The 57671-nt window shown below is 63.1% G+C and carries 52 protein-coding genes (2 of these 52 running past the window's edge); 42 read left to right on the plus strand and 10 right to left on the minus strand.

The features are described 5' to 3' along the window. The 4 genes from F0A17_RS02230 to F0A17_RS02245 form a co-directional block, all read left to right on the plus strand. Positions 1 to 488: the end of a FliC/FljB family flagellin gene (locus tag F0A17_RS02230; RefSeq protein WP_149326697.1), read on the plus strand. The gene continues 616 nt to the left of window position 1, outside the view; 488 of the gene's 1104 nt are visible here — the last part of the coding sequence; its start codon lies beyond the left edge, outside the window; the stop codon is at positions 486 to 488. 92 nt (positions 489 to 580) lie between these two features. Next, on the plus strand, positions 581 to 949 hold the full coding sequence (locus F0A17_RS02235) for a hypothetical protein (protein WP_149326698.1): 369 nt from the start codon (positions 581 to 583) through the stop codon (positions 947 to 949). Further along, a complete protein-coding gene (locus tag F0A17_RS02240; RefSeq protein WP_149326699.1) occupies positions 942 to 1139 on the plus strand; it encodes a hypothetical protein in 198 nt (65 codons plus the stop codon). The genes F0A17_RS02235 and F0A17_RS02240 overlap by 8 nt, the downstream gene beginning before the upstream one ends. Before the next feature lie 55 nt (positions 1140 to 1194). Further along, positions 1195 to 1494, plus strand: a complete 300-nt coding sequence (locus F0A17_RS02245; protein WP_149326700.1) for a hypothetical protein — start codon at positions 1195 to 1197, stop codon at positions 1492 to 1494. A gap of 198 nt (positions 1495 to 1692) precedes the next feature. Here the strand turns inward: F0A17_RS02245 and F0A17_RS02250 are convergent, their stop codons facing one another. Continuing rightward, positions 1693 to 2199 carry a hypothetical protein gene (locus tag F0A17_RS02250; RefSeq protein WP_223111488.1) on the minus strand — a complete coding sequence of 169 codons (507 nt, stop codon included), beginning with the start codon at positions 2197 to 2199 and terminating at the stop codon, positions 1693 to 1695. 192 nt (positions 2200 to 2391) lie between these two features. Between F0A17_RS02250 and F0A17_RS02255 the strand changes: the two genes are divergently transcribed. The 29 genes from F0A17_RS02255 (at position 2392) to F0A17_RS02395 (ending at position 36478) form a co-directional block, all read left to right on the plus strand. Then, positions 2392 to 2613, plus strand: coding sequence for a DUF2835 domain-containing protein (locus F0A17_RS02255; RefSeq protein ID WP_149326701.1), 222 nt, complete (start codon positions 2392 to 2394; stop codon positions 2611 to 2613). A 142-nt stretch (positions 2614 to 2755) separates the two neighbouring features. Next, entirely contained in the window at positions 2756 to 3976 is a 1221-nt protein-coding gene (locus F0A17_RS02260) for a GGDEF domain-containing protein (protein ID WP_149326702.1), read from the plus strand. A gap of 68 nt (positions 3977 to 4044) precedes the next feature. Continuing rightward, positions 4045 to 8028, plus strand: coding sequence for an EAL domain-containing protein (locus F0A17_RS02265; RefSeq protein WP_228716777.1), 3984 nt, complete (start codon positions 4045 to 4047; stop codon positions 8026 to 8028). Between the two features lie 45 nt (positions 8029 to 8073). After that, a complete protein-coding gene (locus F0A17_RS02270) occupies positions 8074 to 9759 on the plus strand; it encodes an HD domain-containing phosphohydrolase (RefSeq protein WP_149326703.1) in 1686 nt (561 codons plus the stop codon). 149 nt (positions 9760 to 9908) lie between these two features. Beyond that, entirely contained in the window at positions 9909 to 11300 is a 1392-nt protein-coding gene (gene fliD / locus F0A17_RS02275) for a flagellar filament capping protein FliD (RefSeq protein ID WP_149326704.1), read from the plus strand. 75 nt (positions 11301 to 11375) lie between these two features. Further along, a complete protein-coding gene (gene fliS, locus F0A17_RS02280; RefSeq protein WP_149326705.1) occupies positions 11376 to 11795 on the plus strand; it encodes a flagellar export chaperone FliS in 420 nt (139 codons plus the stop codon). A 1-nt stretch (position 11796) separates the two neighbouring features. After that, a complete protein-coding gene (locus tag F0A17_RS02285) occupies positions 11797 to 12180 on the plus strand; it encodes a flagellar protein FliT (RefSeq protein WP_187774594.1) in 384 nt (127 codons plus the stop codon). Beyond that, on the plus strand, positions 12177 to 13517 hold the full coding sequence (gene fliK, locus F0A17_RS02290) for a flagellar hook-length control protein FliK (RefSeq protein ID WP_149326707.1): 1341 nt from the start codon (positions 12177 to 12179) through the stop codon (positions 13515 to 13517). The genes F0A17_RS02285 and fliK overlap by 4 nt, the downstream gene beginning before the upstream one ends. Continuing rightward, on the plus strand, positions 13501 to 13815 hold the full coding sequence (locus F0A17_RS02295) for an EscU/YscU/HrcU family type III secretion system export apparatus switch protein (RefSeq protein WP_149326708.1): 315 nt from the start codon (positions 13501 to 13503) through the stop codon (positions 13813 to 13815). Before fliK ends, F0A17_RS02295 begins: the two co-directional genes overlap by 17 nt. A gap of 329 nt (positions 13816 to 14144) precedes the next feature. Next, positions 14145 to 14474 (plus strand): flagellar transcriptional regulator FlhD, encoded by a 330-nt coding sequence (gene flhD, locus F0A17_RS02300; protein ID WP_149326709.1) that lies wholly within the window; start codon positions 14145 to 14147, stop codon positions 14472 to 14474. Continuing rightward, complete coding sequence (gene flhC, locus F0A17_RS02305) at positions 14474 to 15058, plus strand: flagellar transcriptional regulator FlhC (protein ID WP_149326710.1); 585 nt, start codon at positions 14474 to 14476, stop codon at positions 15056 to 15058. The genes flhD and flhC overlap by 1 nt, the downstream gene beginning before the upstream one ends. A gap of 178 nt (positions 15059 to 15236) precedes the next feature. After that, positions 15237 to 16109, plus strand: a complete 873-nt coding sequence (gene motA, locus F0A17_RS02310) for a flagellar motor stator protein MotA (protein WP_149326711.1) — start codon at positions 15237 to 15239, stop codon at positions 16107 to 16109. Further along, a complete protein-coding gene (gene motB, locus F0A17_RS02315) occupies positions 16106 to 17053 on the plus strand; it encodes a flagellar motor protein MotB (protein ID WP_149326712.1) in 948 nt (315 codons plus the stop codon). The genes motA and motB overlap by 4 nt, the downstream gene beginning before the upstream one ends. Positions 17054 to 17092: 39 nt before the next feature. Beyond that, complete coding sequence (gene cheA / locus F0A17_RS02320; RefSeq protein ID WP_149326713.1) at positions 17093 to 19213, plus strand: chemotaxis protein CheA; 2121 nt, start codon at positions 17093 to 17095, stop codon at positions 19211 to 19213. 2 nt (positions 19214 to 19215) lie between these two features. Further along, positions 19216 to 19710 (plus strand): chemotaxis protein CheW, encoded by a 495-nt coding sequence (locus tag F0A17_RS02325; protein ID WP_149326714.1) that lies wholly within the window; start codon positions 19216 to 19218, stop codon positions 19708 to 19710. Between the two features lie 115 nt (positions 19711 to 19825). After that, positions 19826 to 21169 carry a methyl-accepting chemotaxis protein gene (locus F0A17_RS02330; protein ID WP_149326715.1) on the plus strand — a complete coding sequence of 448 codons (1344 nt, stop codon included), beginning with the start codon at positions 19826 to 19828 and terminating at the stop codon, positions 21167 to 21169. Positions 21170 to 21271: 102 nt separating this feature from the next. After that, positions 21272 to 23458, plus strand: a complete 2187-nt coding sequence (locus tag F0A17_RS02335) for a methyl-accepting chemotaxis protein (protein ID WP_149326716.1) — start codon at positions 21272 to 21274, stop codon at positions 23456 to 23458. 168 nt (positions 23459 to 23626) lie between these two features. After that, positions 23627 to 23896, plus strand: a complete 270-nt coding sequence (locus F0A17_RS02340) for a hypothetical protein (RefSeq protein ID WP_149326717.1) — start codon at positions 23627 to 23629, stop codon at positions 23894 to 23896. 58 nt (positions 23897 to 23954) lie between these two features. After that, complete coding sequence (locus F0A17_RS02345; protein WP_149326718.1) at positions 23955 to 24821, plus strand: CheR family methyltransferase; 867 nt, start codon at positions 23955 to 23957, stop codon at positions 24819 to 24821. Positions 24822 to 24917: 96 nt separating this feature from the next. Continuing rightward, on the plus strand, positions 24918 to 25979 hold the full coding sequence (locus tag F0A17_RS02350; protein WP_149326719.1) for a protein-glutamate methylesterase/protein-glutamine glutaminase: 1062 nt from the start codon (positions 24918 to 24920) through the stop codon (positions 25977 to 25979). A 52-nt stretch (positions 25980 to 26031) separates the two neighbouring features. Beyond that, entirely contained in the window at positions 26032 to 27804 is a 1773-nt protein-coding gene (locus F0A17_RS02355; protein WP_149326720.1) for a methyl-accepting chemotaxis protein, read from the plus strand. A gap of 59 nt (positions 27805 to 27863) precedes the next feature. Beyond that, positions 27864 to 28253 carry a chemotaxis response regulator CheY gene (gene cheY / locus F0A17_RS02360; RefSeq protein WP_149326721.1) on the plus strand — a complete coding sequence of 130 codons (390 nt, stop codon included), beginning with the start codon at positions 27864 to 27866 and terminating at the stop codon, positions 28251 to 28253. A gap of 39 nt (positions 28254 to 28292) precedes the next feature. Then, positions 28293 to 28985 (plus strand): protein phosphatase CheZ, encoded by a 693-nt coding sequence (cheZ, locus tag F0A17_RS02365; protein ID WP_149326722.1) that lies wholly within the window; start codon positions 28293 to 28295, stop codon positions 28983 to 28985. A gap of 205 nt (positions 28986 to 29190) precedes the next feature. Next, on the plus strand, positions 29191 to 30387 hold the full coding sequence (gene flhB / locus F0A17_RS02370; RefSeq protein WP_149326723.1) for a flagellar biosynthesis protein FlhB: 1197 nt from the start codon (positions 29191 to 29193) through the stop codon (positions 30385 to 30387). Beyond that, complete coding sequence (flhA, locus tag F0A17_RS02375; protein WP_149326724.1) at positions 30384 to 32465, plus strand: flagellar biosynthesis protein FlhA; 2082 nt, start codon at positions 30384 to 30386, stop codon at positions 32463 to 32465. Before flhB ends, flhA begins: the two co-directional genes overlap by 4 nt. A 12-nt stretch (positions 32466 to 32477) precedes the next feature. Further along, a complete protein-coding gene (gene flhF, locus F0A17_RS02380) occupies positions 32478 to 34676 on the plus strand; it encodes a flagellar biosynthesis protein FlhF (protein ID WP_149326725.1) in 2199 nt (732 codons plus the stop codon). Then, the gene (locus F0A17_RS20540) at positions 34677 to 35282 is read left to right on the plus strand and encodes a hypothetical protein (protein ID WP_187774595.1); all 606 of its coding nucleotides are present in this window, start codon (positions 34677 to 34679) and stop codon (positions 35280 to 35282) included. Between the two features lie 13 nt (positions 35283 to 35295). Continuing rightward, positions 35296 to 35730, plus strand: a complete 435-nt coding sequence (locus tag F0A17_RS02390; RefSeq protein WP_149326726.1) for a flagellar protein FlhE — start codon at positions 35296 to 35298, stop codon at positions 35728 to 35730. 43 nt (positions 35731 to 35773) lie between these two features. Further along, complete coding sequence (locus F0A17_RS02395) at positions 35774 to 36478, plus strand: RNA polymerase sigma factor FliA (RefSeq protein WP_149326727.1); 705 nt, start codon at positions 35774 to 35776, stop codon at positions 36476 to 36478. 14 nt (positions 36479 to 36492) lie between these two features. Here the strand turns inward: F0A17_RS02395 and F0A17_RS02400 are convergent, their stop codons facing one another. After that, positions 36493 to 37695, minus strand: coding sequence for an EAL and HDOD domain-containing protein (locus tag F0A17_RS02400; protein WP_187774596.1), 1203 nt, complete (start codon positions 37693 to 37695; stop codon positions 36493 to 36495). A 413-nt stretch (positions 37696 to 38108) separates the two neighbouring features. Here F0A17_RS02400 and F0A17_RS02405 point away from each other — a divergent pair, with 413 nt between their 5' ends. Next, a complete protein-coding gene (locus tag F0A17_RS02405; protein WP_149326729.1) occupies positions 38109 to 38927 on the plus strand; it encodes a motility protein A in 819 nt (272 codons plus the stop codon). Continuing rightward, complete coding sequence (locus tag F0A17_RS02410; protein WP_149326730.1) at positions 38920 to 39606, plus strand: OmpA/MotB family protein; 687 nt, start codon at positions 38920 to 38922, stop codon at positions 39604 to 39606. Before F0A17_RS02405 ends, F0A17_RS02410 begins: the two co-directional genes overlap by 8 nt. A 78-nt stretch (positions 39607 to 39684) precedes the next feature. On the opposite strand, the gene argF is transcribed toward F0A17_RS02410, so the two are convergent. Then, complete coding sequence (gene argF / locus F0A17_RS02415; protein WP_149326731.1) at positions 39685 to 40605, minus strand: ornithine carbamoyltransferase; 921 nt, start codon at positions 40603 to 40605, stop codon at positions 39685 to 39687. 160 nt (positions 40606 to 40765) lie between these two features. On the opposite strand from argF, the gene F0A17_RS02420 reads away from it, so the two are divergent. Together F0A17_RS02420 and F0A17_RS02425 are read left to right on the plus strand one after the other, a co-directional pair. Next, entirely contained in the window at positions 40766 to 41119 is a 354-nt protein-coding gene (locus F0A17_RS02420; protein ID WP_149326732.1) for a Grx4 family monothiol glutaredoxin, read from the plus strand. Positions 41120 to 41321: 202 nt separating this feature from the next. Continuing rightward, positions 41322 to 41960, plus strand: a complete 639-nt coding sequence (locus F0A17_RS02425) for an HPF/RaiA family ribosome-associated protein (protein WP_187774597.1) — start codon at positions 41322 to 41324, stop codon at positions 41958 to 41960. A gap of 34 nt (positions 41961 to 41994) precedes the next feature. Here the strand turns inward: F0A17_RS02425 and rnt are convergent, their stop codons facing one another. Then, complete coding sequence (gene rnt, locus F0A17_RS02430) at positions 41995 to 42660, minus strand: ribonuclease T (protein WP_149326733.1); 666 nt, start codon at positions 42658 to 42660, stop codon at positions 41995 to 41997. Positions 42661 to 42861: 201 nt separating this feature from the next. Here rnt and F0A17_RS02435 point away from each other — a divergent pair, with 201 nt between their 5' ends. From F0A17_RS02435 to F0A17_RS02445, 3 genes are all read left to right on the plus strand, one after another. Next, positions 42862 to 44082, plus strand: a complete 1221-nt coding sequence (locus F0A17_RS02435; RefSeq protein ID WP_149326734.1) for an argininosuccinate synthase — start codon at positions 42862 to 42864, stop codon at positions 44080 to 44082. A gap of 94 nt (positions 44083 to 44176) precedes the next feature. Continuing rightward, the gene (locus F0A17_RS02440) at positions 44177 to 44479 is read left to right on the plus strand and encodes an HlyU family transcriptional regulator (protein WP_149326735.1); all 303 of its coding nucleotides are present in this window, start codon (positions 44177 to 44179) and stop codon (positions 44477 to 44479) included. Positions 44480 to 44604: 125 nt separating this feature from the next. Beyond that, a complete protein-coding gene (locus F0A17_RS02445; RefSeq protein WP_149326736.1) occupies positions 44605 to 45741 on the plus strand; it encodes a DUF294 nucleotidyltransferase-like domain-containing protein in 1137 nt (378 codons plus the stop codon). Between the two features lie 33 nt (positions 45742 to 45774). On the opposite strand, the gene F0A17_RS02450 is transcribed toward F0A17_RS02445, so the two are convergent. Next, positions 45775 to 47745: a methyl-accepting chemotaxis protein gene (locus tag F0A17_RS02450; RefSeq protein ID WP_149326737.1), complete on the minus strand. Its 1971-nt coding sequence runs from the start codon at positions 47743 to 47745 to the stop codon at positions 45775 to 45777. A 653-nt stretch (positions 47746 to 48398) separates the two neighbouring features. On the opposite strand from F0A17_RS02450, the gene F0A17_RS02455 reads away from it, so the two are divergent. Next, complete coding sequence (locus F0A17_RS02455; RefSeq protein ID WP_149326738.1) at positions 48399 to 48860, plus strand: helix-turn-helix domain-containing protein; 462 nt, start codon at positions 48399 to 48401, stop codon at positions 48858 to 48860. Positions 48861 to 49132: 272 nt separating this feature from the next. Here F0A17_RS02455 and F0A17_RS02460 read toward each other — a convergent pair whose 3' ends face one another. The 5 genes from F0A17_RS02460 to F0A17_RS02480 form a co-directional block, all read right to left on the minus strand. Beyond that, complete coding sequence (locus F0A17_RS02460; RefSeq protein WP_149326739.1) at positions 49133 to 50383, minus strand: EAL and HDOD domain-containing protein; 1251 nt, start codon at positions 50381 to 50383, stop codon at positions 49133 to 49135. Positions 50384 to 50574: 191 nt separating this feature from the next. After that, complete coding sequence (locus tag F0A17_RS02465; protein ID WP_149326740.1) at positions 50575 to 53325, minus strand: sensor histidine kinase; 2751 nt, start codon at positions 53323 to 53325, stop codon at positions 50575 to 50577. Positions 53326 to 53329: 4 nt separating this feature from the next. After that, positions 53330 to 53530 (minus strand): hypothetical protein, encoded by a 201-nt coding sequence (locus tag F0A17_RS02470; protein ID WP_149326741.1) that lies wholly within the window; start codon positions 53528 to 53530, stop codon positions 53330 to 53332. Beyond that, positions 53527 to 55590 (minus strand): 3'-5' exonuclease, encoded by a 2064-nt coding sequence (locus F0A17_RS02475; RefSeq protein ID WP_149326742.1) that lies wholly within the window; start codon positions 55588 to 55590, stop codon positions 53527 to 53529. Before F0A17_RS02475 ends, F0A17_RS02470 begins: the two co-directional genes overlap by 4 nt. Next, positions 55590 to 55961 carry a response regulator transcription factor gene (locus F0A17_RS02480; protein WP_149326743.1) on the minus strand — a complete coding sequence of 124 codons (372 nt, stop codon included), beginning with the start codon at positions 55959 to 55961 and terminating at the stop codon, positions 55590 to 55592. Before F0A17_RS02480 ends, F0A17_RS02475 begins: the two co-directional genes overlap by 1 nt. A 384-nt stretch (positions 55962 to 56345) precedes the next feature. On the opposite strand from F0A17_RS02480, the gene F0A17_RS02485 reads away from it, so the two are divergent. Beyond that, positions 56346 to 57671, plus strand: the 5' portion of a protein-coding gene (locus F0A17_RS02485) for a carbon starvation CstA family protein (RefSeq protein ID WP_149326744.1). It continues 348 nt past the right edge of the window; only the first 1326 of its 1674 coding nucleotides appear in the window; its start codon is at positions 56346 to 56348; the stop codon falls past the right edge of the window.

Consider the following 57671-nt stretch of genomic DNA (forward strand, 5'->3'; position numbering starts at 1 on the left):
CTCGTGGCGGTGAGGAAGTGACCGTTGCGGCTGCTGACTTCACTGTTGACGACGACGGTAACCACTACGTTAAGATTGACAATGAGTTCTATGCCGCTTCCGTCAGCATCACTGACGGAGATGGTACTAATGACCCGACAGCTGACGTCACTATTGGCGCAAAGGTTGATAATATTATCGTTGGCGGTGCCGCTGGCGAATCTGTCGAAGCCACTGCCAGTCCGCTTGCCACGCTGGACGAAGCCCTGAGTCAGATCGACGGCCTGCGTTCTTCTCTGGGTGCCGTGCAGAACCGTTTCGAGGACGCCATCACCAACCTGAACACCAACGAGACCAACCTGTCTGCCGCTCGCTCGCGCATCGAAGATGCCGACTACGCGGTGGAAGTGGCCAACATGACCCGCTCGCAGATTCTGCAGCAGGCCGGCACTTCCGTTCTGGCTCAGGCCAACCAGATCCCGCAGAACGTGCTGTCTCTGCTGGGTTAATCTGACACTTGTTCGGATGGGGCAAGCTCTGTCCCATCCTTCGAGACCCTACAGGCGCCCTTGTGGCGCCTGTTTTCTTAAGAGAAGGGCACATGTACGAACGGCACTCGAGCCTATCGGCAAGGGAGTTAATCGACGACCTTTTACCAAAACTCAAGGCCACCGAGCATTTCCTTGGGAATACGCTTAACGCCAAGGTCCAGCACTCTCCGGAACCCCGCGAGCAGTTGCGCCTCCGTAACCTCAAGGCCGAGTTCGAGCTGGAAGTCAGCATGATCCGCATGAACCTGAAGCATCTGCTGAGGCGCTATTCGCAAGAGCTGGCATCGATGAGCGAAGGCGATGAAGATTTACTTCTGGAGCTGGACGAGCATGAGGTCGTCGCCATCAAGGGCATGCGGCAACTTTTTCAACGTACCCATGAACTGCAAACGAATCTGGGAGAAAGGGTTGATGTCTGAGGAGAAGCAACAACAGATCATTCATGCGCTGCAACAGGTTATCGACGATACCCGACACACCATCGACCGCTTCGAAGCTACCGGCATGGACGAGCAGATGCCGGTAGATTATGACCGCTTGTTTGGGATTTTGGACGATGCGAACAGGCAACAGCGGCAGCATACGCTGTTGATGCTGGGCAGCGCGTGAGGCGCGTTACGAAAGGCAAGTTGCTACAAAGAAACAATTCCGAAAAGGAGCAGAAATGAGTTTGCAGGATAGTACCGATACCCAAGGAAAAAATACCGATACCCAAGAATCCACTGTCGATATTTCTCAACGCCTGTTTTCCCTGGCCAACGCGTTTCGCGTCGCCGCCGTGCTGTGTGTCGTCTTCGGGCTCTACTTGTTTTTTGAAGTCATCCAATTTGCCAATGTCGCCGGTTGGGCTACCTATGAGGTTGGCTTTTTTCGGCTGGGTATTGCAGTGATTGTTTCACTGTTTCTCCTGTTAGGGGAGAAGGTGTGCCGGTATATCGACGATGAGAGACATGACATGTTATGAGGCATTCGATTGGCGATTCACGTCATGCATGACTCGTCCATTGGCCAGGCAATTCCATTCCGACACATCGACCTCTGACCGGTGGGAGCGTCTCCGGCAGGGAGGTGTGTCTGACGGGTGTCAGAATGATTGGCTTCGGTGTGTTTCGGCGACCCATGCAGTGGCGCGCGTTGCGCTACCACTGCACAGTCGGGCCGCTCAACGGGTCGGATTCAACTCGGTAATCTTCAGCGTCGCCGATTGCATCTGAGGGCTGCCATGCACGCCGACCCAAACGTTATACATGCCACTGGCAGGATGCTGGAACATGACGACCGGATCGAGGCCGTTGAAGTCGTCGTTGCAGTACCAGCGGCCATCGGGAGCGTTAATGACCAGCGTGGTATCGGAGGCGGATTGCACGGCAAAGTACAGCGGCATGCTGCCGGCGGTATAGTGCAGGTCGACATCCGGCGCGCTGGCCATGATGTAGCCGGTACAGTTGGGGCCCAGTTTCGCGCTTACCTGGTTGGAGCCGCCGGCCTGCAGGTTCTGGGTCCAGGGATCGGGGGTAAAGCCCGCCTGAAGGTGCACGCTGCCGTAGCTGGGGTCGCCGGACCAGTCGGGCTGTTGCGCCTGGGTGTGAGTCGTCGCGAGGGTCAGCGTGCAGCACAGGGCCGCGGCACCGAGCCGTGCGGACGTGAAAGCGTCGGGATAACGGATCATGACAAGTTCCTGCGTAGCGTCATCCCCGCTGAGGAGTCGCCATGGCCAGCGGGGAGGGTTGGGTTTCTCGTTATGGGATGAGCCGGCAGTCTAATACCGCTTCGCTTCGTTATAAAGTGTCATGAGTGGGGGTTGAGTGGGCGGACGGGGGGCTGAGTGGGAGCGTGAGGAAGCGCGAGGGACGGAGCGAACATGCCAAGCATTGATGTACGGATCGAACTCTCCGCCGAGGCCTGCCTGGCCCATTATAAGGGGCGAGTCGGTCAGGTGCTCGCGCATAGTCTCGACGGGCGACGGGTCGTCTTTCCTGCCGAGGCGTTGCGTCGGGTGGTGACACGCGACGGCGTGCACGGCACGTATCGGTTGGTATTCTCACGGGAAGGGCGGTTTCAGACGATAGTGCGGCTGGGCTGATCCGCCGCCAAGCTCACTGCGAGCGACGTCTGTGGTACTGCCGGATGCTGAGCTCTGGTATAAGATCGGCGGGTCATTCCTATTTTTTCCGACTTATCTCATTCTCGGCCATCGATCCTGGGCCGCTCTACAAGGCCATGTCATGTCGACACGCAAGACGCGGAAACCTCGTGAGTACCAGAACCGTCGCCTGGATGCGTTGGCCGCACCGCCTGAAGCGGGGCATGAACTTTTCGTCGGGCTGAGCTCGCTGGGCGATACGCTGAGTCGTCGTCATCACTCTCGGGATTTCGCGTTCGCGCACTCACGCTATCTTCGCAGTCGGGTTCTCGCAGTTGGGCTGATCTTTTCTTTGCTGTCACCGCTATGGATCGTGGTGGACGCGCTGGCCCTGCCGGCTGAGCTGCTGAAGTACACGCTCGTGGGGCGGGTCGGATTGATGCTGGGGCTATTGACCGTCTTGCTGCTTGCCTTCACGAGCGGTGAGCGGGTGCGACGCGTTCGTTTCAGCGCCGGTATGCTGCTGGCCTTGCCGGCGGCCTTCTATCTCTTCGTCTTGGTCGTGTTGCCCGACCCACAAGTGCAGCGCCTGGTGGGCTATGGGTTCATCCCTTTCCTGCTGGTGGCTTCGCTTAGCGTGTTTCCGTTCACCCTGCTCGAGTCGCTATTTGCCGGTCTTCTCCTATTGGGGCTGTTGGGTTTTTCCCAGGTCATCGATGGCAGTTGGATGACCGGACGAGGCATGGAGGCGCTCTGGCTGCTTTCGAGTCTGTTGATGGTTTCTCTGGCGGCGAATCATTTTCAGCTCAGCCTGCTGCTGCGGCTATATCGTCAGGCGACTCACGATCCTCTGACGGGACTTTTCAATCGCGGCGCGTTGGAGATACACCTGGCCAAGATTCAGGCATGGCAGCGCGAAACCGAGGGGCCAGGTCGTACCGGTAACATTCCCTGCTCCTTGCTGCTGCTCGACCTCGATCACTTCAAGCGAGTCAATGACAGTTACGGCCACTCCGTGGGCGATACGGTGCTGCAACAGTTCGCCGAATTGCTGGTGGGGCAGACGCGACGACATGACTGTGTGGCACGCTACGGCGGCGAGGAGTTCGTGGTGTTGTTGGTGGGCAGTGGCCAGGCAAGGGCCATGGAGGTGGCCGAGCGCATTCGCTACGCGGTGGAGTCGTTCGAGTTCGCCGATCACGAAGGGCGGCGTATTCCCGTTACCACGAGCATCGGAGTGACTCCCCTGCTGGAAGACGAACCGACATTAGCGGCGCTCAGGCGCGCCGACGAGGCGCTCTTCCAGGCCAAGCGCGACGGGCGTAACCAAGTCGCTGCGGTCGAGGTCACGACCCATGGCTAATGGCCGGCGGCTCAAGTATTTCGGCTTTCCGACGATAACAAGAAAGACATGTCACGAGCGGGGGCCGCATGCCCAACAATTCTCGGCAGGTGGCGCTGCATACCTGGCTGATGCTGGTGCCGGTGTTGCTTCTGGTCATGGGAGCGATCAACGGGCTGGCGGCCTGGCAATTGCCGGCCGGCCTGCATCCGCCACATGCCGGCCTGCCGCTGATGTTGCTGGTGGGTGCCGGTCTGTTGGCGGTACTGCGACAACGCCTGCAGTGGGCGCGGCTATGCGGCGCATTGATACTGCCGTTCGGGTTGCATGCTCCGCTGCAGGCGTGGTGGCCGGCCCTCCTTGAGTTGCCCCTCCCCTGGCAAGCGCCGCTGACGCCGGCCACCGGTATTGCGATGCTGGTGGTGTCGGCGTGCCTGCTATCCGGCAATGCGACTCCGCGCGGCAGGCATGGCTGGCGGTTGGGTGGCGGTGTCATCGTCGTGATCGGTGCCGTCAGTCTTCTTTCTGCGCTGTGGCCGGAGCGCTTTTCGCCGGGGCCATGGGGAAGCGCCTTTGCCACGCCCTTCACCTCGCTTCCGGCACTGTTGGCCGGGACGGCCATGTGGATGATGGCGCGTCAGCACGTGGTGGCGCCAATGCTGAGCCGAGTGGCGATCCTGGCGCTGGTGGGAAGCGTGCTGGCCAGCGGGCTCGCCTGGTACGCGCTTACCTGGCAGCAGCATGATGCTAAGCGGCGACATGCCGCAGAACTGCTCTCCAGTTTCAAGGTCACCGCCGAACGCGTACTGGATGGTCAGCAGCGCGAACTGCAGCGCATGGCGTCCCGTTGGACGCAATTCGAAAACCTGCCGCCAATGGCTTATCGGGAGGCAGAGGCGGCGGCAGCATTTCGTGACTTGTCGAGTCTGGTCTCGCTGCACTGGCAGTCGGAGACCGAGCGCTTTCCCTGGGGGCGGGATCGTAGTGATGCCTATACGTTACTTGACTGCCTGACACGGCATGACTGGCTGCTCGATTGGCTGGCGGTGGGGGGGACTTATCCTCGCTGGGTATTGCCCGACCTTGAGCGTCCTGAGTTAGCGCTCGTGTCGGTACCGCTGCCCGGCGACATGCGTGGCCAACTCGTGGCTGCCATCGATCTCAGCCGCCTGCTGCGGGAGGAGATCCGCGCCCTGGTGACGCCACTGACGCTTTCCATCGAACGTCAGTCGGCTTCCCTGATGGCCAATCGTGAGCATGGCGGGGATGAGGTGGTGCTCGAGAAGAGCCGGCTGATTCTACCGGGTGGCGTCACCGTGGAAATACATGCCCATAATGACGGATCGTCGTTCTCTTCCAGCGCGGGATGGATGCCGCTGGGGGTGGCCGTGGGCGGTTGGGTGCTCAGTTACCTGTTGGCATTCAACCTGGGCATGGTGAATCTCGGCCGGCGACGCTCGCTGGCCCTGGTGAGCGCGCAGCGTCATTTGCGTGCTCAGCAGCGCGTACAAACCTTGATCGCTCGCGATCAGCCGCTATCCGATACCCTGAGAGCGATCTGTCGCTTGGTCGAGTCGCAGGCCAATGGGGCGATCTCTTCCATCATGCTGTGCGATGACGAGCAGAAGACGCTGGATCGGATATACAGCGTCAACCTGCCGGAGCGATATCTTGCAGCGGTACGCGGCGTTCCGATCGGGCCCGGGATGGGAGCGTGCGGCCACGCGGCCTATGTTCGCGATTTTGCCATTTGCGTGGATATCGCTCGCGATCCGCGCTGGCGAGGGTATCGCGATGTAGCGGAAGAGCACCGGCTACGCGCCTGCTGGTCCTACCCCGTCATTGCCAGCGATGGGCGGGTATTGGGTACCTTCGCGACTTACTACCGCCAGCCGCGGGAGCCTTCGCGGAGCGATCGGCGCCATGTGATCGAGGCCGCCGAGCTGGTTTCGCTGGCGGTCGAACGCGAGCGCAACCGCCGCGCGCTGCTCGAGAACGAGCAGCGCTACCGCTCGCTGTTCACCTATCACCCCGATGCCGTCTTCTCGCTCGATCTCGAGGGTTATTTCGTTACCGCCAATGCGGCCTGCAGCGGCATCACCGGCTACACGCTGGAGGAACTGCAAGGCTTGCATTTCGCCGAACTGATCGAGCCCGCCGAGCGCGAGCGCATCGAGGCGCTGTTCCGCAAAACGAGCCAGGGGGAGGCCTTTCGTCACTCCTTGACGATCAAGCGTCGCGATGGCGGCAGCGCCTATCTCGACCTGACCCATCTGCCGATCGTGATCAACGACAAGGTAATGGGGCTCTACGGTATTGCCAAGGACATGACGGAGCGGCATCGCTGGGAGACTGAGCTGCGCATTTTGCAACGCAGCGTCGAGGCCAGTATCAACGGCATTATCATTGCCGATGCGCAGGTGCCGGACATGCCGATCATCTACGCCAACGAGGCCTTCGAGCGTATCACCGGCTATCGGCGCAGCGAGATATTGGGCAGGAACTGCCGCGTGCTGCAGGGCAGCGAGTCCGATCCGACGGCTATCGCCCGGCTTCGACAGGCCATTACCGAGCGGCGTGAGATCAATGTCACGCTGTGCAATTACCGTAAAGATGGCACGCCGTTCTGGAACAATCTCTACCTGGCGCCCGTGCGCGATGGCGAGGGCAGGGTGACGCATTTCGTCGGCGTACAGCATGATATTTCCGAACGTAAGGCCTACGAGGCGAAGCTCTCTTTTCACGCCAGCCACGATGCGTTGACCGGCCTGGCCAACCGGTCGCTGTTCGAGAGCCATCTGCTGCGCGAGGTGCCATTGGCGCAGCGCCATGGCCGACAACTGGCCGTCCTGTTCGTCGACCTCGACGATTTCAAGCCCATCAACGACAGCCTGGGACATGAGGTCGGCGACCAGGTGCTGATACAGGTCTCGCAGCGTCTGGCCGATGAACTGGCTCCCGGCGATACGTTGGCACGCTTCGGCGGCGATGAATTCGTGATTCTTCTACCGAAACTCCATCAGGAAGAGGCCGCCGTTAGGCTGGCCGAGCGCTTGCTGACGTGTATCGGTCGGCCCTACCGGGTCGAAGAGCACGAGTTTTATATCGGCGCCAGCGTCGGCATCGCGTTCCTGCACGACGGCCTGCATAACCCGGTCGAGCTGATCCAGCAGGCCGACATGGCGATGTACCGTGCCAAACAGAGAGGGCGCAATGCCTGGGAGTGCTTCACCGATGAGCTCAATGACGAGGTGAGTGCGCGCATGGCGCTGCGCAACGACCTGCAGGAGGCGATCGAGGCGGGGAGCTTCGAGCTGCATTACCAGCCTCTGCTTGACGCCGGCGACGAGAGCGTGCTCGGGTTCGAGGCGCTGGTGCGTTGGAAGCATCCCGTGCGTGGCTACCTGTCGCCGGGGACGTTCATTCCGCTGGCCGAGGATACCGGACAGATCGGGCCGATCAGCGAGTGGGTTCTGCGACAGGCTTGTCGCGATATGTGCCGGTTGTCGGCGGAGGGGTACGGCCAATTCCGCGTCTCTGTCAATCTTTCGCCATTGCAGTTCCGGCGCGCCAATTTCTTGGCGAACCTGCAGCAGGTCCTGCGGGAAACCGGGCTGTCGCCCCAGGCGCTCGAACTGGAGCTGACCGAGGGCGTACTGATGACCGAGACGGCGACGGCCGTGGCCACCCTGCACCGCCTTCGTGAGATGGGAGTGGAAGTCTCCATCGACGACTTCGGTACGGGCTTCTCGAGCCTGAGCTATCTCAAGCAGTTGCCCATCGGCAAGATCAAGATCGATCGCAGTTTCATTCGCGATGTCACCACCCATCGACATGACGGTGCCATCGTTCAGGGCATCATCTCCATGGCGCATCATCTGGGATTGACCGTGGTGGCGGAAGGGATCGAGGAGCCGCAGCAGCGGGACTTCCTGGCGGCTCACGGTTGCGATGTCTTCCAGGGCTTTCTGTTCGCGCGTCCGATGCCGCTGGATCGGCTACGCCGCTACCTGAACGAACGGCGACCCAGGAGGATCGGTGCTAAAGATCCACTCGCTTCGGCCGATAAATAGGGGTTTGGCGGGTCGCACGGGTGGTCAAGTTATCGAGAGGCGCGCATGACGCAAGAGCAGGATGACTTTATCCGGGTAACGAACCCGGCCGAGATCGAAGCGCTGCTGGATGGGCTGATACAACCCGGGGGGGCCTCGCTGCTGCTGGACAAGCCCGATGGTGCCCCGCTGCCGGTCGTGGTGATGGAGCAGTGCTCCGCCGAATCGCTACGGCTCGATATCACGGCGGTGCGCGAAATCAGTGTCGAGCTCAAGCGAGGCCTCGGCTTCCGCCTGCTGGGGCAGGTGAATGGCAAGATGGTACGTACGCCCCAGCTCAAGGCGCTGGAGGTCGACTCGGCAGGGGGGCGCGTCATTTGCCTGGGCGAATACCCGTCTTATCTCGAGGAGTTGCAGCGTCGAGAGTCGTTCCGCGCGCGCTTGCGGCTGGGCATGGAGGCAGGCGCCATATTGCGCAGCCTGGGGGATGACCGACCGGCGGTGCAGGGGGATCTCAAGGACCTGTCCCAGGAGGGATGCCAGCTCGAGTTGCCTTTGTCGGCCGCCACGCTGCTCGCCGAAACGGCGCTGTTCGAGATCGAGCTCTGCTTTCCCAACGGTACCCGTTTTGCGGTCCAGGGATCGTCCCGTCACAAGGTGGCGGACGCCAACCGCCAGACGCTTCGTGTCGGATTTCATTTCGAAGCGCGTACGGCGGAGCAGGAGCGCAAGCTCTGGTTCTTCGTGCGCGAAATCGAGCGCGAAACCTCCCGCTACGGTGAAGAGGCCGATGTCGGCCGACTGCCCTCCACGCTATTCCAGAGCCAGTCCGCAGCGGCGCCGACTGTCGGTCGGCGCAACCTGCTGGAGTATCCCACGCCCATGGCGCGACGGCTGGCGCGCGTGGCCGGCTACCTGGATGCCCAGTTGCTGGAGCTGCAGCAGGGCGACATGGTCGATTCGGTGCAGCTTTCGCGTCACGCCGACCTGCTGTTGATGCTGGCCGAAGAGGATATCGAGGCGCTGCTGTTCGCGACACGCTGCCTCGGCCGCGAACCTTGGCTCGTGCGCCATGGGCTGGGCGTGGCCGTGCATGCCCTGGCGTTGGTCGACGGCAGCTCGGTGCCGCGTGAGGTGCGCAAGGCGCTGGCCGCCAGCGCCATGTTGCATGACCTGGGCAAGGCCTTGTTGCCGCCGGCGCTGCTGGCCGCCGCATCGTTCGGGCCGGCGGAGTACCAGCAACTCAAGGAGCATGTGCCGCGACTGCGTCAGCGGCTTGCACGCTGCCAATGGCTCTCGCCCTCGATTGTCCGGGCGATCGTCAACGGCACCAACGAGCGCCTGGACGGCAGTGGGTATCCCGCTGGTATCGAGGGCTCGGAGCTGCCGGAGCTGGCGCGCATGAGCGCCGTGGTCGACGTCGTGGATGCCATGCGACGCGATCGCGTCGACCGGCCTGCGTGGCGGATCGATTCGGTCTATCGTCACCTACTGAAATCGCCCGAACAGTTCGACCCTTCATGGGTCAAGCGCTATGTCCAGCGCTTCGGGCTGCGCCCCGTGGGCTCCCTGGTGCGCTTCAGCGGCGGCGCGATGGCCTGGATTCAGCGGCTCGATCAGCAAGGCAAGCCGTTCCAGGTGCAGTTGACCGAGCGTATCGAGCCGCCTGGCGATGCGTTGGGCGAGGTGCTGCGTGGCGACGTCACGGTACGTTTGGGCGATATGGTCGAAGAGATCCCCGTCTCGACCTGAGTGCCTTGGTCGTGAACCGTCATTCCGGGCGAGGGCTAAAGTTGTTCGGCCGTACGCCGATAATCAGAAATGACCTGATGGTTGCGGGCTTTTCACCGGAATCCTTGGCGCAAAGCCTGCCACAATAGCGGGATGGAAAAGGAAGCGTCATGGCTACGATAAGCTCGCTGGGCATCGGTTCGGGGTTGGATCTCAACGGCCTGCTTGACCAGCTCAACGCGGCCGAGCGCAAGAAGCTCGAGCCGATCGCACTGCAGCAGAAAAGTGTTCAGGCGAAGATATCCGCCTATGGCAAGCTGCAGGGGGCGCTAACCAAGCTGCAGGATGCCGCGGCGAAGCTCAATAAGCCGGAATTTTATCAAAGCGTATCGAGCAACGTTACCGGAAGCAGTGTCACCGCAGCGGCTGGGGCCGAAGCTCAGCCGGGCCGCTACGACGTCAATGTGACGAGCCTGGCCCGTGCCCAGAGCCTGGCAACCGGAGGGTTCGCTGCGCGCGATGCCGACCTGGGCGCTGGGGAGATGACGATCAATGTCGGCTCCGGAGATAGCGCACAGGCGCTGCACTTGAGGTTCGATGCCGCCGCTAGCTCGCTCGAGGATATTCGCGATGCGATCAATGCGGAAAAGGCCGGTGTCACCGCCTCCATCGTCAATGACGGCAGTGCCGAGCCTTACCGCCTGGTGCTATCCGTCGACGATACCGGTACCGATGCCGCGGTACAGAGCATCACCTTTGCCAGCGACAATGGCGACGCCGCCCTGGACGACTCGCTTTCCTATGGCGGCACCGGCACGATGTCCCAGACGGTGGCTGCCAAGAACGCGGCGCTGGAAGTGAATGGCATCACGATTACCAGCCAGTCCAACCAGGTGGAAGGTGCGATCCAGGGGCTGACGCTCAACTTGGCCGAGGCGGGTGAGGCGACCGTCAGAGTCGAGCGCAACACCTTGGCGATTCGCGAAGCGGTAGGGGGTTTTGTCAAAGCCTACAACGAGCTGCGCACTACCGCCCAGAGCCTGACCCGTTTCAATTCGGAGACAGGCGATGCGGGAGAGCTGCTGGGGGACAGCGCGCTGCGCACGGTCGAGTCGCGTTTGCGCAGCACGCTGAGCGGTGGCGTGGGAGAGGGGGAGTTTCGCATGCTATCGGATATCGGCATTACGCTGCAGCGAGACGGATCGCTCAAGCTCGATGAGGGCAAGCTGAGCGATATCGTGGCGAACTCCCCAGATCAATTATCGCGCTTCTTCGCCGGCGAAACCAAGGCGTCGGGGATGGCCGGCAAGCTGGGACAGTCCCTGGATCAGATGCTTGGCGACAAGGGGCTACTGGATAATGCCAAGAAGGGGCTTGAGTCGCGTATCGAGAGTCTCAAGGATCGCTACGCCCGCATGGAAACGGGTATCGAGCGCACCATTGAACGCTACCGCATCCAGTTCGGCAAGCTCGACGGCCTGATCGCCCAGATGAACCAGACCAGCGATTACCTGTTTCAGCAGTTCGAGATGATGAACGCCCAGCTTGGGCGCAAGAAGTAATCGGCTCATGCGCATACGGCCGTCGGCATGACGTCGCTGCGACACGGGCCAAGCTACCATAAGAGAGGTTTCGCCATGACTGCCATGCGAGGAGCTGCCGCCTACGGCCGGGGAGCCGGGGCCTACGCCCGGGTCGGCGTGGAGAGCGGTGTGATGTCGGCCAACCCGCATCAATTGATCGTGATGCTGTTCGACGGTGCCCAGGGGGCGATTCGCGCCGCGCGCATCCATATGCAGGCGGGCAATACCGCCGAGAAAGGCAAATCCATTTCCAAGGCGTTGGACATCGTCAACAATGGGCTCTTAGCCGCTTTGGACATGGAAAAAGGCGGCGAAATCGCCGAGCGGCTCGGTTCGCTCTACGAATATGTATCGCGTCTGCTGTTGGCCGCCAATCTGCACAATGACCAGGAGAGTCTCGACCAGGCCGAGCGACTGCTGGACGATATCGCATCCGCTTGGCGGGAAATCGGCACCACAGGAGCACAGCGCTGAGATGGCAATGACGACGGCTCGTGCCGTGATCGACGGTTATGCCGAACTGCGGCAGCAGGTGGCCACCATGCTGGCGCTGGCCAATGAGGGGGATTGGGAGGCGCTCATCGAGCAGCAGGCGGGCTACCTGCAGTTGACCGATCGGCTCCGGCAACTGGACGACCAGTCGAACCTGAATCGGGAGGATGCGCAGCGCAAGGCCGAGTTGCTGGAGGCGATTCTGGCCGACGACCTGGCGATTCGTGAGCACCTCGTGGCACGCCGCACCGAGCTTGGACAGCTGATGGATGCGACCCGCCGCCAGCGCGATCTGCATCGCAGCTATGGAAAACAGGCGGCGACAGTGGTCGATGCCGCCAACCAGTTCGGCCAGAGGGTCCCGTGAGTGGCATTACGCCACTGTTGGATACGCTGCTCCATCAGGTCCTGGGCAAGCGTATCGATACGGCGCCGCCACGAGATCTGACCGAGCCGGTTCGGCCGGTCGATCCGGGCGAGGGGCCGCGTGCTTTGCACAGCGACTCTCGCCTCGATGGGCGGCGTCCGGCCGCGGCACCGTTGCAGGGCGCCGCGGCAACTCCCCAGCGAGGCGAGGCATCGGCGGCACCGGCGGGTGCCACCTCTCCGCCGGCTTCTTTTCAGACGCACTTCAGTCCCTCGGCGAGAACGATAGCCGACCTGTTGGTACGATTTCCTGCACCTCCTTCCGTATTGCGTTCATCGGTGCCGCTGATGGGCGCCGAAGCATCGCCCAGCGCCACGACGCTGGCCGATCGGCTCCAGGCGGGAGTCCGCGATAGCGGGTTGTTCTACGAATCGCATCTGTCACGTTGGTATCGCGGTGACATGAGTCGCCAGCAGCTCGAGCGCGAGCCGCAAATGCTGCGTACGCTCCGCTTTTCTCCTGCCTCCATGCCGGCTTCCGCTCCGGCCGCTGGTACCACGATGGCAGGAACCGTGGCGCCTTCGGTGCCTGGCGCCGTCGGCTTGTCGGCGCAAGGAGGGGCGGTCCCGGCATTTCCCCAGCCGGGGGCAGCGGCGCCCGTCCCGGGTCTCGGTCAATCGGCGGCGGCGCAGGCGGCCGGCTCCTACGTTTCCACCGAGGCCTTGCTACCTAACACGGGACGTTCCGATGGGGGGCCGCCTGGAGGGCCGGGGCGCCTTGCGGCCTCGTCGCGCGAGGCGCTCGCGCGGGGCCAGCCGATGGGCGAAGTGAGCGACTCCGCTGGGCGTGAAGCCGAGCAAGCCATGCGCTCACGCGCTGCGGGTGAGGCGGTACACGAGAGTTTGCAGGGCGTGGTCCGTCATCAGCTCGAAATGCTGGTGGCCCCGGTGCTGCGCTGGGAGGGGGATGTCTGGTCGGGAATTTTCATGGCCTTGATGATTCAACTGCCGGCCGGGGCGAGGCGCGAAGGGGAGGGGGGCCATGGGGGTGACGAGGAAGGAGACCGTCAGGAGGCGTGGCACTCCGAACTCAAACTGACGATGCCGGGGCTGGGTGAGCTTGGCGTCGCGTTCTGGTTGCGGGAAAGCCATTTGCGAATGGAGTTGAAGGCGCGTGACGATGCCACCCTCGCCACGCTTCGCGAGGGAGTGCCGCAGCTTGAGCAACGACTGCGCGAGGCCGGTCTTTCGACGGTACTGATCGACACGTTGGTGCAGCGAGAGGAAATGCAGGACGCACGGCTGCCAGCGGAGGAACGCGATGGCCCCCACGTCTGAGTCGGATTCCAGTTTCGAGCGGGCGTCGGGTCCGCAGCGACGGCGCCAGGCGGTAGCGCTGGCTTATCGTGATGGCGACGATGCCCCCCGGGTGTTGGCCAAGGGATATGGGGACATGGCCGAACGGATTCTGGCCGAGGCCAAGCGGCAAGGGATTTACGTCCACGACGCGCCGGAGCTGGTGTCGCTGCTCATGGGGCTCGACCTGGATGAGCGCATTCCCCCCTTGCTCTATCAGGTCATTGCGGAGTTGCTGGTCTGGGTCTATGAGCTTGAGAAAACAACGCCGGAGGAATGACCAAGAAACCGTGCGAAACTTTTTGTAAAATTTTGTAATCAAGTCGAGTTATGTTTATTTTTGTCAATAGTTAGTCATGCTTTTTTTTGCGTTTCTGCACAGTAGCTTAACGATTTCATTCTGAGGACTGGGTTTTTTCAGCGTTTTGCCTGAGTGTCTTGTCCTGTTCCGTACGGTTGGCACCGCATCGAACAGTGGTCACAATGCGTCACGTAGCATTAACAGTCCTTGTCAGGAGCGGTGCGCACCGCCAAATGCGTAACTGAACTGTAACAGACGTTAATAAAAAATAAGGACACGCAAATCCACCGCGTGCAGGGAAAAATGAAATGAAAAACACGAATCACCTGGATGAGATCCAGGAGCTCAATCTCGCCTATCTGTTGTTGGCACAGCGCCTGCTCAATGACGACCGTGCGGCGGCCATGTTTCGCCTCAAGATCAATGAGGAAACGGCAGATCTGCTGTCGTCCCTCGGCGCCGCTCAACTGACGCGCCTGGCACGAACCAACCAATTGCTCTGTCACTTCGGTTTCGAAAGAGCGGAACAGCTTCGGCAGGTCGTCGATAATCCTCGTGACAATGGACTGTCCCAGTTCCACGCCTCGCTATTGATGGCTGGACGTGGTGCGGATTCCCTGTCTCGGGGGATCGCGTGATGTCGCAGAAAAGTCTCGTCGAAGAGATGCAGCAGGTTCAGCTCGCCATCGAACTGATCGAGCTGGGAGCCCGTTTGCAGGTGCTGGAGACCGAAACCGACCTGAGCCGGGCCCGATTGATTCGCCTTTTCAAGGAAGTCCGCGGCATGTCGCCGCCCAAGGGGATGCTGCCATTCTCCACCGACTGGTTCATCACCTGGCTGCCGAACGTACACGCCTCGCTGTTTTACAATATCTACCGTAGCCTGGTGGCGGACCAGGGGCGGGAGAGAATGCAGGCCTTCGTCACCGCCTACAAACTCTATAGCGAGCAGGTCAGCCTTGACCAGGCTGAGCCCGTGCTGGGGTTGACCCGGGCCTGGACGCTGGTGCGCTTCTTCGAAAGCGAATTGCTGCAACTATCCACCTGTACGCACTGCAGCGGTCGCTTCGTCGCCCATGCGCACTCTCCCGATCATGACTATGTGTGCGGTGTCTGCATGCCTCCCTCGCGTGCCGGCAAGACCCGCCGCCGTCGTCAACTGGAGGAGAGCGAGGCGCGGGTCGTCGGCCTTGGCACGCCATTGACCCAACAGGCCGGCTGAGCCCGTTCACCCGCTCCCACGCCGCCTGCCAGGACGCCGCCCCGATGGTCGCATCGGGGCGGCGTCCGTGCGTTTTGACGCTGCCGCGCTGTTTTTTCTTCCGTCTTGGGCTCAAGTATCGCCTCGCCATGCCGATAGTGGTGATATCGACGGGTTGATTCGCTAAAGGGTATCGTCTGTGCTGATTTTATTAGGGTATATCGTCGTCCTGCTGTCCGTGTTCGGTGGCTATGCGCTTGCCGGGGGGTATCTCGGTCCGCTCTATCAACCGACCGAGCTATTGATCATCGGCGGTGCGGGAATCGGGGCTTTCATCGCGGCGAATAACGGCAAGGCGATCAAGGCCGCCTTCAAGATCTTTCCCCAGCTTCGGCGCACCAAGAAGTACAAGAAAGCGCTGTTCATGGAACTGCTCGCGGTACAGTTCAAGCTGCTGAGCAAGGTCCGCCGCGAAGGCATGCTCGGTATCGAGCGTGACGTCGAGAACCCCCAGGAAAGCGCGCTGTTCCAGGAGCACCCCAAGGTGCTCGCCGATCCCATGATCATGAGTTTTCTGACCGACTACCTGCGCCTGATGGTCAGTGGCGGCATGGATCCGATGGAGCTGGACGAACTCATGCTGCATGAGATCGAGACCTTCGAGCAGGAGGCGCACATCCCCGCCGACGCGATTGCCAAGGTCGGTGACGCCATGCCGGCATTCGGGATCGTGGCGGCCGTCATGGGCGTGGTGAAGGCGCTGACGTTTGCCGACGCGTCACCGGAGCAGATGGGGGAGATGATCGCTCACGCGCTGGTCGGCACTTTCCTCGGCATTCTAATCGGTTATGGCTTCGTCAATCCGCTCGCCAGCAGCATCGAGCGCCAGGCCAAGGAAGCCGAGAAAATGCTGCAGTGTATTCGCATTACCTTGCTGGCCAGCCTTCACGGCTATGCGCCGCAGTTGGCGGTAGAGTTCGGTCGCAAGGCCTTGCACAGCAGTGAGCGTCCGGGCTTTAACGAGCTCGAGACCTACGTGCGCAACGCCAAGTCGGGTGCGGCGGCAGAATGAGGGCGGGTGGCGACAAGCGACCGATCGTCATTCGGCGCAAGAAGGTCATCCAAGCCCACCATGGCGGCAGCTGGAAGATCGCACTGGCGGACTTCATGACGGCGCTGATGGCCCTGTTCCTGGTGATGTGGATACTCTCGGTATCCAGCCCGGAAGAGCGGGAAGGCGTGGCCGACTACTTCAGTACGCCATTGACCAACGCCGTTACCGGTGGAAATCGCTCGGGTAGCACCCAGGTGATACCCGGCGGTGGGCCCGATCCGGCACACACCGAAGGCGAGCGGGCGCGAATCGACACGCTCAGCCGGACGCGGCCGAGCGAGCAGCAGCGTCGCTTCTTCATGGATCTGCAGCGGCGCATCGAAACGGTGATCGAGGCCGATCCCGAGCTGCGTGAACTGCGCCAGCAGATGCGTTTCGACCTGACTCCGGAGGGGTTGCGTATCCAGCTGCTGGATACCGAGCAGCGGCCCATGTTCGATATCGGCAGCGATCGGGTCGCGCCGTACATGCGCAACCTGTTGAGAACCATCGCGCCTTTGCTCAACGATTTACCCAACGATCTGAGCATCAGCGGGCATACCGACAGCCGGCCCTACGCCGGCGGGTATCGGGGGTACAGCAACTGGGAGCTTTCCAGCGACCGAGCGAATGCGTCCCGCCGCGAGCTGGTTGCCGGCGGGCTCGACTCCAGCAAGCTGTTGCGCGTTTCGGGCTTTGCCGATCGTGTGCTACTGCCCGATACCGACCCGAACGACGCGGACAATCGCCGCATCGAGCTGCTGGTACTGTTGCCCGAGGTGGCCGACTACATCCGTCGGCCCAGCATTCTCGACGGCCCCGGTATGCCGAGCCCGATGAGTACGCGGTTGCAAAGCGATATCGACCTGGCACCGGTCGAACAATTTACAGAAGGCCTGCGCCGTACACTCACTCCCGAGTGAGGCGCGTGGAAACCAATCTGACACCAGGTGGTAATGCGCATGGATATCACGGATTTCTATGACACTTTCTTCGAGGAGGCCGAAGAGCTGCTGGCCGATATGGAGCGCCACCTCCTGGAGCTGGACGTGGATGAGCCGGATACCGAGCAGCTCAATGCCATCTTTCGCGCCGCGCACTCGATCAAGGGCGGCGCAGGCACCTTTGGCTTCGACATCCTGCAGAAGACCACCCACCTGTTCGAGAACCTGCTCGACCACACCCGCAAGGGCGAGCTTACGCTGCGCCGGGACATCGTCGATACCTTTCTGGAAACCAAGGACATGCTCAATGATCAGCTAGACGCCTATCGCAACGGCGACGAGCCCGATCAGGAGGCCTTTGAACGCATTTGCCGGACGCTGCAACAGATAGCGCTGGAAGAGATCGGTCAGGACCTCGAAGGCGGGACAGGCGCGGCGCCCAAACCGGCCGCGCCACCGAAGACGCCCGAGCCGGAACCCCAGGCGACGGATGGCGCCGCCGGCGAAGGGGAGCGTCTTGTCGTCACGCTACTCAATGTCGGCGAGAAGGATCGTCAACTGCTCGTCGAAGAGCTGGCCCAGCTCGGCGACGTCATCGCTCAGGGAGGCGACGAGTCGCGCTACGAAGTGACCTTGGCATCCTCCGTGAGCGGCGATGATATCGAGGCGGTCATGTGCTTCATCGTGGATGCCGACCAGGTCCAGATTCGCTCGGCCCCCCATGGCCAGGCGGCACAAGCCGAGGCGATGACGGAAACCGTGCAACCCGCGGAAGCGACGCCGCCGAAGCCCGATGCCGAGCCGGCCAATTCCGCTGCGGCGAGTGCCGGAAACGAGAAGCAGGTCACTACCGCATCCGCGCCGAGAACCAAGTCCAAGGGTAAGCCGAAAGCCAAGTCCGGGGGCGAGTCGACCTCGATTCGCGTTTCGGTCGATAAAGTCGATCAGATCATCAATCTGGTGGGTGAGCTGATCATTACCCAGTCGATGCTGGACCAGACCGTCAGCGAGTTGGACGTCGTGTCCGACGGCGCGCTGCTCAATGGCATGAGTCTTTTGCAGCGCAACGCCCGGGATCTGCAGGAAGCCGTGATGTCGATCCGCATGATTCCGATGGATTTCGTCTTCAGCCGCTTCCCGCGCGTCGTCCGTGAAACCGCCGGGAAGCTGGGCAAGGAGATCGAACTGGTCACCGAGGGCGAGTCGACGGAGCTCGACAAGAGCCTCACCGAGCGCATCATCGATCCGTTGACGCACCTGGTACGCAACAGCCTCGATCATGGCATCGAGCCGCCCGACGTGCGCGAAGCGGCCGGCAAGTCGCGCACCGGCAAGCTGGTCCTGTCGGCCAAGCACCAGGGCGGCAATATCATCATCGAGGTGATCGATGACGGTGCGGGGCTCAACCGTGACAGATTGCTGACCAAAGCCCGCGAGAACGGCCTGCCCGTTTCCGACACCATGAGCGACGACGAGGTATGGCAGCTGATCTTCGCGCCGGGTTTCTCCACCGCCAAGGAGGTGACCGACGTCTCCGGTCGCGGCGTCGGCATGGACGTGGTCAAGCGCAATATACAAGGCATGGGGGGGCATGTGCAGATCATGTCCCGTCCGGGCGAAGGAACCACCATCCGCATCGTCCTGCCGTTGACCCTGGCCATCCTCGACGGCATGTCGATCAAGGTCGGCAGCGAGATGTTCATCCTGCCGCTGTCGGCGGTACTCGAGTCGCTGCAGCCGGCCAAAGAGGACCTCTACGCCATGGCCGGTGACGATGTCGTGCTCAAGGTGCGCGACGAGTACCTGCCGGTCGTGGCGGTTCACGAAGCCCTCGACGTGCCCGACGCCAAGACCGAGCTCACCGAGACCATCGCCGTCATCGTACAGGGCGAGGGTCGTCGCTATGCGCTGCTGGTCGATGATCTGGTCGGCCAGCAGCAAGTGGTGGTCAAGAATCTCGAAACCAACTACCGCAAGGTGCCGGGGGTATCCGCCGCCACCATTCTCGGGGATGGCAGCGTGGCGCTGATCCTCGACATTACCGGCCTGCATCGACTCAGCCGCGCCAAGAAGGAGAAGCGCCGGCCCGAGCGGAAACCGTCACTCGAAGCCCTCACCGACCAAGAGCTGGAGACCTGATCATGAACCAGACGAACGAAGCGGCACTGGCCGCGGCCGAAGCCCACAACCGTGAATTTCTGGTGTTCTCGCTGGGCGACGAAGAGTACGCCGTCGATATCCTCAAGGTTCAGGAGATTCGCGGTTACGAAAACGTGACCCGTATCGCCAACGCGCCCGATTTCATCAAGGGCGTGACCAACCTGCGTGGCGTGATCGTGCCGATCGTCGATCTGCGCATCAAGTTCCACCTCGACAAGGTCGAGTATGGCGGCCAGACGGTGGTGATCGTGGTCAACGTCGAGGATAGGGTGGTCGGCATTGTGGTCGACGGTGTCTCCGATGTGATGACGCTTTCGCCGGAGCAGATCAAGCCCGCGCCCGAGTTCGGTGTCACGTTGTCCTCGGATTTCCTCAGCGGCCTCGGCAGCCTGGAAGATCGTATGTTGGTGATCGTCGATATCGACAAGCTGCTCACCAGCGACGAGATGGAGCTGGTGGAACGCGTCGCCGAGTAGCGCGACACGGAATCAAGTTTTTGCCGTGAAAGCCGATAGTCGGAGTAGGAGCGGACTCGCCCGACGTCCCGAACCCATCAACCAGGCGTGTGCCTGTCGCTCATGAGGGGGTGGTGTGAAGTTTCTCGATAATCTGACGGTTCGTGCCAGTTGGTTCCTGGTACTGCTGTTCTTCGGCGGGATGATCGTCGTGCTCAGTCTGCTGGGGTGGTATGCGCTACAGCAGAGCGGTGCCGCGGTGGCCGCCATGGCGCCTCATGCCGGCGAATCGGGGGCTTCCTACCAGGCCTCCTTCACCGCGATGGCCGACCTGGTGCGCCTGGCCATCCTCGCGGTGCTGATGGGGTCGGTGGCGGTCATGGTCGTCGTGGTATGGGGCATCTCGGTCAACGTGCTGCAACCGCTGGCGCGCCTGGTGGGTTACTTCGAAGGGCTGGCGCAGGGCGATCTCTCTCAACCGGTGGAGAATCGCGGCAACAACGAGATCGGGCGCCTCTTCCTCTCGCTGAAGCATATGCAGGACGGTCTCTCCGATACCGTGGGAACGGTGCGCAGCAGCAGCGAAGGCATCTACCAGGGCGCTCACGACATCGCCGACGGCAATGGGGAGCTGTCGTCACGCACCGAGCAGCAGGCTGCCTCGCTCGCCGAAACGGCGTCGAGCATGGAGGAATTGGCCTCCACCGTCGAGCAGAACGCCGACAACGCGCGCCAGGCCAGCCAACTGGCGGCCGAGGCCTCGCGCACCGCGGCACAGGGCGGCGAGGTAGTAGGCGAGGTGGTGTCCACCATGCACGACATCAGCGAAAGTTCGCACCAGATGTCGGACATCATCGGCGTGATCGACACCATCGCCTTCCAGACCAATATCCTGGCGTTGAACGCCTCGGTCGAGGCGGCGCGTGCCGGCGAGCATGGGCGCGGCTTCGCCGTGGTGGCGCAGGAAGTGCGCAACCTGGCCGGGCGAAGCGCGTCTGCGGCGGGCGAGATTCGTACCCTGATCCAGGCGTCGCTGGAAAAGGTCGACGTCGGGACGTCGCGCGTTGACCGCGCGGGGCAGACCATGCGCGAGATCGTGGCGGCGGTACAGCGGGTCAGCGACATCATGGACGAGATCGCCTCCGCCTCGCTGGAACAGAGCAACGGCATCGGTCAGGTCAATCAGGCTGTCACCGAGATGGACCAGACAACCCAACAGAACGCCGCCCTGGTCCAGCAGGCCGCGACGGCGGCGACCCAGCTCGAGGCGGAAGCAGGACGGCTGCGTGACGCGGTGATGCGCTTCCGCCTCGCCGGCCAGGCCAATGTCCCGGTGCCGGGCGAACGCCAGGCACGTACGTACCCCGCACAGCAGCCGACTACGCAGCGCGATCCGCTGCCGGGCGCAAGCGAGGCCGGGACGACGCCAAGGCCAAGGACGGATCGAGCGCAGGAAGAAGAGGAGTGGGCCTCCTTTTAAGGCCCGACAACATGACGAAACGTAAGGCGAGCCAACCGTATTGCCGGGTCACCTGACGAAATGAACACAGCCTAGGTTCGCTGGGGATAAAGGATAAGAACGATGCGAAACAACCAACCGGTTACGCAGCGCGAATACCAACTGGACGATCAGCAACTGCTGATCACTCGCACGGATACCAAGGGGCGCATCACCTACGCCAATGCGGCGTTCGTCGAGGTCAGCGGCTTCAGCCACGAAGAGCTGATCGGAGCACCGCACAACCTGGTGCGTCATCCCGACATGCCGCAGGAGGCTTTCGCCGATCTGTGGCACACGCTCAAGCGCGGCGATACCTGGCAAGGAGCGGTCAAGAATCGGCGCAAGAACGGCGACCATTACTGGGTACACGCCACGGTGACGCCGATTCTCGAAGACGGCCAGTGTCTTGGTTACACCTCGGTGCGCACCAAGATCGAGCCGAATGCCGTCGAGACGGCGGAGCGGGGCTATGCGCGTATTCGCGATGGGCGCGGTGGCCTGGTGGTGCGCGGGGGCAAGTTCGTTCGGCGGGGGCCGCTGGGCTGGGTGTCGCGAATTAACGTGCATACGCTTCGCGCCAAGCTCACCATGCTGACGCTGTCGGCGTTGCTGCTGCTCTTCGTCAGCGGAGGTGTCGGTCTCTATGGTCTTAAGGAGTCCGGCGAACGCCTCGCGGAACTCAACCGGGATGGCCTTCAGGATGTGATTCGCCTGCAGCAGGCCGGTCAACTGATTGCTCAGGGACCTCAAAGCCTCACCAGTGGGGAGCGCATGGAGGTGCTCAGCACCCGACACGAGCATGCCGAGTCGCTGAGGGGCGTAGCCGAGCGTCTGACGGACCTGTGGGGCGAATACGTCGAACGCGAGATCAATCAGACGCCGCTTGCCCTGGAGTTCGATGAAGCGCTGGACGCCTTCCTGCAGGAGGGGGTGCTGCCCATGGCTGACGCGCTGGGAGGAGAAGAAGCCTTCGACGCCATGATGGCACTGAACAACGACACCCAGCCGTTGCTGGAGCAGGCGGACGTTCTGACGGATCAGGTCAACCAGCTTATCGAACAGAAGCGCCTGGCCGCGTTGGGAATGGCCGAGGACGCCGAGCGGGGGCAGCAGCAGATGCTGCTCGTGCAGCTGGCGTTCATGGCGGTGGGACTGGTGCTGCTGATCGTCATCAGCGTCTGGATTCTGCGCGCGATCACTCGGCCGATCCGCCGGGCGGCGGATTTCACCCTGCAGATCGCCTCGGGCAACCTGGCGGTCCGCTCCCCCGAGCGGACCCGTGACGAGATCGGCGCGCTGCTCGATTCGCTGGATACCATGCGCAAGAGCCTCTACAGCACGACCTCCAGCGTGCTGCAGGGCATCGATGTGGTGACGCCCGCCTCGCGCTCCATCGCGCGTGGCAACGAGGATCTCTCGTCGCGTACCGAGCAGCAGGCGGCTTCGCTGCAGGAGACGGCGTCGAGCATGGAGGAAATGACCACCACGGTGCAGCAGAACACCGACAATGCCCGCCAAGCCAGCAGCCTGGCGCTGGACAATGCCGGTCGCGTGCGGGACACCGGCGAGCTGATGCACGGCGTGGTCAAGACCATGGAACGCATCACCGCCAGCTCGGAGAAGATGAAGGACATCATCAACGTCATCGACTCGATTGCCTTCCAGACCAACATCCTGGCGCTCAACGCTTCGGTGGAGGCGGCGCGTGCCGGCGAGCAGGGACGCGGTTTCGCCGTGGTGGCCGGCGAGGTGCGCAACCTGGCGGGACGCAGTGCGGATGCCGCCAAGGAGATCCGGCAGTTGATCGATGGCTCGGCCCGCGAGATTGGGGATGGGGCCAGCCAGGTGCAGCGTGCCGAGAGTGCGATGGCGGAAGTGGTGACGGCCTCGACGCGAGTCAACGACATCATGAGCGAGATCACCTCCGCCTCGGAGGAGCAAAGCAGCGGCATCGGTCAGATCAACCAGGCCATTGCCGAGATGGACCAGGTCACCCAGCAGAATGCCGAACGCGTGCAGCAGAGCGCTCTGGCCGCCAGCGATCTGCAGCATCAGGCCGAGTTGCTGGCGCGCGCCATCCGCGTCTTCCGACTGCGCAATGCCGGGCCGGAACAGGTTTCCAACCACGAGGCATCGACGACCGGAGCCGAAGAGAGCCAGCGCCAACAACACGCGCCTGCCGCCCTGCGTCACGATCCAAGGCCGACCAAGCCCGCCGCTTCGAAGCCGAGCAAAGCGACGTCGGATGAGGAGTGGGAAACGTTCTGAAGCGAGCTTACCGTCCCGGTTCGGAAGGCTGGAAATCGCCATGGCCATAGCGCCAGGCAGCCTGAAGCGGCCGGGAGGGTGATGCAAAACCATGAGCCGATGACGCAGCGCGAATACCCATGGGACGGTCAATAGCGACCGATCTCCCGGACGGATACCCAAGGGCGTATGACGTACGCCAACGCAGCGTTCGTCGAGGTCAGCGGCGTCAGCCATGAAGCGCTGATCGGGCGGTTGATCGATGGTCGGCCCGCGCGATCGGTGCCGGCGATCGGCAGCACCAGGCCGAGCTGCTGGCACGCACGATGCGTCTTCCGCCTGCGCAATGCCGGGCCGGAGCAAGTGCCAAGTGAAGAGCGGATGACTCCACAGGCGGGCGGGGGGCCGACTATCGGCATGCCGCTTCGCCGGCGCGGGATCATGCTCCGCTTTTCGTGAAGCGCGAATTGGCCAAGCCAAGCAAGGCGGCAGCCGTCGATGAAGGATGGGAGACATTTTGACTCAATCACAGGGCCCCGGGGCGGAGCCGAATCAGTGGTCCGGGCTGGGTCATCTCGAACGTGACCTGATCCTGACCGATGAGGACTTCGCCCAGATTCGCCAGCTGATCTACCAGCGAGCCGGTATCGTGCTGGCGGAGCACAAGCGCGAGATGGTCTATAGCCGATTGGCCAAGCGTTTGCGTCACCATGGGCTTACCCGGTTCAGCGATTACCTGGCGCGGCTTTCACGCCAGCCCGAGGCACGGGAGTGGGAAGCCTTTACCAATGCGCTGACCACCAATCTCACTGCCTTCTTCCGCGAGATGCATCACTTTCCCCTGCTGGCCGAGCACGTGCGCAAGGCCAGCGGGCCGGTCAGGGTCTGGAGCGCGGCGGCCTCCACCGGCGAGGAACCTTATTCCATCGCCATGACCCTGCTCGAGAACCTGGGTTCCCGCGCCACCGAGGCCCGAGTGGTCGCGACCGATATCGATACGGAGGCGCTGACTCGGGCGCGTGCGGGCGTCTATCCGGTCGAGCAGGTGCGCAAGCTCGAAGAGGAACGCGTGAAACGTTTCTTCCAGAAGGGCAGGGGGGCGCACGAAGGGTTGGCGCGAATACGCCCCGAAGTCACTTCCCTGGTGGAATTCCTGCCGATGAATCTGTTGGCACCGCAGTGGCCGGTGAAGGGCCCTTTCGACGCCATCTTCTGTCGCAACGTGATGATCTATTTCGACAAGGAGACTCAGGCACGGATACTCCAGCGCTTCGCACCGCTGCTGAAGCCTGACGGACTGCTGTTCGCCGGCCACTCGGAGAATTTCTCCTACATCAGCAAGGTGTTCCGGCTGCGGGGTCAGACCGTCTATACCCTGGCCTAGCGCTGCGAACCTCAAGTTTTCACCCGTTTGGCCGATACGTGACTACATGTTCTGCCTTGAGCCGCCAATGTGGCTCTCGTTATAGGAGGCCTCGCCTTGGGATCGAACAGGATCAAGGTGCTGTGCGTTGACGATTCGGCGCTGATTCGTGACCTGCTCAGCGAGATCATCAATTCGCAGCCGGACATGGAAGTGGTGGCGGTGGCACCGGATCCGCTCGTTGCGCGCGACCTGATCAAGCGTCACAACCCCGATGTGCTGACGCTCGATGTCGAAATGCCGCGAATGGATGGGCTCGACTTTCTCGAGCGGCTCATGCGTCTTCGTCCCATGCCGGTGCTCATGGTCTCGTCGCTGACCCAGGCCGGCTCGGAGATCACCTTGCGGGCACTGGAGCTGGGCGCGCTGGATTTCGTGGCCAAGCCTTCGCTCGGCATACGCAACGGCATGATGGAGTATGCCAACGACATCGCCGAGAAGATCCGCGCCGCGGCCAAGTCCCGCCCGCGCCAGGCGCGGCGAGCGGAGACGCCTGCGCGGGCGACACTCAAGGCGCCGCTGGTGTCGAGCGAAAAGCTGATCATCATCGGAGCCTCGACGGGCGGAACCGAGGCCATTCGAGCGGTCCTCGAGCCGCTGCCGGCCAACAGCCCGGCCATCCTGATTACCCAGCATATGCCTGGTGGGTTCACGCGCTCCTTCGCCGAGCGACTGAACCGACTCTGCAACATCACGGTAAAGGAGGCGACCGACGGCGAGCGTGTGCTGCCGGGGCATGCCTACATCGCGCCGGGCGATGCGCATCTCAAGCTGGCGCGTAGTGGCGCCAATTATGTTGCCCGACTCGACGAGGGGCCGCCGGTCAACCGGCACCGCCCCTCGGTCGACGTCCTGTTTCATTCCGCCGCTACCCAGGCGGGTCGCAATGCGATCGGCGTGATTCTGACCGGCATGGGCAAGGATGGGGCGGCCGGGCTGCTGGCCATGCGTCAGGCCGGTTCGGCCACGCTGGCGCAGGACGAAGCCAGCTGCGTGGTCTTCGGCATGCCGCGTGAAGCCATCGCCGTCGGAGGGGCCGGTGAAGTGATCGGTCTGGACGAGATACCGGAGCGTCTGATGGAGCTGATCGCGGCTTCCGGCCGGGCGCAGCGCGTCTGACAAGGCTTCGACAAAACGATAACGACCGTCTCTACACGCGAGGAACGCCATCATGAACCGGGGTTTACGCCACATCAGCATCCATGCATCCGTCATTGCCGCACTGGTCTGTTTCGCCGTGCTGATCGGGGCGGTGTCGTTGCTGTCTGCCATGTCGGAGCGCCAAGCGGGCCGCATCATGGCCGATCTGGACCGAATCAACGTTCAACTGCTCAACGAGATCAACCGGGCCGATGCGCTGCTCAACGTGGCGCGGGTCAGCCTGGAAATCGCCTCCAACCAGATCATGCTGGGGCGCATGGGCGATGCCAACGAACAGCTCGATATCGCTGTCAACCGGATGGATCGCGCCGAGGCGCGCTTCAACAATTTCGTTGCCGCCCCCAAGTCGGAGCAGGCCCGGGAAATGGCTCAGGCGCTGGAGCGGGACTTTTCCGCCGTGATGGCGCTGGCGCGCGAGCAGCACGAAGCACTGGACCAGCTCGATACGCCGGGGTTTAGTCGGCTGCGTGATGCCCTGATCGAACCGAGCGCGGCGCTCTCCAACAGCATGACGGACTTCGTCGCCTATGGCTTCGATCGCGCCAAGACCATGACGGCGGATTTCCGCACCCAGGCGGATCGCTTCGAAATCATCCGCTACGGTGCCCTGGCATTGGCCGTCGTCGTGTTGCTGCTGGTTTACGCCGGCTTGCGTGCGATCGTGATTCGTCCGCTCAACGCCGCCGTCAAGCACCTTCAGACCGTCGCCAAGGCCGACCTGACCGGGCGTATCCCCGAAGGTAGCCGCAACGAGATCGGTCAGTTGTACAACGCCATGCGCAACATGCAGCAAAGCCTGGTACGAATCGTCGGCCAAGTGCGCGACAGCAGCGGCTCGATCCATATCGGCTCGCGCGAGATTGCCAACGGCAATGCCGACCTGTCCTCGCGCACCGAGCAGCAGGCGGCTTCGCTGGAGGAAACGGCGTCGAGCATGGAGGAAATCACCGCCACGGTGCGGCAGAACGCCGACAATGCCCGTCAGGCCAGCGGCTTGGCGCTGGAGGCTTCCACGACGGCCGAGCGCGGCGGCGAAGTGGTCGATCGCGTGGTCAAGACCATGGGCGACATATCGACCAGCTCGCAGAAGATCAGCGATATCACCAGCGTGATCGACTCGATCGCTTTCCAGACCAATATCCTGGCCCTAAACGCTTCGGTGGAAGCGGCGCGGGCCGGCGAGCAGGGGCGCGGATTTGCCGTCGTGGCCGGTGAGGTACGCAATCTCGCCAGCCGCAGCGCAACGGCGGCCAAGGAGATCAAGGCGTTGATCGATGGCTCCGTGGCTCAAGTGAAGGAAGGGTCGACGCTGGCCGAGCAAGCCGGTGAGACGATGGATGATGTCGTCAAGGCGGTACGACGAGTCACCGACATCATGGACGAGATCGCCGCGGCCTCGCAGGAGCAGAGCGACGGCATCGAGCAGGTCAGCCAGGCGGTCGGTCAGATGGATCAGGTGACCCAGCAGAATGCCTCGCTGGTACAACAGGCGACGGTGGCGGCGGCGTCACTCGAAGAGCAGGCCGGTCGTCTCGAGCAGGCCGTTGCGGTATTCCGTCTGGCGGGCGATGCCGGCCGTACGGTGGACGGCGAGGCGCCCAGGATGTTGACCAAGTCGTCCAAAGGCGCCGTGGCGCTGATCAAGCCGCGTGACGCAGCCGCCTCGCCGAAGCCGAGTACGCCGGCTGCCTCCGGGTCGCGTGAAGTGGCTGAAGTCGATCCCAAACCCCGTCGCAGCGCCCAGCGCGAGCCGGTGACAGAGGGTGACTGGGAAGAATTCTGAACCTTGGCGGCAGCGGTTGCCGTCAGCTGAATCATTGCCTGAGAGAGAAGAGGAATCCTATGGCTGACAAGAGCATGAGTTTTCTGGTGGTCGACGATTTCCCGACCATGCGCCGCATCGTGCGGAGCCTGCTCAAGGAGCTGGGTTATACCAACGTCGAGGAGGCCGAGGATGGCCAGGAGGCGCTGGCCAAGCTGCGCTCCGGTTCCTTTGAGTTCGTGGTATCCGACTGGAACATGCCCAACCTGGACGGTCTGGAAATGCTCAAGCAGATTCGTGCCGACGCGGCGCTCAAGGAGCTCCCGGTGCTGATGGTCACTGCCGAGGCCAAGAAGGAGAACATCATCGCGGCCGCCCAGGCGGGCGCCAGCGGCTATGTGGTGAAGCCCTTCACCGCCGCCACGCTGGAAGAGAAGCTCAACAAGATTTTCGAGAAACTGGGCAAGTGACGCAGGCTGGCGAGATTCGCTTGCGGAGGAGATAGCAAGATGAGCGCAAATGAGCTGTCCGGCGAGGCTCAGCCGTCCAATCCCGCTGGCGATGACCTGGTCCAGCGTATCGGTCAGCTGACGCGCATGCTGCGGGAAAGCATGCGGGAACTCGGCCTGGACAAGGAGATCGAGAAAGCGGCGGAAGCGATTCCCGATGCACGGGATCGTCTCAGCTATGTGGCGAGCATGACCGAACAGGCCGCCGAGCGAGCGCTCAACGCCATCGACCGCGCCCAGCCGCTGCAGGACTCCATCAGCAACGGTGCCGAGTCGCTGGACAAGCGCTGGGCGGAGTGGTTCGCAGAGCCCAAGGAACTCGATGAGGCGCGGGAGCTGGTCAAGGAGACCCGTTCTTTCCTGGCCGATGTCCCCGGCAAGGCGCAGGCGACCCAGAAGGAGCTGCTCGAGATCATGATGGCCCAGGACTTCCAGGACCTGACGGGCCAAGTGATCAAGAAAATGATGGACGTCATCCGCGAGATCGAGCACCAGCTGGTGCAGGTGCTGATCGACAACGTGCCCGAGGAGGTGGCGCGCGAGAACATGCAGCGCAAGGCCAACGACCAGTGGGAGTCCGAAGCGCGCCGACGTGAGGAGAGCCTGCTCAACGGCCCCCAGGTCAAGCCGGGAGCCGATGTCATGACGAATCAGGATCAGGTCGATGATCTGTTGGATCAGCTCGGATTCTAAGAAAAGGCGATAGCTCGGACATGGTCGGCCTGCCTGGCTCGCCACGCGGTCCTTGCTCACCGAACGCTTCGCCTCCCCACACCGGTATCCTTTCCCGCGCCGTGGGTCGTGGCCGATAAGGCCACGATCATCGGCGCTTTTTGGCGTATCGCCCCCTCGCCGTTGACGCCACAATGGCCACCGTGAAGAAGAGTGTCCGGTAGCCATGGCCGACGAAAGCAGCGATCAGGAAAAGACCGAAGAGGCCACGCCTCGACGTCAGGAGAAGGCTCGCGAAGAGGGCCAGGTGGCTCGCTCCCGCGAGCTGACCACCTTCGTGCTGTTGCTGGGCGGCGTGGTCGGCATGTGGTCGATGGGAGCATTGCTCTACGATCAGCTCGGCTTGGTCATGGAGCAGGCCTTCCTGTTCGAGAGACGCCAAGCGTTCGAGACCGGCCCCATGCTGATGAACGTGCTCGACTTGGCCAACCGCACGTTGCTGACGATGCTGCCGCTGTTTCTGTTGCTGACGCTGGTGGCGCTGGTGGCACCCGCCCTGCTGGGCGGATGGCTGATTTCCGCCAAGTCGCTCAAGCCGCAATTATCGAAGCTCAACCCGGCCAAGGGGTTGAAGCGCATGTTCGGCACCCAGGCACTGGTGGAATTGTTCAAGGCGGTGGCCAAGTCGGTCCTGATCGGCGGCGTGGGGCTGACCTACCTCTACTTTCACCTCGGCGAGTACCTGTCGTTGATGGACATGCCGACTCGTCAGGCCCTGGCGCGAGCCTTGTGGATGGCGGCGGAGGCCTGCGGCCTGATGGTGCTGACGCTGCTGGTCGTCATTCTGATCGACGTACCGTACCAGTTGTATAGCCACGCCAAGAAGCTGCGCATGTCCAAGGAAGAGGTAAAGCGCGAGCACAAGGAATCGGAAGGGGACCCGCACGTCAAGGCGCGCATCCGTTCCCAGCAGCAGGCCATGGCGCGTGGTCGAATGATGAGCAAGGTGCCCGAGGCCGACGTGATCATTACCAACCCGACTCATTATGCGGTGGCCCTGCAGTACGACGAAACGCGCATGGGGGCGCCGCGGGTCGTGGCCAAGGGGGCCGACCTGGTGGCGGCCCGGATTCGCGAGCTCGGCCAGGAAGCCGGCGTCCCATTGCTGCAGGCGGCGCCTCTGGCGCGTGCCCTTTATCATCACGTGGACCTCGAAAGCGAGATTCCGTTGGATCTGTATACCGCTGTGGCGGAAGTGCTGGCCTGGGCTTTCCGTCTCAAGCATGTCTCACGAGAGGGGGGAGAGGTGCCGCCAACACCCGAGAACTTGCCCATACCGTCGGAGCTGGAAGTGCCGGCGGCCGATGAGGTCCGACAAAACGAAGGGCGGGGCCAGACGGCACCCGGCGGGGCGATCGAATGAAGTCACTGAGCCATCTCATCGGTCGCCGCGACTGGCTGGGCGATGCGCGTATGAAGCTACTGGCCGGTCCGGTGCTGATCATCATGATCCTGGCCATGATGATCGTGCCGTTGCCGCCGTTCGCCCTGGATCTGCTCTTCACCTTCAACATCGCCCTTGCCGTGATGGTGCTGCTGGTCAGCATGTTCACGCAGAAACCGCTGGACTTCGCCGCCTTCCCTGCGGTCCTGCTCTTTACCACCTTGCTGCGGCTGTCGCTCAACGTGGCGTCCACCCGGGTCATTCTGATGGAAGGCCATGCGGGCGGTGACGCCGCGGGCAAAGTGATCGAGGCGTTCGGCGAGTTCCTCATCGGTGGCAACTTCGCCGTTGGCTTGGTGGTGTTCCTGATCCTCGTCATTATCAACTTCATGGTCATCACCAAGGGTGCCGGGCGCATCGCCGAAGTGGGAGCTCGCTTCATGCTCGATGCCATGCCGGGCAAGCAGATGGCCATCGATGCGGACCTCAACGCCGGACTGATCGGTGAGGAGGAGGCTCGCCGCCGGCGGGGCGAGGTGGCCCAGGAAGCCGATTTCTACGGCTCGATGGACGGGGCCAGCAAATTCGTCCGCGGCGATGCCATGGCCGGCTTGGTGATCATGGTCGTCAATGTCATCGGCGGTCTGCTGATCGGCATGTTGCAGCACAATATGGGGTTCGGCGATGCCGCACGCACCTACACGTTGATGACGATCGGCGACGGGCTGGTGGCCCAGATTCCTGCCCTGGTGATTTCCACCGCTGCCGGCGTGACCGTATCCCGGGTCAATACCGACCAGGATGTGGGCCAGCAGATGATCAGCCAGCTGTTCGTCAACCCGCAGGTGCTGGTGCTTGCGGCCATGGTGATGGGACTGCTGGGGCTGGTGCCAGGTATGCCCAACGTGGTCTTCCTGCTCTTCACCGTGGTGCTGGCGGCGCTGGCCTGGATGCTCACGCGTCAGCAGGAGCGACGCCTGGTGGAAGAAGAGATCAGCGCCGAGCCACCACCCCAGCCGGAAGCACCCGAGGCGAGCTGGGACGACGTGCAACTGGTCGATACCCTGGGGCTCGAAGTGGGCCATCGTTTGATCCCGCTGGTCGATCAGCGTCAAGAAGGCGAGCTGCTGGGCCGGATCAAGAGCGTGCGCAAGAAGTTCGCCCAAGAAGTCGGTTTCCTGCCGGCGGTGGTCCATATTCGCGACAATCTCGAACTCGGTGCCAATACCTACGTGATCACGCTAAAGGGCGCCGAGATCGGGCGCGCCGAAGCCTTCCCCGGGCAATGGCTCGCCATCGACCCAGGCCAGGTGACCGGCCAGTTGCAGGGTACGACGACCTCCGACCCGGCCTTTGGCTTGCCGGCGACCTGGATCGACGCCGGTCAGCGTGAACATGCCCAGGTCTACGGCTACACGGTGGTCGATGCGGGCACTGTCATCGCCACGCATCTCAATCATCTGCTGCATCGTCACGCGGCCGAGATGCTGGGTCGCCAGGAAGTGCAGAAGCTGCTCGACAAGCTGGGCGACGAGCAGAAGTCGCTGGTCGAGGAGGTGGTGCCCAAGGCCATCAGCCTGACCGCCCTGCAGCGCATCCTGCAGAATCTGCTCGATGAGGATGTGTCGATTCGCGATATGCGCACCATTCTGGACACATTGGCCGAATACGCACCGCAGCAGCAGGATGCCAACGAACTGACCGCGCTGGTACGTATCGCCTTGGGACGTGCCATCACCCAGCAGTGGTTCCCCGGCCGCGATTCGCTTCATGTGATTGGCCTGGATGCGCAACTGGAGCAGGTGTTGCTGCAGGCAATGAACGGCAACGGCGCGCTGGAGCCGGGCCTGGCGGAGACACTGATGGACCAGGCGGAGCAGGCCGTGGCTCGTCATGAGGCAAGCGGGGACCCCCCGGTGATGGTGGTTCAGCACAGTCTGAGGCCGCTGTTGGCGCGCTTCCTGCGTCGGCGCATGCGTCATCTGGTGGTCATGTCGCAGGCGGAAGTGCCGGACGATCGCACGCTACGCATCACGACGCTGGTGGGAGGCCGATAAACGATGAGTGTCATGCGTTTCTTGGGAGTTAACAGCCGTGAAGCCATGCGACAAGTGCGTGAGGCGCTGGGCGACGAGGCATTGATCCTGGCCAACCGGCGCACCGAGCAGGGGGTCGAGATTCTGGCTATGGCCGAATCGGCCGCCCCCGCTGCCGGCGAGGCGTTCGCCGCGCCGACGCCGGAACCCTCTGCGCCGTCAGCGTCGGCGATTCCCGACAACGCCCAGGCCTTCGAAGCGATGAGCGCCCGGTTGCTCGAAGAGATGCGCGACATGCGTGCGCTGCTCTCGCGCGAGCAGACTTCCCGCGAGCAGAATCGGCACCAGGGCTCCGCCGGTGTCGGCGACCGGCTGGCGCAAAGGATGCTCGAAGCCGGCTTCGGCGTAGCACTGGCCGATGAGGTCATTGCGGCGCTGCCCGAAGAGCTGATGGCTGCCGGGGAAGCGGACGAGCGGGCCATGGCGTGGCTGGAGCGACAGCTGGCCGGTCGCCTCGAGGGGCTCGATGATGAAGCCGCGTTCATGGATCGCACCGGTATCGTGGCACTGATCGGGCCCACCGGGGTGGGCAAGACCACCACCACCGCCAAGCTGGCGGCGCGCTACGTCATGCGCCACGGCACGCGTCCGGTGGCACTGGTCACCACCGACAGTTTCCGTATCGGCGCCCATGAACAGTTGCGCATCTACTCGCGCCTGCTCGACGTCCCGATGTATCCCATGAATGCCGACCAGCCGGTTTCCGACCTGCTCGAGCGCATGCGCGGCAAGTCCTGGATCATCATCGATACGGTCGGCATGAGTCAGCGTGACCATCGCGTGATCGAGCAAGTCGGTCACCTGCATGGCGGCGATTCGCCGGTTCGGCTGGTGCTGCTGCTCAATGCCGCCAGTCAGCCCGAGACATTGGAAGAAGTCGTGATTCGGTATCGCCAGGCGGCCCAGGCCGCGGGTGGCGAGCTGCGCGACTGCATCATCAGCAAGCAGGATGAGGCGGGTCGCCTGGCCCCGGTGTTGGATATTGTCATGCGCCATGGGCTTCGCCTGCTATTCGTCTCCCATGGCCAGCGTGTGCCGGAAGACATGTCGCTGGCCGATCCGGCGGAACTGGTGCGTCAGGCGCTCGCCACCCGCATATCGCTGCCGGCGGCACGTCAGGCGGCCGAGCCCGCCAGCCGCACGAGCGGCAGCCTGCTGGGGCAAGGGCGACGCCTGGCAGCCACGCTGCAGGCGCTGCGCCGCCGTTTGGCCGGCTTCGATCGGCTCGAGGCGGTGTGGGATTTGCTGGGTTTGCCGGAACCGATCCAGCAGCAACGGCTGGATGAACGGCTGTCCGGCTATCCCATGCCCGGGCAGGCGCTGGGCATGCTCTGGAGCGAGCGACGGCGTGTTCCCGGCGAGGGCTGGTCGATGCCCGACGTGGCCCTGAGCCCGGAAGGCACCTGGCTGGCACTGCCGTTGCTCCAGCACCGTCAGGTCGCGGGTCAGCAGGCTCGGCTGCAGGCGGTCTTGGAGCGACATGACGTTAGCGTGCACCTGATGACCGGCCTGCCCGATAGCGAAGCGGGCGATTGGTTGGAAGAACGTGAATTGACCTGGTGCAGCCAGGTGCGCGGCAGCCAGCGGGTGATTCACGCCGGAGAGCGTCAGACACTGACTGCCTTGGCGACCGCCGCGGAAGCGCTGGGGGAGGTGGAGTGCCGCTTCCGTGGTGCGTCCGGCCGCCTCAGCCTGGCGACGTTGCCCGTGACGCTGAAACTCCGAGGTAATCCGAGAGGGAGCGAGGGGCTGCCTGCCCGGGCCTGGCTGGGCCAGGTGCGCGATGGCGAGAGCGGGCGGGCGTTGGCCAAGCGTTACTGGCTGGCGCCGGCGCGTCTGGGGCGGGAGCCGAAACCGTTATTGCTGTCACTGTTGCAGAGCGACGTGCTGGCGTCACTGACGCGACGTGCCTGGCAGCGGCTCGACCCGGCCGACATCGGCGAGCTGCGCCCCGACGTTCGCTTGAGCATGGCCAGCGGACTGGCCACGGTAGCGGCACATCTGGATCTCTCGGAAGACGAATCGGCCATGGATCTTCGAGCCGAGCTGTTGGGGCTGGGAGGCGGGCGTCGCCGCCGGCGCGATGTTGCACTGCTCGAAGCGTTGATACAACTGTTCCTGGTGCGCGATGCCATTCGCCACCTGGGCCTTGGCGAAAGGGAGACAGGCTAGATGGGAAAGGACCAGGCGGCTGGCCTGCGCCAGTGGGCTTCGACTGCCGCTGAGCAGGAGTGCCCCGCACACGTGGCCGAGATGTTGATCGAGCTGGCCGGCAAGCCGAACGCCGGCGAGCGTTCGCCCGACGAGCCGCGGCAGGTTGCCAGGACGCCACCGCCCCGCCCCGCGACGACGCGGGAAAGGGACGAGCCGTCTATCGCACGGCATGTCCAGCCGGGCGTTACGCTGATGGTGCTGGGACTGCCCGGCACGGCAGAGCGCCATACCCTGAAGGTCAGCGAACTGCTGCAGAGCTGGGCCCGCCAGGGGCGACATTGGGTGGGGGATCCCGGTCTCTGGCGGATCGTGGCGCTGCCTGTCTCGAGTCCGCATCTGACGGTGCTCGCGACTCAGCAGTCGCACTGGGCGCTGTGGGTCGATGACGACCTCGAGGCATTCCGACGCGCCTATCGTATTCTCAAGCAGATCGACGAGAGCGACGGTCCGCGCCGTCTACTGGCGGTTCATCCGCCGGGCGTGGGACGGCAGGGGCTGTTGGCCAATCTGCAGCACGTGGCGGAAAGCTACTTCGGCATCGAGCTGTTGGTCCTGTCCCGATGAAGAGGTTGACGCGATGAGACGCGCGGTAATCCGGAGCCTTGGCATGCTGGGGGCGGGCGCCTGCCTGCTGGCCACCATGGCGCATGGAGCCGGCAGTTGGGTGGCGACGGCGCCTGCTCTGAAGGCCGCGTTGGTGGAACGGCCGGTGGCATCGGCACCGCTGTCGCCGCCGAACCCTGGGCTGGCTCGCGGCCAGGTGATGCGCCAGGTCAGTTGGCAATACCGCCCGCCCGCCGGTGTCGAGGTCAACGCCTCGCTCTGCCACTCGGGAGGGTGCGTGCGGTTGCCTGCGCCGCGTGGCCATACCGTGGCACTGGCCGGGCTGCCGGCCGATACGCCGCTTTACTTTGAATTCTCCTTGCGCGATCGACACCCGCGCATCGTGACCCTGCAGGGGTTGCAGGTCATCGTCAATCACGCACGCGACGAAACGCTCCGGACCCGTTGAGCGTATTCGCGTCGAGGAAGGCGTCAGCCGCGAGAGCATGAGCATGTACACAGCACGAGGCAAGATTGAACAGACAGACCTGCTGGAGGAGTACCTGCCGCTGGTGAGGCGTCAGGCCCTCTCCATGCAGGTGCGACTCCCGGCGAGCATCGAGCTGGATGATCTCATCCAGGCCGGCACGGTGGGGCTGCTTGAAGCCATGGGTCGCTTCGATTCGAACCAGGGGGCCAGTTTTGCCACCTTCGCCAGTCAGCGTATCCGAGGCGCCATGCTCGACGAGCTGCGCAGTCGCGACTGGTTGCCGCGTAGCGTCAGACGTAACGCCCGCGCGGTCGACGAGGCCGTCAGGCGACTCGAGCAGCGTCTGGGACGTCCCGCCGAGGAGCACGAGATCGCCATCGAGCTGGCTATCGGGCTCGATGAGTACCGTCAGCTGCTCAACGATACCAACAGCGGTCACCTGCTGCCATTCGAGGCGCTGATGGCGGAGGGGGTCGAACCCGGCATCGAGGATGCATCGCTTGACACGCCTTACCATCAGCTCATCGACGAGGAGAAGCGACAGCAGCTGATTGAGGGCATCGAGGCGCTGCCCGAAAGGGAGAAGCTGTTGATGGCACTCTACTATCAGGAAGAGCTCAACCTGAAGGAGATCGGCGTCGTGCTCGGCGTCACCGAATCGCGAGTGTGCCAGTTGCACAGCCAGGCGGTGAGCCGGTTAAGAGCGCGCCTGGCGGAGCAGGAATAGGGTCAACATGGTGGCTAGAGGTCGGTCATCAACGTCTTGGTGCTTGCCAGTGCCGCCATGTAACAGCTGTGCAACTGGTCGGCGGGCACCTCATCGATCGCTTCTTCGATTTGCCGCTCGTGGCTCTCGCACAACGTCAGCACGGCACCCAGCGGGCCTGCGCGATGCTTCAGCGCACGCATGATCGCCTGGCTCAGGGGTAAATGCTCCAGCAGGGTGTTGCGGTCCTCCTCGAGCAGCGCATCCATCAGCGAGAACAATCCGGTGGTGAAGGCATCCTCGGGGTCGAGAGAGGAAAAGGGCGCGGCCAGGTTGCGGCACATGAAAGCGCGAATCAACGCCATACGCAGGATGATGCGAGACGAGGGCTGCAGACTGGCCAGGGTCAGGGTCAGGATCAGTCGGCGCAGCTCCAGCAGGCCAAGTATCTGCACGGCGCGATGCAGGTCGACCTCTTTCCCGACACGATTGAAATAGGTGGAGTTGGCCCGTCGCAGGATCGCTACGTGCAGGTGGGGCAACTGGACGACCAGTTCGTGCAAGCGATGGAGATCGCTGTCGTCTTCATATAGCGCACGGATCAGGCGGAGTTGGGCGGCACGGTTGCCGTGACGGCCGCGGGGCGGGGAGGTGATGAAGCTGGGCTTGGCCAGATAATGCCCATGGTAGTAATCGCAGCCCAGCCCCTGATAGTTGGTCAGCGCTTCGCGATTGGCGATGTTTTCGACCAGCAGTTTGATGTTGCGCGCCGGCAGCCGTTCGAGGGAGGCGTCGTCGAAGTCATCCGGCGAGCCGAGCAGGATGATGTCGACGCGTCCCAGCATGGCGTCGAGGTCCTGCTTGACCAGTCGGCTGGGTGCGATGATCCGGTAGCCGCGCTCGCGGATGTCGTCCAGGCGCGTCAGCAGGGTCGGGTCGACGGTGCGTGCGTCGGCAATGCCGAGAGCCAGGCGTGGCGCCGGTGTCGGCAGCAGCTCGGGGCGGTCGAGCCATTCGAGCGGCAGATCGACGAAAAGCGACCTGTCGCCGAGCAGCCCTCCATCGCCGAGCTCGTAAATGGCGCTGGTCAATGCACGAGCCGTGGCGGCCATGATGTCCTCGAGTTTCGCGGCGTTATCATGGCGATATACCAGGCGATCGGCGACGTGATGATGGCTGGCGTCATGAATCGGATGGAGGGCGACGGTGCAAGGATCGTAATCGACTTGCTCTGACATGCGTTCTGGCTCCCTGCTGGATGTCGGCGCACCCTCGAGTGGCTCTCTGGTTGCGTACCGCGATGACGCTGGTTGGACCTGGCCGTATCGACGTTGCCGACATGGCGGCCAAAGGTTCGGGTCGACAGCCCGAACGGCTATCATGGTGCGGCGCGAGCCGGACATGGTTGCCTTGTTTCGCTTGGCTCAGGTGCTTGATGGCATATCGGCCATCGACATCGGAACTTGAGCCCACCGACTCTGGCGGTTTTGCGAGGATTGTTTGACCTGTATCAACTAACGTCCGGCGTCTGCCAGGCACGACTAAAGTGTCGCGTCCCGGCCGCCGATAACCCTGTTAGCCTACGCACGTTTTCGCCCCGAGCGGCCGACTGCGAGGCAAGCCTCGACGCCCCGTATCATCAGGAGCCCGAATGAACCCTTCTACCCTCATCGGCATGTTTGCCAGCGTCGTGCTGTTGGTCAGCGTGCTGTTTTTCACCGCCGAATCGCCCCAGAGCTTCATCAACTTGCCTGGGCTTGCCATCGTGCTGGCCGGTACCATGGCGGCGACCTTCATCAGCTATCCGCTCAAGGAAGTGCTGCGCGTGGTGCGCTTGGTGGGGCTGGTCTTCCGCCGCGAGAACACTTATACGCGCGATGACATCAAGGAGCTGGTGGATATGTCCCGGCTGTGGTTCAAGGGCGATGTGCGGGCCGTGGAGAGTGCCTTGGAAAAGGCGCGCAACCCTTTCCTCCGCACCGGTATCCAGTTGGTGATAGCGAACACCAAGGAGGAGGAGATCTTCGATCTGCTGCGCTGGCGCATCGCCAGGCTCAAGGCACGCGAGCACGCCGAAGCCCAGATATTTCGCACCATGGCAACTTACGCCCCCGCGTTTGGCATGATCGGCACACTGGTGGGGCTCGTCAATATGCTCGAGGTCATGGAATCCGGCGACCTGCATGTCATCGGGCCGCGTATGGCCGTCGCGCTGCTGACCACTTTCTACGGTATCCTGCTCGCCAATCTGGTATTCAAGCCGATCGCGGTGAAGCTGGAGCGGCGTACCGAAGAGCGCCTGATCGCCATGAATATGGTACTGGAGGGGATCTCGCTGATCACCAAGCGGCGCCTGCCTTCCTTCATCGAGGAAACGCTGCATTCGTTCGTCGCCAACTATCACGACGAGATTCGCGACCCTGAGGTCGTTCCTCGTTCAGCGCCGGGAGGGCAGGAACAGAATGCTTGATCGCAGCACGCGCGACATGCTGCATCCGCTGGCCCCCTCCGAGGTCGATGGCGAAGGATGGCTGGTGAGCTATCTCGACGTGCTGACGCTGCTCATCACGCTGTTCGTGCTGTTGCTCTCGCTATCCGGCAGCGAGCTGGCTCCCCAGGGCCAACGACAAGGCAATACCGCAAGCGAGATCGTCACGCCACAGGCCGAGGCGGCGGCGCGCTTGATCGCCTCGAGCGGACTCAAGCCTCGTCACGACGGCTTGCGGCCACGCTTCGCTGGGCTCGACATCGAAGGCGTCAGCGTGGCCGAAGGCCAGCAGGGCATCACCCTGCGAATCGACGACAACCTGCTGTTCGCCAGTGGGCAAGCGGCGCTGACCGGGCAGGGGCGCGAGCTGCTCGGTCGCTTGCAAGAGATACTGCAGGCCTTCGAGGGAGACATCTCCGTCGAGGGGCATACCGACGACGTGCCGATCGCCACGGCGCGTTTCCCTTCCAACTGGGAGCTTTCATCGGCCCGGGCCATCGCGGTACTGCGCTATCTGACCGAACTGGGGTTGAGCGCCGAACGGCTTCGCGCCGTGGGCTATGCCGAGACCCGTCCGCTGGAGAGCAACGCGACGACGCAGGGCCGCGCCGCCAATCGGCGCGTCGAGCTGTTGCTGCGGCAGCCTCTTGCCGAGGGCTGACGGTTAACCGTGCAGTCGACCGATGCGTCGCGTTCTCGGTGCAAAGGACTCGCCGATCGTTGGGATCGGCGGCCTGGTTCAGTGATCGACTCGGCCCAACAGAAGGAACTCGATCAGCGCTTTCTGGGCGTGCAGGCGATTGCCGGCTTCTTGCCAGACCGCGGCGCGCGGGTCGTCGAGCAGCGTCTCGCTGATCTCCTCGCCGCGGTGGGCGGGCAGGCAATGCAGGAACAGCACGTCCGACTTGGCTCGATCCAGCATGGCCTCGGTGACCTGGAACCCGGCAAAGTCGGCCTCGCGCTTGCCCTGTTCCCCTTCCTGTCCCATCGAGGCCCAAACGTCGGTTGTCACGAGATCGGCGTCGACGACGGCTTCGTTCGGGTCACGCAGCAGGGTGATCCGACTGCCGCCGGCATCCATGATGTCCCGACGGGGTTCGTAGCCCTCGGGACAGCAGATGCGCAATTGGAAGTCGAACTGGCGGGCGGCGTTGATCCACGAGTGGCACATGTTGTTGCCGTCGCCGATCCAGACCGCGGTGCGCCCCCGCACGCTGCCGCGCAGCTCGGTCCAGGTCATCACGTCGGCGAGCAACTGACAGGGATGGTAGTCATCGGTCAGCGCGTTGATCACCGGCACGCTGCTCGCGGTGGCAAAGGTTTCCAGCCCGGCGTGAGAGAAGGTCCGGATCATGACGATATCGACCATTTCCGAGAGTACTCGCGCGGTATCTTCGATCGGCTCGCCGCGACCGAGTTGGGTATCCCGGGCGGAGAGAAACAGGGCGTGACCGCCGAACTGGGCCATGGCCGTCTCGAAGGAGACTCGCGTGCGTGTCGAAGACTTCTCGAAGATCATCGCCAGCGTGCGGTGGGTGAACGGGGAATAGGTCGGTCCTTGGGCACGCAGGCGGTTCTTGATCGTGATGGCGCGCTGGATCAGGTAGTGAAGCTCTTCAGGGCTCAGGTCCAACAGGGTCAGGAAATGGCGTGTCGCCATGGCGATCTCTCCGCGCGAAAAAACCTCCATCCTAGCCAGCCCACGGGGGATGCGCAATGCGCTCGTCATCAGTAGAATGAGGGCATGAGCAAAGGCTGAGCGTCGCGCTCAGGTATTTCGTCCGACGCCCTCGGCACCTACGATCCAACAGGGAGCGCCTATGAGCACCACCATCGAGAACATTCAGCGCCAGATCGGTGAGAACCCGATCCTGATCTACATGAAGGGCACGCCCCAACTGCCGCAGTGCGGTTTCTCCGCCCAGACCGTGCAGGCCCTGATGTCCTGTGGCGAGCGCTTTGCCTTCGTCAATGTGCTGGACAATCCTGATATTCGCGCCGAGCTGCCCAAGTATGCCAACTGGCCGACCTTTCCGCAGCTGTGGGTCGAAGGCGAGCTGGTGGGCGGTTGCGACATCGTCACCGAGATGCACCAGAGCGGCGAGCTGGAGACGCTGATCAAGGAAGCGGCGGCTCGCGCCAAGGCCAATGAGGAGCAGGGCGGCGACGCCTGAGCTCGACTCGTGCAGTGCCGTTGACGAAGGCCCGTGGGGATCGCTCCCCACGGGCCTTCTGCCGTCCGGAGGGGGTAAGGCGAGGCATTACGTTGAGTAACCAAATGTCCCGCTGGCCCGATTGAAATTGCCTCCCCTTGCCACCACGCTGAGCAAGAGGGCGATATGGATGCCCAAGGCTTCGCCTGTCCAGGGAGGTAATATGCAGACACCATTGGAAATCAACTACCAGCACGTATCCCGCTCCGAGTGGATTGACGATTACGTGAAGTCGCGTGTCGCCAAGCTCGAGCATTTCAGTCGCGATATCGTTTCCTGTCGCGTGGTCATCGAACAGACCCAGAATCCGCATCGCACGGGCAACCCCTACCGTGCGCTGGTCGAAGTCAACCTGCCCGCCAAGGGGGAGCTGGTGGCCGAAAAGAGCGACAAGGTCACCGACCCCCAGGTTCAGCTGCGTCCCATCATTCGCGGCGCTTTCGAAGCCATGGAGAAACAGCTGAAGAAGCAATCGGCCAAGCGCGACGGCAAGGTCAAGCACCATAACGACGAGCCGATCCCACCGGTGGCGACGGTAGTGCGCCTATTCGAGAAGGATGGCTACGGTTTTCTCAAGAGCCTGAGCGGCGAGGAATTCTACTTCCACAAGAATGCCGTGTTGCACCATGATTTCGACCGACTGACCGTGGGTACCCGGGTGCGCTTCGAACCCGACGAGGGCGAGGAGGGGTTGCATGCCAGCACGGTACAGATCATCGACAAGCCGGGGGTCGGTGGGGCGGCCGATGGCGAGGACGATCTCGACATGCCCGCCGGTTGGGAGCAGAACACCGGTCGCTGATCCCCTGCGCCGTACCCGATGAGCCCGCGGGGGTTCATAGCTCCTCGAGGCCCTGCTCCCGTTGTGCCAAGGCCCAGCCGCCCAGGTCCTTGTAGCGGTTGACGATGGCGCAGAAGAGTTCGGCAGTGCGCTCGGTATCGTAGCGAGCCGAGTGCGCTTCCTGGTTGTCGAACGGAATGCCCGCGGCCCGGCAGGCCCTGGCCAGTACCGTTTGGCCGTAGATCAACCCCGACAGGCTGGCGGTATCGAAGCTGGAGAAGGGGTGGAAGGGGTTGCGCTTGATCCCGCAGCGATTCACGGCGGCATTGAGGAAACCATGATCGAAGGCGGCATTGTGCCCGACCAGTACCGCCCGGGTGCAGCCGTGTGACTTGATCGCCTTGCGCACCGGGCGGAAGATTTCGCCCAGCGCCTCCGCCTCGCTGAGCGCGATGCGCTGGCGTAGCGGGTCGTCGAGCTTGATGCCGGTAAAGTCCAGCGCCGATTGTTCCACGTTGGCCCCCGAGAAGGGCTGGACGTGGTAGGCGTAAGTGGCCTCGGGCATCAGGTTACCTTCGGCATCCATGGTCAGCGTCACGGCGGCGATCTCGAGTATGGCGTCACGCTCGGAGTTGAATCCGCCGGTCTCCAGGTCCACCACCACGGGCAGGAAGCTGCGGAATCGCTGGGCCATCATCTCGCGGGCAATCGCCTCGCTCATGCGCCTCTCCTCATAGCGTGCTTCTCGCTCATGGCATATATCCCTTCTTGCATAGGGGCGGCGGCAAGCGCCGCCGGATCGCGCTCTCGTTTTGCGAAAAGTCTAACAGTTTGACCGCGACTCGTCCCGCCGCCGGTATTCGCCGGGCGGCAGCCACGCTATACTGCTCGCCTTGTGACGTTTACCTGAGAGGAGCCCCCAATGTCCGATGTCAAGAAGGTCGTGCTTGCCTACTCCGGCGGCCTGGACACGTCCGTCATCGTCAAGTGGTTGCAGGAAACCTACCACTGCGAGGTGGTGACCTTTACCGCCGACATCGGTCAGGGCGAGGAAGTTGAACCGGCGCGTGCCAAGGCCCAGGCCCTCGGCGTCAAGGAAATCTACATCGAGGATCTGCGCGAAGCGTTCGTGCGCGACTACGTCTACCCGATGTTTCGCGCCAACACGATCTACGAAGGCGAGTATCTGCTGGGCACCTCCATCGCCCGTCCGCTGATTGCCAAGCGCCTGATCGAGATCGCCAACGAAACCGGGGCCGATGCCATCTCTCACGGCGCCACCGGTAAAGGCAACGATCAGGTGCGCTTCGAAATGGGCGCCTATGCGCTCAAGCCCGGCGTCAAGGTGATCGCGCCGTGGCGCGAATGGGACCTGACCTCGCGCGAGAAGCTGATGGCCTACTGCGAGCAGCACGACATTCCCGTCGACTTCTCCAAGAGCAAGAAGAAGTCGCCGTATTCCATGGATGCCAACCTGCTGCACATCTCCTACGAGGGCGGAATTCTCGAGGATCCGTGGGCCGAGGCCGAGGAGGACATGTGGCGCTGGAGCGTGTCGCCCGAGGCGGCTCCCGACCAACCCACCTACGTCGAACTCACCTTCGACCGCGGCGACATCGTTGCCCTCGACGGCAAGGCCATGAAACCGCATGAAGTGCTCGAGACCCTCAACAAGCTGGGCGGGGACAACGGCATCGGTCGTCTCGATATCGTCGAGAACCGTTACGTGGGCATGAAGTCGCGCGGCTGCTACGAGACCCCGGGGGGCACCATCATGCTGCGTGCCCATCGTGCCATCGAGTCGATTACCCTGGATCGCGAAGAAGCTCACCTGAAGGACGAGTTGATGCCCAAGTACGCCAAGGTGATCTACAACGGCTACTGGTGGAGCCCCGAGCGCCGCATGCTGCAGGCCGCCATCGACGAGACCCAGAAGAACGTCAACGGCGTGGTGCGCATGAAGCTCTACAAGGGCAATGCCACTGTGGTGGGGCGCAAGTCCGAGCAATCCTTGTTCGACGAGTCGATCGCCACTTTCGAGGACGATGCCGGCGCCTACAATCAGAAGGATGCCGAGGGCTTCATCAAGCTCAACGCCTTGCGCCTGCGTATTGCGGCGGGGAAGGGCCGCCAGCAGAGCTGATTGCCTGTCGGAACCGCCCGAGACGCGCCGGCCCCTTGGCCGGCGCTGTTGTATCGGACGTGAATGACAAGGCACCTACGTGGGGAGGAAGATAATGTGGAAGACACTCTTGGGTGGCCTGTTCGGTCGCGGCGAAGCCAAGCCGGACAATGCCAAGGCCGCCGAGCCGGTGGAATACAACGGCTATCAGATCGTCTCGGAACCTGCCGAGCAGGGCGGCCAGTTTCGCGTCAGCGGCTGGATTCGCAAGCCAGGCGACAATGGCGAGCTCCTCGAGCACCGCTTCGAGCGCTCCGACCTGGTGCCGGGCCGCGACGTCTGCGATGAGCTGATGGTCAGCAAGGCGCGGCGCTTCATCGACCAGATCGGCGACGACATGTTCAAGTCCTCGCCCTGACGAGCTGCGTCGCCGACGCTCACTTCGGTGGACGCTATTCAGGACGTGTTCGAAGGTGGGCGTTCCGATAAAGCAAGCGGCACGGGGTCAGGTACACTGGACGGACCGTATCACGAGGAGCCGTCATGCACCTGTTGCACCGTGCCTCGCCCTGGCGGGCCCTGTTCGCCGGCGATGCCCTGCCGGACCCGGCAACGCTGCCGCCACTGCTCTCGCCCCTGCGCGAAGCGCTGAATGAGCTCGGTCCGTCTCCCTCGTTGGCGGAGGCGCATGCCTGGCAGGGACGACTGGTCGAGGCGCTCCAGCGTCTCGACCTACCGGGCTGGCGCATCAGTCAGCTGATCAGCGAGCACAATAATGGGTTGTATCGGCGTGCGATCCAGCTCTCGCTCAACGAGATGCTGGGGCAGGGATGGGGCGAGCCGCCCGTGACATTCTGTGTGCTGCTGCTCGGCTCCGCCGGCCGCCACGAGAGCCTGCTCGGCCCCGATCAGGACAATGCCATGATCGTGGCCGACTATCCCGATGATCGCCATGCCGAGATCGACGGCTTCTTCCAGTCGCTGGGTGAACGCTTCACCGACCGCCTCGACGAGGGCGGCATCCCACTCTGCCATGGCCACGTGATGGCGCGCTGGCCGATGTGGCGCAAGCGACTCTCCGAATGGCGCGAGCAGCTCACGCTGTGGACCCAGGAGCGCCGGATCAAGCGCGTCCAGCAGAGCAACATTCTGCTCGACTTTCATCCGGTCTATGGCGAGGCCGACCTGGCCGAATCGCTAGCCGACCACGTCGAGCAGCTAATGCCCCGTGCGGGCCTGTTTCTCGACGAGATGGCGCTATTGCTCGATGAGTTGCCGATTGCGCTGGATCGTCTCGGCCGCCTGTCCGTGGACGATAAAGGAGCGCCTCACGACAATGCGCTCAATCTCAAGCGTCAGGGATTGCTTCCACTGGTCAACGCGGTACGCCTGCTGGCGCTGCGGCATGGCGTGCGGGAGGCCGAGACGCGCCTGAGGCTTCCCGCGCTGGTGCTGAGAGGAGCCCTGTCGCCCAAGCAGGCCAGAGCGGGGCGGGTGGCGCTGGATCGCTTCCAGGAGAGCCTGCTTCAAGCCCAGCAGGCGAGCCTCAAGGCGGGAAGAAGCGCCGATGGCTGGATCGATCTTGCCCGCCTGGAAGACGATGAGCGGCTAATGTTGCGTCATGATTTGCGTGTGGTGCGTGGTCTGGTCAGGGCCGCTCAGGGCGGCAACGGCAGGTAGCCTCCTTTCTGGAAGTTACCTGCCGCAGATTCCTCAGAAGGTTTCCCACTCGTTTTCCGCTTCCTGCTGCTCCCTGCGGTGCTTCGGCTGGGGAGCCTCTGCCGATCTGGCAGGCCCGGCCGCCGGTAGGGCGGTGAGAGGCTGGGCCGGCGCGTTCCCCAGCACGAATTCGGACATCAGCTCGTCCAGCCGCGAGGCGTTCTCGTGCATGGTCGCGGCCAGGCTGGCGCTCTGGCTCACCATGGCGGCATTCTGCTGGGTCATGGTGTCCATCTCCGCCACGGCGGTATTGACCTGTTCGATACCCGTCGTCTGCTCGCGGGCACCGGCAGTGATTTCGTTGATCACGTCGGAGACCTGGACGACACTCTGGCGCAGTTCCTCCATTCGCTCGACCACGCCCTGTACGATGGTGTTTCCCTCCTGGGTATGCTTGACCGAAGTGTCGATCAGGCGACGGATGTCCTTGGCCGCATCGGAGGAGCGGCTGGCCAGGTTGCGCACCTCCTGGGCCACGACGGCGAAGCCACGGCCGTGTTCGCCCGCGCGTGCCGCTTCCACCGAGGCGTTGAGCGCGAGTATATTGGTCTGGAAGGCGATGGAATCGATCAGACCGATGATGTTGCTGATCTTGTTGGCCGATTCGTCGATGGCAGCCATCTTGGTGCTCATCTCCGTCATGGCGTCATTGCTTCGCTCGGCCACGCCCGCGGCGGTCACCGCCAGGCCGTTGGCTTGCTCGGAAGCCTGAGCGGTGTGCGCTACGGTGGAGTGAATCTCCTCCATGGAGGCCGAGGTCTCCTGCAGGTTGGCCGCCGCTTGTTCGGTACGTGAGGAGAGCTCCCGGGTGCCATCGGCAATGTCACCGGCACCGGCCAGTACCATGCGAGCGTTCTCGCGAACCTGCAGCAGGGTATTCTGCATACGCTCGACGAAGGCATTGAATTGCACGGCGAGTTCGCCCACTTCGTCGTGGCTGTCGACCTTCAGGCGCTGCGTCAGGTCGCCCTTGCCCTGGGCGATATCGGCCATGGCCAGCGTGGTGCGGCGGATGGGGGCGAGCACCTTGCGCGCCGAGACGGTCACGATGCCGAGCAGCAAGGCCAGCGTGGCGAGACCCGCCAGCAGCAGCGACATGAGAAGGTTACGGCTGACGCCGGTGAACACGTCATTGGGAATGGCGGCGGCCAGCGACCAGCCGTCGGTTCCGGCGATAGGGGACCAGACCATGGTCATGGCGCCACCGGAAGGCGAGGTAACCCGTCCGATCCCGGCGTTGCCCTCCAACATCTGACGGCCAATGACGTTGGCGCCCGTGAATCCGGCCTCGTCGGCTTCGGTGACGCGCAGCGCCATGCGCACCTCGGGGTCCGGATGAGCGACGACCGTGCCGGCGCGGTCGACCATGTAGCCGTAGCTGCCTTCGCCCACGTCGATGGCCGAGGTGATCTCGGAAACCGCCGCCATGGAAAGGGTGATGCCCAGCAGGCCGACCCGATTGCCGCGTTCGTCGAAGATCGTCTCGGCCACCACCGCCGTCGGCTTGCCGCTGACCAGCGAGAGCACGGGATCGTCCAGCAGGGTATCCGCCGTTCCCTCGGTCACCAGGCGCTTGAAATAGTCGCGCCCGGAGATATCCACCCGGGCGCCGCTATGGGTAAGGGTATCGCCGCTGGCATCGGCGAAAAAGAGCGACTCGATGGTGGCATCGCCGGGGTGACGAGACACGAGCCACTCGAGGTGCGATTCCACGGGAACCGGGTCGGCCAGGCGCTCATCCTTCGCCAGGCCGGCGAGGAAGCGGCGATACCCCTCGATCCAGCGGCTGATCTCGTCGGCGCGAGCATCGACCTGACGCATGCTGTTGCGCTCCACCATGGGGGGTATGGCGGCATTGAGCTGGGTATGCACGACCAGGCCAAGCACCATGAAGGCCGCCAACAGCGGCAGGCCGATGGTGCCGAGTAGTTTCTGGGTAAGGGTCAAGCGGGACAGTGCTTTCATCAATGGGCTCTCGCTAGGGTTCTTCTCGGGTACAGGCAGGTGCCGAGACAGGTTCGCTCTGTTGTTGGTGGGCACGACGAGGAACGGGCGGGGGTAAGGCATGGCCGGAGCCATTCGTCCACTGGCGTTTATCGGCAGAGGAGTGGCCGACTTTAAGGAAAGCGAGGAGATTGACGACTGCTAATGTAGGAAACGGCTTACACGGCAGGCACGGATTTACCGGGCACCCCGGGAGTTGGCGCGTCTTCGCTTTCTCGACACTTTGAACCCGTGCTTTAGGCCAAGGGTAGCGCCCCCGATTGACCCACATTGCGGGAAATGAGGGTGATGTTATCCTGTGTTGTCTATGCCATTTATCGACCGCCCTTGGCGCACAAGCGGCAGTGCACCGAGCTGCGACGCCATTCGAGGCGCGCGGCAGGGCTTGGGCTATACCTACCAGCATGCCGGCGCAAAAAGGTCATCTACGCCAGAATGAGTCGCTTGGTGCGATAGATGTTAGCCCATTACTGCCAAGATTGACAAGTCTTTCTGGAAATAAATGCGTATTTATCGAGGCGGGCGTTTTCTGCCTCTTTTATCAGTAGCTTACTGGAATGCGACACGTGGAAAAAAGAAGTGCGACGCATGATGCCCCTGCGGTTACGGCAGAAATGAGCAATACGCTAAGCGATCGCCTGCGCGTTTGTGCGCGTCTTGCGGGAAGCGGCAATGCCTTGGCAGACAAGGCAGGAATTGCCAGGCGGACTCTCGAGAACTACTTCAGTGGGCGGAGTGAGCCCAAGGGGGCGGCGCTCGCCTCAATCGTCACGGCCGTGGGGGTGAGCGGCCATTGGCTGTTGACTGGCGAAGGGGAAATGCTGCTTGAAAAGTCCGTGGGCTCGCAGTGCATGGATCCTGCCGCTGGCAGCGGCAGGGTGATTGCCCCTGACTTCGATGCACTCGAGGAGGTAATTGCCAAGACGAGTGCCGTGTTCGAGGCCAAGGGCATCAGGCTACGGCCCGAGGCCGAAGCCAAGGTGATCCGGTTGATCTACGAGTACTACCTGCGCCATGGCGACGCGATGGACGAGGCTACCCTGGATAACGTTATAGCGCTAGCCGCCTTCCGCTGATATGCGCATGAAAAAGGTGGGCATCTCGGTGCATCCCGGTAGGTGGAGGCCGCTAGTATGGGGTGCACCGGGCTGCGCGACAAGCAGCCTCACTCACCTGGAAGGAGGTCCGCATGCTGGAAACACTGATTAGCCAAATCAATGAGGCAGTAGAGAGCGGTCGGGATCATTCGCAGAGTGCTCCGATCAATATCATCATAGGCAATGGCAATACCGTGGTGATTGGCAACGACAACAGTGGCTGGCCGGCAGAGGGAGATGGGAGTGGCGCATCAAGAGGCCGAAAAGGGGTGGCCGGCAGTCATGGCCTGCACGAGTGTCGTCAATTGTTCGAGTGCAGCATGGTGGGCCTGGTAGTAGAGCGCTGACAGCCTCTCCTCTTCCATGTTGCGAGCCGGCTGTCGCTGGGCATGGCGACGCTCGGTTTCCTTTATACGATCAAGGAGACTCCCGTAAGCCCCTTGGCCTAGCAGTATTGCCTCACGAAGGAGGATGTCGACCTCCAGGCCGTCAAGGAACTCATCGCAGGGGACGCCGATTAGCAGGTCGACAGTGGAGAGCAGACCGATGAAATAAGCCGTTTGTCGATTTAACTGCTCCTGTTGTGCAAGACGCTCACAAGCCTTGGCGCGCGTCAGCGCCAGCGGGGTGAAGGTGGAATCGGCATGGTCGAGCAGGCCAAAGAGCGTCACCCAGCGACAGAGTTGGCGGAAGCCGAGTCTGGCGACGATGCCCTGAATCGAGACGATGGTGCCGTGGCGACGGTAGTAGACGCTGTGAGCGATACGCGTGAGCTTGATGGCAAGTTGGGGATCGGATTGGATCAGGGAGACGATCTTGAAAGTATCGGGCTCGGGTTGCATGAGCTGGTTGAGTAGCTGCATGGCCTGAAGCGTTGTCGGTGGGATTTTTTTGCCATAAACCGGCACAGGATGGGCATAGAAGTAGCCCTGAAAGAGGTCGAACCCCAGTGCCAGGCAGGCGTCATGCGCCTCGCGGGTCTCCACGCGCTCGGCGATCCACTGCACGTCCAGGTGAGCGAGGCGGGCGCGGTGCTTTGCTGCCGTTGCGAGGGACAATGACAGGATGTCGACCTTGATGTAAGAGGCGAGCGAGAGTAGCGGATCCCAGTCAGGCGTAAAGGTAAAATCGTCCAGCGCGAAGCGAAATCCCTGCTTGTGCAGGCGGCGTACGGCGTCGACAAGCGTGGGAGTGGGGGTGATACGCTCGACGAGCTCGATGACGACCCGATCGGGCGGCAGTGGAAGAAAGGGCTGGGTGAGCAGCAACTCGGTAGAAACATTGATGAATGCCGGCACTCGAAGCAGATCGGTCCTACCGATGACGGCAGTGCTCAGGTGGTAGACAAGCTCCGAGGTGGCAGTGTCCTCCCCGACATCGCCAGCATTCTCGCCCTGGTCATTGCGGTAGAGCAGCTCGACCCCGTAGGGGGTGTCCTTGCGGTCGAAAATGGGCTGCGCGGCGAGTAATAGATTGCCCGTTCCCTTTGCTGTTTGTGTCATCCCGGCGGTCCTTCGGTGCTCTTCTGACCTCCCTTGTCGCCTTGGACACGTTATTGTGCCCCTGGTCAAGCGCCAGGCAGGTCCATGCGTGACAAGCTTACCTTTTAGGACCTCATAAGCCAAAAATTTTCCAATCCGAGCAAAAAATGGGGGTTATTTGCGCTTCAGGGGTTGGATAACGCAAAATTGGGCTAGTCTGCCGGCCGCTTGTCTTTCGCCGGCGCCTCGGGGAGCTCCATCACGACGCAAGCACCGTTTAGCGTCGGGGCATCGCCGACCCAGAGTCGCCCTCCCAGGTGGGCAACGATGCCACGGCTGATCGGCAGTCCTAGGCCGCTGCCTCGGGGGCGCCCCGAGACTCTTCCGCTATTGGCGCCGTGGCGCTTGATCTGGTGAAATTTCTCGAACACCCGTTCACGCTCGTCGACGCCGATGCCAGGGCCGTTGTCCTCGACGCTCAAGCGATAGCCCTTCTTGTGTCGAGCCAGGTGCAGGCGCACTCGGGGCGTATCGTCATCGGCGAACTTGCCGGCATTGTCCAGCAGGTTGATGATCACCTGTTCGAGTCGATCGGGATCGCCGATCACCGGTGCTTCCTCGGGCTCGATGTCGACCTCGAGTGCCACGCCGCGGCTCTCCTGGAGGCGATGCACGGCATCGACGCTCTGCCGGGTCAGGGCAGCCAGGTCGAGACGTTGTGGGGTGAGTGTCAGGCGCCCGCTTTCCAGGCGTGCTAGGTCGAGGATCTCTTCGATCAGCCGCGACAGCCGTTGGCTCTCGAGCACCACCACTTCGAGGAAATGGACACGCTTTTCTTCCGACAGCGCCCGGCTGTCGCGCAGGATCTCGGCGAAAGCGCGGATCGAGGTCAACGGGGTACGCAGTTCATGGCTGACCATGGCGACAAACTCGTCCTTGAGGCGATCGAGTTCGCGCAGGCGCTCGTTGGCAGCGCGGAGTGCCTCGCCAATACGCGCCAGCTCCTCCGATTTCTGTTCCAGCCGGCGGTTGTACTCCAGGGCCTGGGAGGTCGTATCGAGAATGCTGAGGATCGCCTCCCGGTCAAGCGCTTCGCCGCGCACTACCGAATTGATCAGCACACGGGCTGACGCGCTGCCCAGGGCCCCCGAAAGCGCCTGCTCGGCGCGGGCGATGAGCGCCGGCGGGGCAGGATCGCCGTCGGCGGGGGCATCGTGGCGGTCGGCCAGGATGCGTGCCGTGGTCTGGGTGCCGAGATAGCGATTGAGCAGGCTCAGCAGCTCGCCCCAAGTGGTCTGGCCGCGCCAGAGCGAGGTGTGCTGCAGGCCGGGGTTCATCGCCTCGGTGAATAGCGCCGCCTGAGTCTGCTCGACCGGGCTCTGACGCGTGAACAGCGAGACTCCTACCAGCAGGCTGACGTTGGCGATCAGACTCCACAACAGCGCATGGCTATAGATGTCGAAGCCTTCCAGGCCGAACAGCGCGTACGGGCGTAGCCAAGCCAGTCCCAGCAGGCCTTCGCTGACCAAACTGGCGTCGAGCCAGCCCGATTGAGCGAAGCCCGGCACCAGCAGTGTGTAGCACCAGATGGCGAAGCCGGCCAGTAAGCCCAGCGTAGCGCCGAGCCTGGTTGCCCCGCGCCAGTACATGCCGATCAGCATGGCCGGGGCGAATTGCGCGACGCCGACGAACGACACCAGGCCGATTGTCACCAGGCTGTAGGAGTCGCCGATCAGCGCATGGTAGAGATATCCGAGCAGCAGGATCAGCACGATTGCCACGCGACGTATGCCCAGCAGCCAGCGGGCCAGCTCGCCCTGGGAACTCAGGTGCAGCCGTCGAGAGCGCAGCAGCAGCGGCATCATCAACTGGTTGCTGACCATGGTGGAAAGCGCAATGGTTTCGACGATCACCATGCCGGTGGCGGCCGAGAGCCCACCGATGAACACCAGCAGCGGTATGCCTTCCAGCCCGGCGGCAAGCGGCAGGGTCAGCACGAAGCTATCGGGATCGCCGTCCCCGCCCAGCAACAGACCGGCCATGGCGATGGGAATCACGAACAGGTTGATCGCCACCAGATAGAGTGGGAACAGCCAACTGGCGCGCCTGAGGTGACGTTCGTCGACGTTCTCCACCACCAGAACCTGGAACTGGCGCGGCAGCGTCAGAAAGGCGAGGAAGGCAAGCAGCAGGGTGCCGACCCAGCCGATGGCGCCGCCCGGTACCGCCTCGAGGCCCAGGGCACCGGACAGTTCGGGGCGGTCGGCGACCTGGCGAAACAGATCGACAGGGCCATTAAACAGCACGAACACGACGAACACACCGACCGTCAGGAAGGCCACCAGCTTGACCAGCGACTCGAAGGCGATGGCCGCCACCATGCCCTCGTGGCGCTCGCTGGCGTCCAGGTGGCGGGTGCCGAACAGAATGATGAAGACGGCGAGTACCAGGGCCACCCAGAGCGACTTGTCCGACCAGAAGCTTTCCTCGGCGAGGCGAAACTCCGCCGTGGCGGGGTAGTCGACCAGGACCGCATGGCTCAGAGTGATCGCCTTGAGCTGCAGGGCGATATAGGGAGTGACGCCGATCAGCGCAATCAATGCCACCAGCGCACCGAGGCTCGAGCTCTTGCCGTAGCGGGCACTGATGAAGTCGGCGATGGAGGTGATGCGCTGGGTGCTGGCGATTCTCACCATCTTGCGGATCAGTAGCGGCGCCAACAGCATCGCGAGCGTCGGACCCAGATAGATCAGCAGGAAGCTGGGGCCGAACTCGGCGGCACGACCCACGCTGCCGTAGAAGGTCCAGGCGGTGCAATAGACGGCGATCGACAGGGCGTAGACGGTAGGGGAGCCGATGACCGAGCGGCCCTGTTCGGCACGCCGATCGCCCCAGGCGGCGATAACGAACAGCAGCGCCAGGTAGCCGAAGGCGGCCGTCAGGACAACCGGATCGGTTCTCATCGGGTCATTCGTCCCCCTGGCCGCGCTCCACCAACCAAGCCGTCAGAACGATCGTCAAGAGCCATGCCACGAACAGGTAGAACGGCAGCCACGAGATCGCCCGGTCCGGCCCACGATCGAAGATGACCACCAGCGGCGGCGAGAAGAGCAACGCCGCCAAGGCGACAAGGGCAACCAGCCTGGCCCGGGCGGTATCGCCGCTCATGTGCAGGCGTCCTCCCTGTCGAAGGCGGTTGCTTGCAACGCCAACGCCTCTTCCAGGGTATCGAGGCCGCGCGCTTCGAGCCGAGGCAACAGTGCCAGCCACAGCTCGGCGGTAACGCGGGCATCGCCCAGCGCCGTATGCCGGGTGCCGGGTGGAAAGCTCAGGTCATAGCGTTCGGCCAGGGTATCCAGGTCGTGTCCGTCGAGACTTTCATCCAGCGCCCGCGAGAGCAGGAGCGTATCGAGCACCGGCATGTCCAGCGTCACGCCGGCGCCGGTCGGCTGCAAGGCGAGCAGGTCGAAGGCGGCGTTGTGAGCGAGAAGCACCGCATCGCCAACATAGTCGCGAAAGCGGGGCAGGATGACCGCCAGCGGTGGGGCGCCGGCCACGTCGGCGTCGGTAATGCCGTGTATCGCCGTGCTGGCCGGGGGAATCGGCTTACCGGGGTCGATGCGCACATCGAAGGTGTCGCTGGCAAGCAGTCGGGCATTGACGATGCGGCAGGCCCCGAGGCTGATCGGCTTATCGCCGCGGCGAAGCTCCAGGCCGGTGGTCTCGGTGTCGAAAGCGACCACTTCCAGAGTGCGCAATGACTGGCGGGCCAGCTCGGCGTCGGGCGGCGGCAGATCGGCGATACCGAAGTCATGGAACTCGGGGCGTGGCGGCAGCCGAACGGGTGGCGCGCCGACCCGTTCCACCGCCGGCAACGGCAGGCGCAGGCGGGCGTGCGTGCCGTCGGGATCGGCCAGGCTCCAGGCATCGCTGGCGTGCTGGCGCAGTAAGTCGCCGATGCGTGGCGACAACGGCAGGGTCTCGAGTCGCCGCTCGCACCAGACGGCCAGTTCATGCTGGGGCAGCGGCGGGCCGGGCCAGATCAGGTCGAGATAGACTCGGCGGTTGCCGAGCCGCATCTCGCCTTCGAAGCCGACGTTTCCGACGTGTGCGCGCAGCCGCTCGAGCAGGGTGACGAGCAGGGCCAGCAGCGCGGGCGCATCGCCCTTGAACCAGGCCGGCATACCGATGGGTGTCACCTCGATTCGATGATGGGCGAGGCGTTCGTTGAGTGAACGCCAAAGATCGTTGGACCACAGCGGCACCAGGCGCTCGCCCTGCTGCTGCATGTCCTCGAGCAGTTGGCCGAAGCGTTCGATCTCTTCGCCGAGCGCCTGGCACTCCTCGCCGATCACGGCTTCCAGACGGCGCTGTAGCGTATCGTCGATATGCCTGGCCTGGCGCACGCTGCCCAGTGCTTCGGCGGCACTGCTCAGGCTTGCGCCGTGACGCCGTAGCGCCGGCAGGCGCTCGGCCAGGCCGGCGCGCGCGCCCATCTCGTGGGTCCAGGCGGCGGTGGCATCGGTCAGGGTCAACAGGCTCTCGCCGTGGCTGTTGGGGACGCGGCGCATCACGCCATGCAGCCAGCGCTCGTCGCAGGGGATCAGCAACTCGCGTGGCGAGCCGTCGGCGGGAAGCTGGCTCAGCGCGTCCTGAAGGCTGGCGACCGGCAACAAGGCGTCGAGGCGCTTGCCCAGCCCTAACCCGGTATGGCCTTCGAACAGGGCTTCGGCCGCCTGGTTGAACAGTAGCAGACGGCGATGGTGATCGCAGAGCAGCAATGGCGTATCGAGCACCTGCAGCAGGGTTTCCAGTTCCTGTCGGATTCGTGCCGCACTGCGTGCGCCCTCGGCGTGGGCGGTGGCGAGGCGCTGACGGTCGCTGCGCCAGGCTTCGCGCACACGTATCAGGTCGGGGCCGAGACCGCGCAGCCAGCCCTCGGGGGGATAGTCGTCTCGTGCGTCGGGGTTGGCCACCAGGCGTGCCAGTTGAACCTGAAGGTGGCGCAGCGGGGCGAACAACATGCGTTCGAGCAGCAGACCCACGAGAAACAGGGTGCCGCCACCGGAGAAGCAGCCCAGCCACAACACCAGACGCGCGATACCCTGGGGCTGAAACAGGCTGTCCAGCCAGGCGGCGAAGAGCGCCCCGCCCAGCAGGCTGATGCCGCTTAGCAGCAGCCAGAGGCCGATCAAGCGTTGGCGCTTGGGCAGCTTGCCCCGGAACATCAGGCATCCTCGCCCAGCAGGATCTTGACTTTCTCGACCAGTGCCTGGGTAGAGAACGGTTTGGTCACGTAGTCGTCGGCACCCAGCGCCAATCCTTTCTCGCGTTCGACCTCGCGCCCGTGGGCGGTCAGCATGACGATCGGCAGGCGGGTGTAGCGGGGGTGTTGTCGCAGTTGATCCAGTACATCGAAGCCGCTGATGCCGGGGAGGCTGATGTCGAGCAGGATCAGGTCGGGCGGTGCCACCTCGATCTGCGCCAGGGCGCTTTCGCCGTCCTCGGCCGTCTCCACGTCGAAGCCGGCCTGTTGCATCAGGAACTCCAGCGACAGAACGATGTTGGGCTCATCGTCCACCACCAGCACCTTGGCCATTCATGACTCCTCGTCCGCTCGTTATATGTTGTTATCGATCAGTCTAGTGCGCGCGGGGAGTCCGGCAAAGACGACCTTGGCCCAAGTTCGCGGTGCAGCGCTTCCTCGTGCCGCATCGGCTCGCTCATGGAGCGTCGAGGGGCGACGTGAGGGAATCGACTCGCCCCATACGACTTTAGATGTAAATAACTGCCGGGGGGGCTTCCTGCCATGGACTTGTTTTCCCTGGCTGTTCATCCTTGGGCGGGCAGCGTACCGCGCTGCCTGACCCGGTTCTGCTGACGACATAGAAGGCTGGCATGTCGTCTCGAGCGGAGCCTGACTTGCAAAACATGCGAGCCAACAACGACAAGAGCGCGATTCCTTATAAAGGAGCTGACCAGAATGAGTGCCATCGTCCTGTTGATTCTCGGGCTTGGCGGAATGGCGGCGGGGTATTGGGTTTATTCTCGCTTCATTGCCACCAAGATCTATCGCCTCGATCCCGACTTCAAGACACCCGCTCACGAATACGAGGACGGTGTCGACTTCGTACCGACCAACCGCTTCGTGCTTTGGGGCCATCATTTCACCTCGGTGGCCGGTGCGGCACCTATCGTGGGCCCGGCCATTGCGGTTATCTGGGGCTGGTTGCCGGCTTTCCTGTGGGTCGTGCTGGGAACCGTGTTCTTTGCCGGTATCCATGATTCCGGTGCGATCTGGGCCAGCGTGCGCAACAAGGCCAAGTCGGTAGGTGCACTGACCGGTGACGTGGTAGGCGGGCGCGCTCGCAGTCTCTTCATGATCGTCATCTTCCTGGTACTGCTGATGGTCAACGCGGTGTTCGCGGTGGTCATCGCCGGACTGATGATGAATTTCTCCAGCGCCGTGGTCCCGGTATGGGGGGCGATTCTGGTGGCCCTTATCATCGGCCAGCTCATCTATCGTCGCGTTCTCAGTTTGCCGGTGGTGTCGATCCTCGGTGTCATCGCTCTCTATGCCTTGATCTTCATCGGCCCGTCGGTACCGATCCAGATGCCGGCCGAAGTGGGCGGACTCTCCGGCAATGCCGTCTGGATCCTGATCCTGTTCGCCTACGCTGCCATCGCTTCCATGCTGCCGGTGTGGGTGTTGCTGCAACCGCGCGACTACATCAACGGTCTGCAGCTGTTCATCGGTCTGATCGTCCTCTATGGCGCGATCCTCTTCCTCAATCCGACCGTGGTGGCACCGATGATCAACGGTGACCTGCCGGCGGGCACGCCGTCGATGTTGCCGCTATTGTTCGTCACCATCGCTTGCGGCGCCATTTCGGGCTTCCATGGATTGGTTTCCTCCGGCACCACCTCGAAGCAGCTCAATCGTGAGCCCGATGCGCGCTTCGTCGGCTACTTCGGCGCCGTGGGCGAGGGCATGCTGGCGCTGGCCGCGATCCTCGCCGCCACTGCCGGCTTCGCTTCCTTTGCCGACTGGCAGGCGGTCTATACCGCCTTCGGCGCCGGTGGCGTCAACGCTTTCGTCGAAGGCGGCGCCTTCATGATTCACAACGGCCTGGGGCTGCCCGAAGCGACGGCGGCGACCCTGCTCACCGTGATGGCCGCGCTTTTCGCCGGCACCACCATGGATACCGGACTGCGCCTGCAGCGCTATATTTTCCAGGAGTGGGGCGAGATCTATCAGCAGAAGTGGATGACCCGTAACGTGCCAGCCACTCTGCTGGCCGTGGGCAGT

It is taken from the genome of Billgrantia pellis (assembly GCF_008297955.1).
GTDB lineage: Bacteria > Pseudomonadota > Gammaproteobacteria > Pseudomonadales > Halomonadaceae > Halomonas > Halomonas pellis.

Excerpts from the sequence above, each read along its gene's own strand:
- F0A17_RS02235 (WP_149326698.1), top strand. The coding sequence starts at position 581 with ATGTACGAACGGCACTCGAGCCTATCGGCAAGGGAGTTAATCGACGAC.
- F0A17_RS02240 (WP_149326699.1), top strand. The coding sequence starts at position 942 with ATGTCTGAGGAGAAGCAACAACAGATCATTCATGCGCTGCAACAGGTT.
- F0A17_RS02245 (WP_149326700.1), top strand. The coding sequence starts at position 1,195 with ATGAGTTTGCAGGATAGTACCGATACCCAAGGAAAAAATACCGATACC.
- F0A17_RS02250 (WP_223111488.1), bottom strand. The coding sequence starts at position 2,199 with ATGATCCGTTATCCCGACGCTTTCACGTCCGCACGGCTCGGTGCCGCG.
- F0A17_RS02255 (WP_149326701.1), top strand. The coding sequence starts at position 2,392 with ATGCCAAGCATTGATGTACGGATCGAACTCTCCGCCGAGGCCTGCCTG.
- F0A17_RS02260 (WP_149326702.1), top strand. The coding sequence starts at position 2,756 with ATGTCGACACGCAAGACGCGGAAACCTCGTGAGTACCAGAACCGTCGC.
- F0A17_RS02265 (WP_228716777.1), top strand. The coding sequence starts at position 4,045 with ATGCCCAACAATTCTCGGCAGGTGGCGCTGCATACCTGGCTGATGCTG.
- F0A17_RS02270 (WP_149326703.1), top strand. The coding sequence starts at position 8,074 with ATGACGCAAGAGCAGGATGACTTTATCCGGGTAACGAACCCGGCCGAG.
- fliD (WP_149326704.1), top strand. The coding sequence starts at position 9,909 with ATGGCTACGATAAGCTCGCTGGGCATCGGTTCGGGGTTGGATCTCAAC.
- fliS (WP_149326705.1), top strand. The coding sequence starts at position 11,376 with ATGACTGCCATGCGAGGAGCTGCCGCCTACGGCCGGGGAGCCGGGGCC.
- F0A17_RS02285 (WP_187774594.1), top strand. The coding sequence starts at position 11,797 with ATGGCAATGACGACGGCTCGTGCCGTGATCGACGGTTATGCCGAACTG.
- F0A17_RS02295 (WP_149326708.1), top strand. The coding sequence starts at position 13,501 with ATGGCCCCCACGTCTGAGTCGGATTCCAGTTTCGAGCGGGCGTCGGGT.
- flhD (WP_149326709.1), top strand. The coding sequence starts at position 14,145 with ATGAAAAACACGAATCACCTGGATGAGATCCAGGAGCTCAATCTCGCC.
- flhC (WP_149326710.1), top strand. The coding sequence starts at position 14,474 with ATGTCGCAGAAAAGTCTCGTCGAAGAGATGCAGCAGGTTCAGCTCGCC.
- motB (WP_149326712.1), top strand. The coding sequence starts at position 16,106 with ATGAGGGCGGGTGGCGACAAGCGACCGATCGTCATTCGGCGCAAGAAG.
- cheA (WP_149326713.1), top strand. The coding sequence starts at position 17,093 with ATGGATATCACGGATTTCTATGACACTTTCTTCGAGGAGGCCGAAGAG.
- F0A17_RS02325 (WP_149326714.1), top strand. The coding sequence starts at position 19,216 with ATGAACCAGACGAACGAAGCGGCACTGGCCGCGGCCGAAGCCCACAAC.
- F0A17_RS02335 (WP_149326716.1), top strand. The coding sequence starts at position 21,272 with ATGCGAAACAACCAACCGGTTACGCAGCGCGAATACCAACTGGACGAT.
- F0A17_RS02340 (WP_149326717.1), top strand. The coding sequence starts at position 23,627 with ATGACGTACGCCAACGCAGCGTTCGTCGAGGTCAGCGGCGTCAGCCAT.
- F0A17_RS02355 (WP_149326720.1), top strand. The coding sequence starts at position 26,032 with ATGAACCGGGGTTTACGCCACATCAGCATCCATGCATCCGTCATTGCC.
- cheY (WP_149326721.1), top strand. The coding sequence starts at position 27,864 with ATGGCTGACAAGAGCATGAGTTTTCTGGTGGTCGACGATTTCCCGACC.
- cheZ (WP_149326722.1), top strand. The coding sequence starts at position 28,293 with ATGAGCGCAAATGAGCTGTCCGGCGAGGCTCAGCCGTCCAATCCCGCT.
- flhB (WP_149326723.1), top strand. The coding sequence starts at position 29,191 with ATGGCCGACGAAAGCAGCGATCAGGAAAAGACCGAAGAGGCCACGCCT.
- flhA (WP_149326724.1), top strand. The coding sequence starts at position 30,384 with ATGAAGTCACTGAGCCATCTCATCGGTCGCCGCGACTGGCTGGGCGAT.
- flhF (WP_149326725.1), top strand. The coding sequence starts at position 32,478 with ATGCGTTTCTTGGGAGTTAACAGCCGTGAAGCCATGCGACAAGTGCGT.
- F0A17_RS20540 (WP_187774595.1), top strand. The coding sequence starts at position 34,677 with ATGGGAAAGGACCAGGCGGCTGGCCTGCGCCAGTGGGCTTCGACTGCC.
- F0A17_RS02390 (WP_149326726.1), top strand. The coding sequence starts at position 35,296 with ATGAGACGCGCGGTAATCCGGAGCCTTGGCATGCTGGGGGCGGGCGCC.
- F0A17_RS02395 (WP_149326727.1), top strand. The coding sequence starts at position 35,774 with ATGTACACAGCACGAGGCAAGATTGAACAGACAGACCTGCTGGAGGAG.
- F0A17_RS02400 (WP_187774596.1), bottom strand. The coding sequence starts at position 37,695 with ATGTCAGAGCAAGTCGATTACGATCCTTGCACCGTCGCCCTCCATCCG.
- F0A17_RS02405 (WP_149326729.1), top strand. The coding sequence starts at position 38,109 with ATGAACCCTTCTACCCTCATCGGCATGTTTGCCAGCGTCGTGCTGTTG.
- F0A17_RS02410 (WP_149326730.1), top strand. The coding sequence starts at position 38,920 with ATGCTTGATCGCAGCACGCGCGACATGCTGCATCCGCTGGCCCCCTCC.
- argF (WP_149326731.1), bottom strand. The coding sequence starts at position 40,605 with ATGGCGACACGCCATTTCCTGACCCTGTTGGACCTGAGCCCTGAAGAG.
- F0A17_RS02420 (WP_149326732.1), top strand. The coding sequence starts at position 40,766 with ATGAGCACCACCATCGAGAACATTCAGCGCCAGATCGGTGAGAACCCG.
- F0A17_RS02425 (WP_187774597.1), top strand. The coding sequence starts at position 41,322 with ATGCAGACACCATTGGAAATCAACTACCAGCACGTATCCCGCTCCGAG.
- rnt (WP_149326733.1), bottom strand. The coding sequence starts at position 42,660 with ATGAGCGAGGCGATTGCCCGCGAGATGATGGCCCAGCGATTCCGCAGC.
- F0A17_RS02435 (WP_149326734.1), top strand. The coding sequence starts at position 42,862 with ATGTCCGATGTCAAGAAGGTCGTGCTTGCCTACTCCGGCGGCCTGGAC.
- F0A17_RS02440 (WP_149326735.1), top strand. The coding sequence starts at position 44,177 with ATGTGGAAGACACTCTTGGGTGGCCTGTTCGGTCGCGGCGAAGCCAAG.
- F0A17_RS02445 (WP_149326736.1), top strand. The coding sequence starts at position 44,605 with ATGCACCTGTTGCACCGTGCCTCGCCCTGGCGGGCCCTGTTCGCCGGC.
- F0A17_RS02450 (WP_149326737.1), bottom strand. The coding sequence starts at position 47,745 with ATGAAAGCACTGTCCCGCTTGACCCTTACCCAGAAACTACTCGGCACC.
- F0A17_RS02455 (WP_149326738.1), top strand. The coding sequence starts at position 48,399 with ATGAGCAATACGCTAAGCGATCGCCTGCGCGTTTGTGCGCGTCTTGCG.
- F0A17_RS02460 (WP_149326739.1), bottom strand. The coding sequence starts at position 50,383 with ATGACACAAACAGCAAAGGGAACGGGCAATCTATTACTCGCCGCGCAG.
- F0A17_RS02465 (WP_149326740.1), bottom strand. The coding sequence starts at position 53,325 with ATGAGAACCGATCCGGTTGTCCTGACGGCCGCCTTCGGCTACCTGGCG.
- F0A17_RS02470 (WP_149326741.1), bottom strand. The coding sequence starts at position 53,530 with ATGAGCGGCGATACCGCCCGGGCCAGGCTGGTTGCCCTTGTCGCCTTG.
- F0A17_RS02475 (WP_149326742.1), bottom strand. The coding sequence starts at position 55,590 with ATGTTCCGGGGCAAGCTGCCCAAGCGCCAACGCTTGATCGGCCTCTGG.
- F0A17_RS02480 (WP_149326743.1), bottom strand. The coding sequence starts at position 55,961 with ATGGCCAAGGTGCTGGTGGTGGACGATGAGCCCAACATCGTTCTGTCG.